The organism is Candidatus Polarisedimenticolaceae bacterium (genome assembly GCA_036376135.1).
In the GTDB taxonomy this organism is placed as follows: domain Bacteria; phylum Acidobacteriota; class Polarisedimenticolia; order Polarisedimenticolales; family DASRJG01; genus DASVAW01.
Genome location: DASVAW010000092.1, coordinates 1 through 56,772 on the forward strand (window position 1 = coordinate 1; position 56,772 = coordinate 56,772).

Annotated in this window: 56 protein-coding genes, 2 tRNA genes and 1 other RNA gene (1 of these 59 only partly in view); 17 read left to right on the plus strand and 42 right to left on the minus strand. The window is 72.0% G+C overall.

The genetic code is table 11. The annotated features are described in order from the left end of the window. Positions 1-54: 54 nt before the first annotated feature. Positions 55-141 (plus strand) — tRNA-Leu (locus VF139_08645). Positions 142-146: 5 nt separating this feature from the next. Here VF139_08645 and VF139_08650 read toward each other — a convergent pair. Beyond that, positions 147-1,955 (minus strand): DUF2723 domain-containing protein, encoded by a 1,809-nt coding sequence (locus VF139_08650; GenBank protein ID HEX6851467.1) that lies wholly within the window; start codon positions 1,953-1,955, stop codon positions 147-149. 5 nt (positions 1,956-1,960) lie between these two features. Next, positions 1,961-3,139 (minus strand): pyridoxal phosphate-dependent aminotransferase, encoded by a 1,179-nt coding sequence (locus VF139_08655; GenBank protein ID HEX6851468.1) that lies wholly within the window; start codon positions 3,137-3,139, stop codon positions 1,961-1,963. 102 nt (positions 3,140-3,241) lie between these two features. Between VF139_08655 and VF139_08660 the strand changes: the two genes are divergently transcribed. Further along, the gene (locus VF139_08660) at positions 3,242-5,047 is read left to right on the plus strand and encodes a M2 family metallopeptidase (GenBank protein ID HEX6851469.1); all 1,806 of its coding nucleotides are present in this window, start codon (positions 3,242-3,244) and stop codon (positions 5,045-5,047) included. Positions 5,048-5,053: 6 nt separating this feature from the next. On the opposite strand, the gene VF139_08665 is transcribed toward VF139_08660, so the two are convergent. The 3 genes from VF139_08665 to VF139_08675 form a co-directional block, all read right to left on the minus strand. Continuing rightward, on the minus strand, positions 5,054-5,599 hold the full coding sequence (locus VF139_08665; protein ID HEX6851470.1) for a class I SAM-dependent methyltransferase: 546 nt from the start codon (positions 5,597-5,599) through the stop codon (positions 5,054-5,056). 104 nt (positions 5,600-5,703) lie between these two features. Beyond that, positions 5,704-6,111 carry a polymer-forming cytoskeletal protein gene (locus VF139_08670; GenBank protein HEX6851471.1) on the minus strand — a complete coding sequence of 136 codons (408 nt, stop codon included), beginning with the start codon at positions 6,109-6,111 and terminating at the stop codon, positions 5,704-5,706. Between the two features lie 31 nt (positions 6,112-6,142). Continuing rightward, a complete protein-coding gene (locus tag VF139_08675) occupies positions 6,143-7,165 on the minus strand; it encodes a HEAT repeat domain-containing protein (protein HEX6851472.1) in 1,023 nt (340 codons plus the stop codon). Between the two features lie 113 nt (positions 7,166-7,278). Here VF139_08675 and VF139_08680 point away from each other — a divergent pair, with 113 nt between their 5' ends. Together VF139_08680 and VF139_08685 are read left to right on the plus strand one after the other, a co-directional pair. After that, positions 7,279-8,727: a GWxTD domain-containing protein gene (locus tag VF139_08680; GenBank protein ID HEX6851473.1), complete on the plus strand. Its 1,449-nt coding sequence runs from the start codon at positions 7,279-7,281 to the stop codon at positions 8,725-8,727. Then, the gene (locus VF139_08685) at positions 8,724-10,088 is read left to right on the plus strand and encodes a hypothetical protein (protein ID HEX6851474.1); all 1,365 of its coding nucleotides are present in this window, start codon (positions 8,724-8,726) and stop codon (positions 10,086-10,088) included. Before VF139_08680 ends, VF139_08685 begins: the two co-directional genes overlap by 4 nt. A 10-nt stretch (positions 10,089-10,098) precedes the next feature. Here the strand turns inward: VF139_08685 and VF139_08690 are convergent, their stop codons facing one another. The 5 genes from VF139_08690 to VF139_08710 all read right to left on the minus strand — a co-directional run bounded on the left by VF139_08690 (position 10,099) and on the right by VF139_08710 (position 14,856). Beyond that, positions 10,099-11,361 carry a DUF4340 domain-containing protein gene (locus VF139_08690; protein HEX6851475.1) on the minus strand — a complete coding sequence of 421 codons (1,263 nt, stop codon included), beginning with the start codon at positions 11,359-11,361 and terminating at the stop codon, positions 10,099-10,101. A 2-nt stretch (positions 11,362-11,363) separates the two neighbouring features. Further along, positions 11,364-12,752 carry a GldG family protein gene (locus VF139_08695; GenBank protein ID HEX6851476.1) on the minus strand — a complete coding sequence of 463 codons (1,389 nt, stop codon included), beginning with the start codon at positions 12,750-12,752 and terminating at the stop codon, positions 11,364-11,366. A 2-nt stretch (positions 12,753-12,754) separates the two neighbouring features. Beyond that, a complete protein-coding gene (locus VF139_08700) occupies positions 12,755-13,519 on the minus strand; it encodes an ABC transporter permease (protein ID HEX6851477.1) in 765 nt (254 codons plus the stop codon). After that, positions 13,516-14,451 carry an ATP-binding cassette domain-containing protein gene (locus tag VF139_08705; protein HEX6851478.1) on the minus strand — a complete coding sequence of 312 codons (936 nt, stop codon included), beginning with the start codon at positions 14,449-14,451 and terminating at the stop codon, positions 13,516-13,518. Before VF139_08705 ends, VF139_08700 begins: the two co-directional genes overlap by 4 nt. A gap of 66 nt (positions 14,452-14,517) precedes the next feature. Next, positions 14,518-14,856, minus strand: coding sequence for a DciA family protein (locus VF139_08710; GenBank protein ID HEX6851479.1), 339 nt, complete (start codon positions 14,854-14,856; stop codon positions 14,518-14,520). Between the two features lie 322 nt (positions 14,857-15,178). Here VF139_08710 and VF139_08715 point away from each other — a divergent pair, with 322 nt between their 5' ends. Further along, positions 15,179-15,403: a hypothetical protein gene (locus VF139_08715; GenBank protein HEX6851480.1), complete on the plus strand. Its 225-nt coding sequence runs from the start codon at positions 15,179-15,181 to the stop codon at positions 15,401-15,403. On the opposite strand, the gene ruvX is transcribed toward VF139_08715, so the two are convergent. From ruvX to VF139_08730, 3 genes are all read right to left on the minus strand, one after another. Then, on the minus strand, positions 15,382-15,819 hold the full coding sequence (ruvX, locus tag VF139_08720) for a Holliday junction resolvase RuvX (protein ID HEX6851481.1): 438 nt from the start codon (positions 15,817-15,819) through the stop codon (positions 15,382-15,384). The two genes, VF139_08715 and ruvX, sit on opposite strands and share 22 nt — an antisense overlap. Further along, positions 15,816-16,475, minus strand: a complete 660-nt coding sequence (locus VF139_08725; protein ID HEX6851482.1) for a hypothetical protein — start codon at positions 16,473-16,475, stop codon at positions 15,816-15,818. Before VF139_08725 ends, ruvX begins: the two co-directional genes overlap by 4 nt. A gap of 159 nt (positions 16,476-16,634) precedes the next feature. After that, complete coding sequence (locus VF139_08730; protein ID HEX6851483.1) at positions 16,635-16,820, minus strand: hypothetical protein; 186 nt, start codon at positions 16,818-16,820, stop codon at positions 16,635-16,637. A gap of 35 nt (positions 16,821-16,855) precedes the next feature. Between VF139_08730 and VF139_08735 the strand changes: the two genes are divergently transcribed. Further along, the gene (locus VF139_08735; GenBank protein HEX6851484.1) at positions 16,856-17,464 is read left to right on the plus strand and encodes a Maf family protein; all 609 of its coding nucleotides are present in this window, start codon (positions 16,856-16,858) and stop codon (positions 17,462-17,464) included. A gap of 23 nt (positions 17,465-17,487) precedes the next feature. Further along, positions 17,488-20,349: an aminomethyl-transferring glycine dehydrogenase gene (gene gcvP, locus VF139_08740; GenBank protein HEX6851485.1), complete on the plus strand. Its 2,862-nt coding sequence runs from the start codon at positions 17,488-17,490 to the stop codon at positions 20,347-20,349. Here the strand turns inward: gcvP and VF139_08745 are convergent. The 16 genes from VF139_08745 to galE all read right to left on the minus strand — a co-directional run bounded on the left by VF139_08745 (position 20,289) and on the right by galE (position 33,723). Continuing rightward, positions 20,289-20,861: an ester cyclase gene (locus tag VF139_08745; GenBank protein HEX6851486.1), complete on the minus strand. Its 573-nt coding sequence runs from the start codon at positions 20,859-20,861 to the stop codon at positions 20,289-20,291. The genes gcvP and VF139_08745 overlap by 61 nt on opposite strands. 100 nt (positions 20,862-20,961) lie before the next feature. After that, positions 20,962-21,336, minus strand: coding sequence for a glycine cleavage system protein GcvH (gene gcvH, locus VF139_08750; GenBank protein ID HEX6851487.1), 375 nt, complete (start codon positions 21,334-21,336; stop codon positions 20,962-20,964). 23 nt (positions 21,337-21,359) lie between these two features. After that, positions 21,360-22,472, minus strand: coding sequence for a glycine cleavage system aminomethyltransferase GcvT (gene gcvT / locus VF139_08755; protein ID HEX6851488.1), 1,113 nt, complete (start codon positions 22,470-22,472; stop codon positions 21,360-21,362). 29 nt (positions 22,473-22,501) lie between these two features. Then, entirely contained in the window at positions 22,502-23,236 is a 735-nt protein-coding gene (locus VF139_08760; GenBank protein HEX6851489.1) for a uroporphyrinogen-III synthase, read from the minus strand. After that, entirely contained in the window at positions 23,233-24,183 is a 951-nt protein-coding gene (gene hemC, locus VF139_08765; GenBank protein HEX6851490.1) for a hydroxymethylbilane synthase, read from the minus strand. Before hemC ends, VF139_08760 begins: the two co-directional genes overlap by 4 nt. Beyond that, complete coding sequence (gene hemA / locus VF139_08770) at positions 24,180-25,508, minus strand: glutamyl-tRNA reductase (GenBank protein HEX6851491.1); 1,329 nt, start codon at positions 25,506-25,508, stop codon at positions 24,180-24,182. The genes hemC and hemA overlap by 4 nt, the downstream gene beginning before the upstream one ends. Beyond that, positions 25,508-26,299, minus strand: a complete 792-nt coding sequence (ccsA, locus tag VF139_08775; protein HEX6851492.1) for a cytochrome c biogenesis protein CcsA — start codon at positions 26,297-26,299, stop codon at positions 25,508-25,510. The genes hemA and ccsA overlap by 1 nt, the downstream gene beginning before the upstream one ends. A 59-nt stretch (positions 26,300-26,358) precedes the next feature. After that, positions 26,359-26,757, minus strand: coding sequence for a four helix bundle protein (locus tag VF139_08780; GenBank protein ID HEX6851493.1), 399 nt, complete (start codon positions 26,755-26,757; stop codon positions 26,359-26,361). After that, positions 26,745-27,335 (minus strand): prepilin-type N-terminal cleavage/methylation domain-containing protein, encoded by a 591-nt coding sequence (locus VF139_08785; protein ID HEX6851494.1) that lies wholly within the window; start codon positions 27,333-27,335, stop codon positions 26,745-26,747. The genes VF139_08780 and VF139_08785 overlap by 13 nt, the downstream gene beginning before the upstream one ends. A gap of 4 nt (positions 27,336-27,339) precedes the next feature. Beyond that, entirely contained in the window at positions 27,340-27,651 is a 312-nt protein-coding gene (locus VF139_08790; protein HEX6851495.1) for a helix-hairpin-helix domain-containing protein, read from the minus strand. 115 nt (positions 27,652-27,766) lie between these two features. Further along, a complete protein-coding gene (locus VF139_08795; GenBank protein HEX6851496.1) occupies positions 27,767-28,549 on the minus strand; it encodes an XdhC family protein in 783 nt (260 codons plus the stop codon). 16 nt (positions 28,550-28,565) lie between these two features. Then, positions 28,566-29,900, minus strand: coding sequence for an RIP metalloprotease RseP (rseP, locus tag VF139_08800; protein ID HEX6851497.1), 1,335 nt, complete (start codon positions 29,898-29,900; stop codon positions 28,566-28,568). Continuing rightward, positions 29,897-31,048: a 1-deoxy-D-xylulose-5-phosphate reductoisomerase gene (locus tag VF139_08805; protein HEX6851498.1), complete on the minus strand. Its 1,152-nt coding sequence runs from the start codon at positions 31,046-31,048 to the stop codon at positions 29,897-29,899. The genes rseP and VF139_08805 overlap by 4 nt, the downstream gene beginning before the upstream one ends. Before the next feature lie 5 nt (positions 31,049-31,053). Beyond that, on the minus strand, positions 31,054-31,866 hold the full coding sequence (locus VF139_08810) for a phosphatidate cytidylyltransferase (GenBank protein ID HEX6851499.1): 813 nt from the start codon (positions 31,864-31,866) through the stop codon (positions 31,054-31,056). Then, a complete protein-coding gene (locus tag VF139_08815) occupies positions 31,867-32,664 on the minus strand; it encodes an isoprenyl transferase (protein HEX6851500.1) in 798 nt (265 codons plus the stop codon). Positions 32,665-32,721: 57 nt separating this feature from the next. Continuing rightward, positions 32,722-33,723: a UDP-glucose 4-epimerase GalE gene (gene galE, locus VF139_08820; GenBank protein ID HEX6851501.1), complete on the minus strand. Its 1,002-nt coding sequence runs from the start codon at positions 33,721-33,723 to the stop codon at positions 32,722-32,724. Between the two features lie 37 nt (positions 33,724-33,760). On the opposite strand from galE, the gene VF139_08825 reads away from it, so the two are divergent. Beyond that, positions 33,761-34,519, plus strand: coding sequence for a phosphodiester glycosidase family protein (locus VF139_08825; protein ID HEX6851502.1), 759 nt, complete (start codon positions 33,761-33,763; stop codon positions 34,517-34,519). Here the strand turns inward: VF139_08825 and truA are convergent. From truA to rnpB, 3 genes are all read right to left on the minus strand, one after another. After that, complete coding sequence (gene truA / locus VF139_08830; protein HEX6851503.1) at positions 34,506-35,261, minus strand: tRNA pseudouridine(38-40) synthase TruA; 756 nt, start codon at positions 35,259-35,261, stop codon at positions 34,506-34,508. The two genes, VF139_08825 and truA, sit on opposite strands and share 14 nt — an antisense overlap. Continuing rightward, entirely contained in the window at positions 35,258-36,181 is a 924-nt protein-coding gene (locus tag VF139_08835; protein HEX6851504.1) for an LD-carboxypeptidase, read from the minus strand. Before VF139_08835 ends, truA begins: the two co-directional genes overlap by 4 nt. A gap of 23 nt (positions 36,182-36,204) precedes the next feature. Continuing rightward, positions 36,205-36,603: RNase P RNA component class A (gene rnpB / locus VF139_08840), an RNA gene on the minus strand. Between the two features lie 23 nt (positions 36,604-36,626). Between rnpB and VF139_08845 the strand changes: the two genes are divergently transcribed. Then, complete coding sequence (locus tag VF139_08845) at positions 36,627-37,403, plus strand: RNA methyltransferase (protein ID HEX6851505.1); 777 nt, start codon at positions 36,627-36,629, stop codon at positions 37,401-37,403. On the opposite strand, the gene VF139_08850 is transcribed toward VF139_08845, so the two are convergent. From VF139_08850 to VF139_08880, 7 genes are all read right to left on the minus strand, one after another. After that, entirely contained in the window at positions 37,387-39,756 is a 2,370-nt protein-coding gene (locus VF139_08850) for a PAS domain S-box protein (protein HEX6851506.1), read from the minus strand. The two genes, VF139_08845 and VF139_08850, sit on opposite strands and share 17 nt — an antisense overlap. Positions 39,757-39,758: 2 nt before the next feature. Further along, positions 39,759-41,096 (minus strand): bifunctional diguanylate cyclase/phosphodiesterase, encoded by a 1,338-nt coding sequence (locus VF139_08855; GenBank protein HEX6851507.1) that lies wholly within the window; start codon positions 41,094-41,096, stop codon positions 39,759-39,761. 1 nt (position 41,097) lies between these two features. After that, positions 41,098-41,493, minus strand: coding sequence for a response regulator (locus VF139_08860; protein ID HEX6851508.1), 396 nt, complete (start codon positions 41,491-41,493; stop codon positions 41,098-41,100). Further along, the gene (locus VF139_08865) at positions 41,490-42,158 is read right to left on the minus strand and encodes a PilZ domain-containing protein (protein HEX6851509.1); all 669 of its coding nucleotides are present in this window, start codon (positions 42,156-42,158) and stop codon (positions 41,490-41,492) included. Before VF139_08865 ends, VF139_08860 begins: the two co-directional genes overlap by 4 nt. 151 nt (positions 42,159-42,309) lie before the next feature. Then, a tRNA-Gly gene (locus tag VF139_08870) sits at positions 42,310-42,385 on the minus strand. Positions 42,386-42,407: 22 nt separating this feature from the next. Further along, positions 42,408-43,517, minus strand: coding sequence for a tRNA 2-thiouridine(34) synthase MnmA (gene mnmA, locus VF139_08875; protein ID HEX6851510.1), 1,110 nt, complete (start codon positions 43,515-43,517; stop codon positions 42,408-42,410). Between the two features lie 10 nt (positions 43,518-43,527). Continuing rightward, complete coding sequence (locus tag VF139_08880) at positions 43,528-44,661, minus strand: cysteine desulfurase family protein (GenBank protein HEX6851511.1); 1,134 nt, start codon at positions 44,659-44,661, stop codon at positions 43,528-43,530. Positions 44,662-44,779: 118 nt separating this feature from the next. Between VF139_08880 and ileS the strand changes: the two genes are divergently transcribed. From ileS to VF139_08915, 7 genes are read left to right on the plus strand one after another with little or no spacing between them, the layout of a single operon-like run. Further along, entirely contained in the window at positions 44,780-47,638 is a 2,859-nt protein-coding gene (gene ileS / locus VF139_08885; protein HEX6851512.1) for an isoleucine--tRNA ligase, read from the plus strand. After that, positions 47,635-48,180 carry a signal peptidase II gene (gene lspA, locus VF139_08890; GenBank protein ID HEX6851513.1) on the plus strand — a complete coding sequence of 182 codons (546 nt, stop codon included), beginning with the start codon at positions 47,635-47,637 and terminating at the stop codon, positions 48,178-48,180. The genes ileS and lspA overlap by 4 nt, the downstream gene beginning before the upstream one ends. A 7-nt stretch (positions 48,181-48,187) precedes the next feature. Next, a complete protein-coding gene (locus tag VF139_08895; GenBank protein ID HEX6851514.1) occupies positions 48,188-49,009 on the plus strand; it encodes a prolipoprotein diacylglyceryl transferase in 822 nt (273 codons plus the stop codon). Next, positions 49,006-49,968 (plus strand): RluA family pseudouridine synthase, encoded by a 963-nt coding sequence (locus tag VF139_08900; protein ID HEX6851515.1) that lies wholly within the window; start codon positions 49,006-49,008, stop codon positions 49,966-49,968. Before VF139_08895 ends, VF139_08900 begins: the two co-directional genes overlap by 4 nt. Continuing rightward, entirely contained in the window at positions 49,965-50,810 is an 846-nt protein-coding gene (locus VF139_08905; protein HEX6851516.1) for a DUF2520 domain-containing protein, read from the plus strand. Before VF139_08900 ends, VF139_08905 begins: the two co-directional genes overlap by 4 nt. 28 nt (positions 50,811-50,838) lie before the next feature. Further along, a complete protein-coding gene (locus VF139_08910) occupies positions 50,839-51,426 on the plus strand; it encodes a hypothetical protein (GenBank protein HEX6851517.1) in 588 nt (195 codons plus the stop codon). 10 nt (positions 51,427-51,436) lie between these two features. Continuing rightward, positions 51,437-52,864, plus strand: a complete 1,428-nt coding sequence (locus VF139_08915; GenBank protein HEX6851518.1) for a beta-N-acetylglucosaminidase domain-containing protein — start codon at positions 51,437-51,439, stop codon at positions 52,862-52,864. Here VF139_08915 and VF139_08920 read toward each other — a convergent pair. Next, the gene (locus VF139_08920; GenBank protein HEX6851519.1) at positions 52,861-54,027 is read right to left on the minus strand and encodes a hybrid sensor histidine kinase/response regulator; all 1,167 of its coding nucleotides are present in this window, start codon (positions 54,025-54,027) and stop codon (positions 52,861-52,863) included. The two genes, VF139_08915 and VF139_08920, sit on opposite strands and share 4 nt — an antisense overlap. Continuing rightward, positions 54,024-55,988 carry an ATP-binding protein gene (locus VF139_08925; protein ID HEX6851520.1) on the minus strand — a complete coding sequence of 655 codons (1,965 nt, stop codon included), beginning with the start codon at positions 55,986-55,988 and terminating at the stop codon, positions 54,024-54,026. Before VF139_08925 ends, VF139_08920 begins: the two co-directional genes overlap by 4 nt. Positions 55,989-56,238: 250 nt before the next feature. Here VF139_08925 and VF139_08930 point away from each other — a divergent pair, with 250 nt between their 5' ends. Then, positions 56,239-56,649, plus strand: a complete 411-nt coding sequence (locus VF139_08930; protein ID HEX6851521.1) for an OsmC family protein — start codon at positions 56,239-56,241, stop codon at positions 56,647-56,649. Positions 56,650-56,652: 3 nt separating this feature from the next. Here VF139_08930 and VF139_08935 read toward each other — a convergent pair whose 3' ends face one another. After that, on the minus strand, positions 56,653-56,772 hold the 3' portion of the coding sequence (locus VF139_08935; GenBank protein HEX6851522.1) for an inositol monophosphatase family protein. The gene runs 657 nt beyond the window's last position; only the last 120 of its 777 coding nucleotides appear in the window; its start codon lies beyond the right edge, outside the window; it ends in the stop codon at positions 56,653-56,655.

Below are 56,772 nucleotides of genomic sequence, written 5' to 3' on the forward strand. Positions count from 1 at the left end.
CGCGCTCTCCTTGACACTTTCGAAACGCGGTTGCTAGTGTAGCGCCGCCTCTTGGCCGAAGTGGCGGAATTGGTAGACGCGCAAGATTCAGGATCTTGTGGGCGCAAGCCTGTCCGGGTTCGAGTCCCGGCTTCGGCACCAGACGATCATCGCCGCTCGAGCTTGCCCGCCTCGCGCCGCGCGGCCAGCGCACCCGCGTAATCGCCCAACATCTCCCTCGCCTGCGCCAGGTTCGCCCAGGCACGCCACGAGGACGGCTTGACCGTCGCCGCGGCCTCGAACTCGCGCTCGGCCAGCACGAGGTCCCCCGCCGTCGCGGCGAGCGTCCCGGCCAGGTTCCGAACCGCTTCGCTGTCGGGAGCGATCCGCACGGCCTCCTCGAGGCAGCGACGCCCCGTCTGCGCGTCCCCCGAGGACCAGGCGCGCCAGGCCCTGCCGAGCGGGTACCACGCCGCCGCCGTCCTCCCCCAGAAGTCGCCCCGACGCGTCGCCTGTTCGAGAACCGATGCGCCGCGGTAGGCGTCCCACAACGCACCGTCGTCGAAGGGAGCGTCGCCCGTCCGGGCGAGGCGCAGGAACAACCCCCAGGGCCGCGCCTCCCAGGGTTCGGGGAGCGGGAACTCGGGCGGATTGGTGATCACGATCGCGCGCGGCCGGGGCCGCGCGAGCTCGTCGCGGAGGAACGCCGGAAGATCCGGGATCCGCCGCCCGAGGTGGCCGTCCGCATCCACGAGCGTCACGTCGGGACGTTCGCCGCCGAGGTGCTGCAGGTACCACGGGAGGAACCCGTCGTCCCCCTCGAAGACGAGGATGCCGCCGGGGGGGACCGTCGCGAGGATGTCGCGACCGTAGTCGCGCGCCGCGGTGAAGGTGCGACGGTCGAGCGCTCCGAGGTTGGCGACGAAGGGGACGCCCGCCACCAGGAGCGCCGCGGCGAAGCCCGCACGGCGGTCGCGACGATCGACGGCGGCGACGGCGATTCCGGCGGAAACCGCGAGCCCGACGGAGGCGGGAAGCAGGTAGGCGTCCACGTCCTCCACCGCGTAGCGCGCGGCGAACGTGGCCGCCGCCGCGAAGAGGAGCAGCGCCGCTCCCACCAGCCGCCGCGGGTGCGATCCGAACGCGACGCCGGCCGTCGCGGCGAGCGCCACGCCCCCCGCCCCGTCGCTCCACGCCCACGACGCGATCCGCGCCCACGCCGCCGGCCGGAGCAACCCCGCCGCGCCGAGGTCGTTCCCGCGGTACTGGATCGCAGCGGCGTGGGCGAAAAGCGCGCCGAGGGTCTTCGGCTCACCCCAGTTGGCGAGCGGCTCGAGGCGCGATCGCAACAGCAGCGACAGGTAGAACGCGGCGGGAAGGGCCAGCGCGAGGGTCGCCGCGAGTGCGACCGCGCGGGCGCCGAGCGTCCTGCGAGCCGGCCAGCCCAGGACGACCGCCGCGGGGACGGCCAGGACGATCGTCGGATGGTGCGAGAGCCCCAGGCCGAGCGCCCCTCCCGCCGCGAACACCGCCCACGCGCGTTCGGTCGCGGTCGGGGCCGTCCCCAGGCGCCACGCCGCGCCGAGGAACCCGAGGAGAAGGAGGACGTGCAGGGCGTAGACCTCCGCCGTCGTCGCCGCTCCCCAGAACGTCGCCCCGAACGCGAGCGCCGCCGCGCCGCCGAGCGCCGCCGCGGGGGACCCGGTCGCCCGCCGCAACCCCGCGGCGAGCACGCTCACGGCGAGCGCGGCGCAGCAGGCCGACAGGATCGCCACGCGGAACGCCGGCTCGCCGATCGGGGCGGCGAGCGCGCCGCGCGCGAGCATCGTCCACAAGGGGTATCCCGGCGGGTGCGCGACCCCCAGGCACGACGCCGCGACGACGAGCTCCCCGGCGTCGCCGAAGGGGAGCGTCCGGCAGGCGGTCGCCGCGTAGATCGCGAACGCCCCGACCCCCGCGAGCGCCTCGAGCCGCACGCCCCTCAGGCGTACGCCTCCGCGATGCGGCGCAACCCTTCGGACAGGCGCTCCCGCGAGCACGCGAAGCTCAGGCGCACGTGCTCCCGCGAGAGGAAGGCCTCGCCCTGCACGACCGCGACCTTCGCGCGACCGAGCAGGTCGAGCGCCACGTCCTCGGGGGTCTTCAGGGTTTTTCCTCCCACGGTGCGGCCGAACAGCCCGGACACGTTGGGGTAGGCGTAGAACGCCCCGTCGGGCACGGCGCAGCTCACCCCGGGGATCGCGCGCAGCCCCTCGACGGCGATCGAGCGGCGCGCCTCGAACTCCTCGCGCATCGTCGCGACGTCGGCGGAGCACGACGCGAGCGCCGCGACGGCGGCCTCCTGGGCCATCGACGCGGGATGGCTCGTGCTGTGGCTCTGGATCTTCGAGATCTCGGCGGCGACCTCGCGGGGCGCGGCGGCGTAACCCACGCGCCACCCCGTCATCGCGAACGCCTTGCTCATGCCGTTGACGACCACGGTGCGCGCGCGCATCCCGTCGAGAGAGGCGATGCTCACGAACGCCCTCCCGTCGTACAGCAGCTTCTCGTAGATCTCATCGGCGACGACCACGAGTCCGCGCTCGGCCGCGACCCGCGCGATCGCGATCATCTCCGAGCGCTTCGGGCACGCCCCGGTCGGGTTCGACGGGTAGTTGAGGAGCAGCCCCTTGGTGCGCGGGGTCAACGCGCGCTGAAGGTCGTCGGCGCGCAGGTGGAACCCGTCGGACTCGCGGCACTCCACGAAGACGGGCTCCGCGCCCGCGAGGCGGATCTGCTCCGGGTGCGTCGGCCAGCAGGGCGTCGGCACGAGGACTTCGTCGCCGGGGCCGAACAGCGCCATCGAGGCGCAGAACAGGCTCGCCTTCGCCCCCGGGGAGACGACGATCTCGTCCGGGGCGTATTCGAGTCCGTTGTCGGCCAGGAGCTTGGCCGCGATCGCCCGCCGCAGCTCGATCGTTCCCTCGTTGGCCGTGTAGCGCGTGCGGTCCGCGTCGATCGCGCGCTTGCCCGCCTCCTTCGCGGGTCCCGGCGTGGGGAAGTCGGGTTCCCCCACGCTGAAGTCGACGACGTCCTCGCCGCGCGCGCGCAGCTCCCTCGCGAGACCGGCGACGCGGAACGTCGGAGAGGCCTGGACCTTGCGGGTACGTTCGGCGAACACGCTTCCCTCCGCGAGACGGGGCCGGCGGGCCCACCCTACCTCAGCCCCGCGAGTCCCGGCAATCGGTACAATCCCCCGCTCGATCCACCCGGAGGAGGCCCCATGTCCCTGCGCCGATCCACCCTCGCCTTCGTCCTCGTCCTCGGCGGATGCGCCGCCCCGAAGCCGGCCGCGCCGGATCCGAAACCCGAGGCGGAGGCCTTCCTCGACCTCTACACATCGCTTTACGCCGGCGCCTACGCGGTCGCGTCGGAGGCGCAGTGGAAGGCGGTCACCGACGTGACCCCCGAGCACGACGGCGCACGCGTCGCGGCGGGGAAGGCGCTCGCCGCGATCCAGGGCGACCGGGCGGCGATCGAGCGCGCGCGGGCGCTGCTCGAATCGCGCGACGCGCTCGAGCCGCTGCAGGCGCGCCAGCTCGACCGCCTCCTGCTCAACGCCGCCGAATCCCCCGGAACCGTGCCCGAGATCGTGGCGCGACGCGTCGAGGCGGAGGGACGGCAGGCCTCCGCGCTCGACGGGTTCCAGTTCTGCCTCGAGCGGCGCGACGGACGCTGCGTGAAGCCCCTCTCCGCCAACGACATCGACGACATCCTGGATCGCTCGCGAAAGCTCCCCGAGCGCCTTTCGGCGTGGAACGCGAGCAAGGAAACCGGTCCGGCCCTCAAGCCCGGTCTCGTCGAGCTGCAGAAGCTCCGCAACGAGGTCGCCCGCGCGATGGGATACCCGTCGTACTTCGACCTCCAGGTCGCCGATTACGGGATGACCGCCGACGAGATGACGACGATGCTCCAGGGGTTCGTCAACGACGTCCGCCCCCTGTACGGTCAACTCCACTGCTACGCGAAACACGAGCTCGCGGCACGCTACGGGCAACCCGTGCCGAGGAGGATCCCCGCGCACTGGATCAACAACCGCTGGGCGCAGAACTGGGACGGGATCGTCGAGGGAGTCGATCTCAACCCGAAGTTCGAGGGGAAAAGCGCCGAGTGGATCGTGAAGCAGGCGGAGCGCTTCTACGTATCCATGGGTTTCCCCGAGCTCCCCGCGAGCTTCTGGGAGAAGTCCGACCTCTACCCGGTGCCGAGGGACTCCCCACGCAGGAAGAACACCCATGCCTCCGCATGGCACCTCGATCTCGACGCCGACGTCCGCTCGCTGATGTCGGTCCAGCCCAACACGCGCTGGTTCTCGACGGCGCACCACGAGCTCGGCCACGTCTACTACTACATGAGCTACTCGCGTCCCGAGGTCCCGAAGCTCCTTCGGGGCGGCGCCAACCGGGGCTTCCACGAAGGCATCGGCGAGCTCATCTCGATCGCGGCGCTCCAGGTTCCCTACCTGCGCGAGGCGGGGATCCTCGGACCCGAGGAGTCGATCGACCAGGCGCGCTGGCTTCTCGACGAGGCGCTGTCGCAGACGATCCCGTTCCTCCCGTGGGCGGCGGGCACGATGTCGTCGTGGGAACGGGACCTCTACAAGGGCGAGCTCCCGCCCGACCAATGGAACTCCCGCTGGTGGGAGTACGTGGCGAAGTACCAGGGGGTCGAGCCGCCGTCGTCGCGCAGCGAGCAGTTCTGCGACGCCGCGACCAAGACGCACGTCAACGACGACCCCGCGCAGTACTACGACTACGCCGTGGCGACGGTCCTCAAGTACCAGCTCCACGACCACATCGCGAAGCAGATCCTCAAGGTCGACCCGCACCAGGCGAACTACTTCGGACGGAAGGACGTCGGCGATTTCCTGCGCTCGATCCTCGAGAAGGGTCAGACCGAGGACTGGCGGAAGCTCCTCAAGGAGGCGACGGGCGAAGACCTGTCGACGCGGGCCCTGCTCGAGTACTTCGCGCCGCTGAAGGAGTTCCTCGACGAGGCGAACGCAGGGCGGGACTGCTCGATGGAATGAGGGCGCTCAGCCGACGCCGGGCTTGAGGACCACGATCTCGCGCATCTGGTTCCGCTGGAGGTGGATCCCCTGCACGCTCATCCCGAGCAGCGCGCGCTCGATCTCCCGGTTCGGGTGGGTGTAGCGGCGGCGGGGCGGGGCACCGGGCGTCGCCTCCCGCACGATGAGGTCGTCGGCGAGCATCCGGTAGCGCGGCGGGATCTCGAGCTCCTCGGGCGGCTTCTGGTAGGAGAGCAGGAACAGGTGGCCGCCGTCGCGCGTGACCCTCTGGATCTCCTGACCGACCTCCGCGAGCCGGTCGGGGGGGACGAAGTCGAGCGCCTCCCAGGCGAGCACGAGGTGGAACCGGCCCGACGGATGGTGCTCCATCGCGAATCGGGCCGGCTCCTCATACGGTTCCCCGGGGCGGCGCGGGGGCTTGGGGTCCGGGGGTTCGAACGACTCGACGAACAACCTCGCGCCGCGCCCGGCGAAGTAGGTCGCGCTTTCCCCGAACAGCGGGCCGAGGTCGAGGATCTCGGGCTTGGGCTCCTTGAACACACGGGCGAGCAAGCGCGCAAGGCTCGCGCAGGGCTGCCCGGCGGGCGCCGCCGGGGGCGAGGCCTTCCCGCCCGAACCGCGCTCGGGCGCTCGCGTGCCGAATGCCACCCGAACGCCTAGACGGTCGGCTTGCCGATGCCGCCGCCGACCGGCTCGGGCTTCGACGCCGGCATGGCGGGCGCGGGCGAGGGCCGTGCGCCGCTCTTGCCGTCCATGTCGATCGAGCCCTTGAACCGGGCGCCGTCGGCCAGCACGACGCGGGGAGCGAGGATGTCGCCGCGCATCGAGCCGGTCGCCGCCACCTCGACCTTGTCGTCGGCCTGGACGTTGCCGACGATCTCGCCGATCACGAGCACCGTCTTGGCCTGAACCTCCGCCTGGATCCGGCCGTTGGCGCCGATCGTGAGGTTGTGGTCCTTGAGGACGATTTTCCCGTCGACCTTCCCCTCGATGGTGAGGTCCTCGTTGCCGATGACCTCGCCCTTGATCGTGATCGACTGACCGATGTTGACGATCTTCTCCATCGCGTTCCTCCGCCGCGGCCTCGCCTTGGTTTCAGCGGGCCTTGATCTTTTCGATCGACTTGAAGGCCTCGGACCGGACCAGACCCTTCTTGTCGGAGAGCGCCGTCTCCAGGCGCGGAAGGTCGGAGTCGTCCCCGACCTCGCCGAGCGCCATCGCCGCCTCGGCGCGAACGTCCTCGGGCTGCCCCTTGAAGAGCAGGTCCCGGATCCGGTCGAGCGAGGAGCGGTCCCCGCCCCGCGCGAGATTCCACGCGAGGTCGACCGCGACCATCGGATGGTCCTCGACCCCGAGCCGGCGCCGCATCGCCTCGAGCGCCTGCGCGTCCTTGACGTCGATCTTCGACAGGCCGTGCGCGCTGAGGCTGCGCACCTTGTAGTACGGATCGTCCAGCGCCCGGACGAGCGCGGGCATCGTCGTGCGGTCGCCGATGTCGCCGAGCGCGCGGGCCGCGTTCGAGCGGACGAGATCGGATTCCGCCTGGAGGAGCGCCTCGAGCTTCGGGATCGCTTCCTGATGGCGGCGATCCCGGATGACGACGACGACGTGTTGCCGGACGAGCTCGTTCTCGTCGCCCAGCGCGATCGACATCAGCGTGTCGAGGGCTTCCGGCCCGGGGACGTTTCCGAGCGCTCGCGCCGCCGCGATGCGCACGATCCCCTCCGAATCCTCGAGGAGCCTCGCGAGGACCGGGACCGATGCCGGGTCCTTCAGCATGCCCAGCGATTGGGCGGTGGCGATGCGCACGGTCGAGACCGGATCGGCGGCCAACGCGCCGACCGCTTCGGTCGCCTTCTTGTCGCCGATCTGCCCGAGCGACAGCAGGGCCTGCACGCGAACCGCCTCCACCGGGTCGTCGAGTACGGCGATCAACGAGTCGACCGCCGCCACCGCGCGCGCCTCTCCGAGGCGCAGCGCCGCGTCGGCGCGGATCGTCGGATCGTCGTCCGCGAGCTCCTTGTACGAGACTTTGGGACGTCCCGAGCAGCCAACCGACAGCAAGATCGCGGCCAAGGTCAACGCGGCGCCCGCGACGCCGACGCGCGAATGGGGCATGAACGACCTCTTCCGTGGCGACCGGCGCCGCGGAACCCCCTCCGGCTCCAAGGCGCTGGCGCGAACGCCGGATTATACTCCACGGCCGTCCCGCACCCTCCGAACGGAGACGCATGCGCCGGGTCCTGCTCATCGCCGGAATCGTCGGGATCCTCGCCTTTCCGGCCTTCGCCGACGGCGACGACTCCGTGGTCGACCTCAAGGAATGGGCGCGCGGACCGGTGCGCTACCTCATCACCAGGGAGGAGGAACGCGCCTTCAAGAAGCTCGATTCGGACGACGCGCGGGCCTCGTTCGTGGAGCGATTCTGGAGCCGGCGGGACCCCACCCCCGACACGTGGTTCAACGAGTACCGCCAGATGTTCTGGCAGCGGGTGACCGAGGCGAACGAGAAGTTCCTGGACAGTGCCGGTCCCGGATGGAAGACCGACCGGGGAAAGATTTACATCCTCTACGGTCCCCCGGAGCGCACCCAGGAGGACACGAACGCCAACGTCCAGGGCATCGAGCCGACCGCCACCCGGGGGCTGCTCCGGTGGATCTACGAGTCGCGCCCCGGCGGACGAAACGACCTCCCGAACATCGTCGTCGTGCCGTTCGTGAAGACCACGACCGGAGAGTTCAAGCTCTCGGCGGATCCCCGGCTCGCCAGCATCTTCTTCGACCCGCAACTGCTCGCCGACCGGACCTCGCCCAACTCCTGGGACCGTTACCGAGCCGAGAACGCCGGCACGGGAACCCGGCTCGACGTCCTGCTCGACCTCGGCAAGATGCAGGAGGTGCCTCCCCAGGAGCAGGTCCTCCTCGAGCGCGTCGAGACCCGCGAGACCTACGCCCAGCGGCCGCTCGCCGTGCGCCTCGACCGATATCAGCCCGAAGGAACCCCCGGGACGCTCGTGGTCGTGACCCTCGACCTCCCGCCCAGCGACGACGCGCCCGCGCTCGTCGTGCGCTTCACCGCGCGTGACGCCCCGCGGCCGCCGAAGATCCTCGCCGAGGGGGCGTTCCGCATCGAGCGCGGGCCTGAGGGTCGCGTCGCCCAGGGGCGGGTCCCGCTCGAGCCCGGAACGTGGGACGTCCTCGCCCTCGCCGTCGACCCTCGCGAGTCGGCGAACCGCATCTGGAGAGGCTCCATCGCGGTCGCGGCGCCCTCGACGGCCCTGCGCCTGAGTGATCCGGTCCTCGCGTGGCGGGTGGAGCCGCTCGAGTACCGGGGCCTGACCGGCTACGACGCGCCGTACACCTTCGGCGGATTCCGCATCGTGCCGCGCCTGTCCCCCGCCCTCGCGCGCGGCGAGCCGATCCAGGTGTTCCTCGAAGCCTACGGAGGACGCGCCCCTTACGAGGGGACCTTCGCCGTCGAGGGGCGGGAAGACGACGGCCGCTTCACCGCGCTGGGCTCGCCCCAGTCGTTCCGGCAGCCGTCGGGGTCCTTCGCGTGGTCCCTCCCGACGGGACCCCACTGGCCGCTCGGCGAGTACCGCGTTCGGATCGAGGTCGTCGACGCCGATGGAACCCTCGTGCCGGCCGTGGTGCCGTTCCGAATCGAAGCGCGCGAGTGACGCGGACGCCGATCGCGGCGGCGCTCCTCGCGATCGCCGCCGCCGCAGCAGCCGCCGAGCCCGCGCCCCCCTCGTCGTCGGGCGGGCTCGCCTGGTTCGTCTCCGACGACCTCGATCTCGTCGGAACGATGCGTGCGGACGTCCCCTTCGAACCGCTGGGGGGCTTCGAGCCGTTCGTGTCCCTGCAAGCGGTCACCGCGATCGAGAAGTCGGTCGAGACCTTCACCTTCGACGTCCGGGACCTCCCCTACGCCCTGCGCGCGGGAGCACGGCGCGGCGCGTGGACCCTGTTCGCGGGCGTTCGCGGCGTCGAAGGGGTGGACGCGGACGACACGCGCCGGATCACCCTCGTCGGGGCCGCGTGGGAAGCCCCGGGTCGCACCTGGCGGCAGGGGCGCGGATTCCTCGAGGCGCGCGCCGGTCTCGCCGCCGTCGTCGATTCGCGAGGGATCGCGGCGGACGCCGACGTCTCGCTCGAAGCCCGCGCGGGAATCCGCTCCGGCCGACTCGTCTGGGCGCTCGATCTGCGCGTGGACACCCTCCTCGACGGCACCCACGCGCAGACGGACCTCGAGGGCGGACCGCGGCTGGTGTTCCCGTCGGGAGACGCGAGGACGTTCTCGCTTTTCGTGCACGGACTTCGCTCCCGTCATCCGCTCGGCCTGCGCGCGAGCGGCGTGCTCTTCGGGTTCGAAGCCGCGGAGGCCCCGATCCCGGGGGACGCCCCGCGCCCCTCCCCCCCCGACCTCCGGGGCACGATCGCCGCGGGGATCGGGGACGACGCGCACCGCAGCGGGCGCCTCCGGCTGGCCGTGCTCTCCCCCCCCTGGGTCGAACGCTGGCGGGCGATCCTCGACGTCGACGCCAACGTGCTCACCGCGGCCGACACCGGCGAGTTGTACTACCTCTACGACCTCGGCGTGGAGCGTGCCGCCGGACGCTGGGCCGCCGGCGCCTACTTCCATCACCGATCGAACCACGTGCTCGCCGAGGAGAACCCCGTCGGAGTCACCAGCCACAACGTCGCGGAGATCGGCCTCGAGACCTCGGGGTGGACCGGCCCCGCGCGCGCCCGCACCTTCGACACCCGCGTTCGCCTCGGCGCGTTGATCGACTCGTCGTTCGGGGATTCGCGGGGGTGGAACGTCCGTGCCGGCGCGCGCGTCGCGGGGCCCGCGTGGGGCGGCGCGGTCCCCTGGTTTTCCTTCGATCTCGAGGAAGGGGACGCGAGCGCCCGGCGCGCCGCCGCCGGGCTCGGTCTCGCGGGCGGGTTCGAGATCCGGGCCGACTTCGTTCGCGAGGAGCAGTTCTTCGGGAGCGACGATTCGGCCTTCACGCTCGGCGTCGCGGCGTACTTCTAGCGCGGACCGTTCACGGTCGGTAGGCGGGCCGATCCCCGTCGAGCCGGAACACGACGCCGGGGAGGGAGGCGACCCGGGCGGTGCCCCGCCCGAAGTACTCGATCCGCTCGCGCCTCCCGTCTTCGACCTCGACCTCGAGCACCGCGAGCGGCGCTCCGGCCGGGGTCTCCTCGACCCAACCGCGCACCGGCTGGTCCAGGGCCGCCGCGAGGAACTCCGTGATCGAGGCCCCGCGCAGCAGCTCGCCCGAGGGGCTCTTCCACGTCGTCTCCCCCTCGCGCGCGGCGACGAGCTCCCCTTCGGGAGCCCTCCAGGTGAGCTTCGCGACCGTGTAGCGGTTGACCTTGGTCAGCCTCGTCTCGCGCAGCTGCTCGAAGGTGGTCGGGACGCGGTCGAACTTCGACTCCGCGAAACGCATCGCGACGGCGCGATCGTCGCGGGTCGCCCACGCCGTCCCGTCGGGTCCCGCGGGGCCGAGGACGATGCGGCGCACGACGTTTCCCGCGCTCAGCCGGAGATCGATCGCGTCCCGCCCCGAAAGCCCGAGCTTCGGATCCGCCGCATCGGCGGCGTCGTCGATCGGAGCGGACTCGGAGGCCGCCAGGATCTCCAGGATCCGCTCCACCGCCGCATCGGAGGCGGGGAACTCCCGGGGGGACGAGATCCACCATCCGCCGTCCCGCCGCACGAGTCGGAGCTCCGCTCCGTCCCGCAGGACGGTGATCGCGCCGACCTGGCTCCGGGGCAGGCCGAGCAGCCTCCGGTCCCGAAGATCGGCGGTCGTCAGCTGCGCGAGCGCCTGCGCATCCGGAAGCCGGATGAGCAGCACGCCGGGGCGTCCTCCCACGCGCGCGAACAGACCCGTCCCCGTCGGGTCGACGTCGCCGAGCGCGATCTCGGGGAAGTCGCCCCCTTCGAAGCGCAACACGTTCCGGGCGGGCTTCAGCCCGAACTGGTCGAGGTTCGCCTCGTCGGGGATCGATCGGATCACCGTCGCCCGTCGCAGCGCGCCGAACGCCGCGTCGATCCCCTCCGCCGACGCGGGATCCGGGCGCGGCTGCGTGATCCGCCAGCCGGTCTCCCCGCGTTCGAAACGCGTCACGGCGCCGCCTTCCTCGAGGGTGAAGGCGGTCACGCGACGGTCGTCGAAGGCGACGAGCTGGCTGTCGAGCCGAAGCTCGCGGATCTCCCCCTTCTCGCGGCGCCCGAGCCACAGCATCAGCGCCACCACGCCGACGAGGGCCAGTGCCGCGAGGAGGAGCCGTCGCGCCAACGTCAGCGCCCCCGGCGACCGAGGAAGACGATGAAGCCGAGGAGGAGCACGCCGGCGGCCGGTCCGAGGAACGCCGCCCACATCCCCGGCACCTGCCCGCGCGTGATCGCGAAGACCTGGCCCTCGAGGGGCTGCCGGCGGATGCTGATGAGGCCCTCCGCCTGCGCGAGCCAGCCGACCATGTTGAGGAAGAGGTTCCGGTTCGCCTGCTCCGCGAGGTACGCGTTCGAGGCGAACTGCGCGTCGCCCACCGCGACGACGCGGATCTCGCGGTCGACGCCTCCCGTCCCGGTCAGCCGTTTCCAGGAGGCGGCGGCGAAGTCGAACGGTCCCTGCTCCCGCCGGCCGTCGGGGGTCAGGGCCACGGCCTGCTGGGTCGAGGAGACGATCGCGTCGTGGAAGACCAACGGGTCGCCCGGCTCGAAGTGGACGACCGCCGCGACCGTGGGAAACGCGCTCGGGAGGTTCCCCTGGAAGCCGCGCACGATCGGATGCCGCGAATACCCCGTGGCCCGCACGAACTCCGGGTTCCCCTGGATCTGCGCGCCTCCGAGCTCGAGGACGCGGTCGGCCGTCACGCGAAGGCCGTAGCGGCCGATCGACTCGTTGAGACCGTGGTCCTCGCCGGGCTCCACCATGCACAGCAGCCGGCCCCCCCGCTCGAGCCAGGCGTCGAGGACCGCCCGGTCGGCGGCGGGGATCGGGAGGTTGGGCCCCGCGACGACGAGCACCGTCACGGTGTCCGGGATCCCCTCGGACAGCCGGAGCGCGCGGACGTCGTAGTACTCCTGCCGGAGCGCCTCGACCGCCCTGGCGAAGCCCAGGTCCCCGCTCGACTCCGGATCGAGCTCCCCGTAGCCGCGCAGGATCCCGACGAGGCGAGGCCGGTCCGAGCCGACCTCGAGCAGGGCGTTGGTGACCTCGGCCTCGCCGTTCCCGCGGAACACGAGACGCCGATCGCCGCGCACCGCGACCGACAGCCCCGCGCGCGTCGCCCCCGCCTGGTCGTGCTTCACGCCGAGCTCGCGCACCTTCCCCGGCTGTGCGACGGGGTCGATGAACTCGAACTTCACGCGCGTCGAGCGCTGCCGGTACAGCTCGAGCAGGTCGCGGTACGCCTCGTAGGCCGGGTGGCTGTCGGGGTAGAGCGCGTAGACGGTGACGGTCTCGCCCAGGCCGTCGAGCGCCGACACCGTCATCGGGCTGAGCACGTTCGTTCCCTGGGAGCTGAGGTCCCACCGCACGCCCAGGCGGAACGAGACGAGGATCGCCACGACGACGACGCCGACGACGAGCGCCGCGTAGGCGAGGCTGCCGGCGCCGCGTTTCGCCGCGCGCGCGTGGTCCACCCCGTCGCGGGCGGTGAGCTCGTCGCGGTTGCGGACCCCCACCGTCACCTCCAGCGGGTCGAGTCGAGCACGCGCCCGCTCAGGAACAGGAACACGAAGATGAACGCGATCCACAGGAAGACGAAGTGGGAGTCGATCGCGCCCCGGCCGGCGACGCGCAGCCCCTTGGTCGCCGCGAAGGCCCCGACGACGAGGTCGACCGGCGGCCCGGCGAGGTTCGAGACGCGCTCGAGCAGGTACATCGGGACCACGATCGCGTAGGTCAGGACCAGCGCCACGAACTGGCTCTCGGTGAGCGCCGATGCGAACAGCCCGATCGCCAGGAGCAGGCAGCCGTGGAGGAACAGCCCGAGGTAGGTCGCCGCGAGGGCTCCCCACTCCGGGTCGGCCTGGAAGCTCAGCCACGCGAACATGGGGAGGGTCGCGAGGAGGATGAGCACGTAGATGCCGACCGTGCCGAGGAACTTGCCGAGCACGATCTGGGCGCTGGTCAGGGGCGAGGTGAACAACAGCTCTGCCGTCCCCTGCTTTCGCTCCTCGCTCAGCAGTCGCATCGACAGACCCGGGAGCGACAGCATCATCGCGAGGTGCGAGGCCGTCGCGAACCCGAGCTTGCCGCCCACGAGGTTGGTGCGGATCGTCGAGCCCATCTCGTCGAGGAGCATCGCCGGCGTCGCCATGTAGCGGCGGATCGCGATGTAGAACACGACGCCGACGATGAGCAGGAACATCGCCATGAACGCGTACGCGATCGGCGACACGAAGTACGCCTGGATCTCGCGACGGGTGATCGCCCAGATCGATCTCACGCGGCCGGCTCCTTTTCCTCGGTCACGAGCTTGAGGAAGATCTCCTCGAGGCTCGCCGTCATCCTCGCGAGCTCGACCACCCCCGCCCCCGCGGAGGCCGCCGCCGCGGCGAGCGCCTCGCGGGCGTCGTCCCCCGATTCGACGCGCGCGAGGAAGGTCCGGTCCGCCTCCCGCGTGACCTCCGCGACCCCGGCCGCCCCGCGCAGCCGCCCCTCGAGACCTTCGACCTCGCGCGCGGTGCGCAGGCGCACGGTCTGGAAACGGCCGAGGCCCGCCGTGAGGTTCTCGATCGTGTCCTCCGCGGCGACCTGCCCGGCGTTGATGATCACCACGCGCGAGCAGGTCATCGTGACCTCGGGGAGGATGTGCGTGGACAGGACGACGGTCTGCTCGCCGCCGAGCCCCTTGATCACCTCGCGGATCTCGATGATCTGGCGAGGGTCGAGCCCGACGGTGGGTTCGTCGAGGATCAGGACGGGAGGCTCGTGCAGGATCGCCTGCGCAAGACCGACGCGCTGGCGGTAACCCTTGGATAGGTTTCCGATCACCCGCTTGTGGACTTCCTTGAGACCGCACAGGCCGATCGCCCGGTCGACCAGCGGCCCGCGGCGCGCGCGCGGCACGCGTTTGATCTCGGCGACGAAGCCGAGGTAGTCGCGCACGAGCATCTCGCGGTAGACCGGGGGGGCCTCGCACAGATAACCGATGCGCGCCTTGGCCTCGAGGGGCTTCTCGACCACGTCGTATCCGGCGATCTCGGCCGTTCCCGACGACGGAGGGATGAACCCCGTGATCATCCGCATGGTGGTGGTCTTGCCGGCGCCGTTGGGGCCGAGGAACCCCAGGATCTCGCCCCGCTTCACCTCGAACGAGACGCGCCAGACCGCCACACGGCTTCCGTACACCTTGGTCAGCTTGTCGACGCGGATCATCGTCGCGTGGGTTCTCCGGAGTTTCGCCGAGGCGGCCGTGAAGGATACGGCGACCCCGAGCGAGCGTCAACGCGAAGGGGGGTCCGGATCGTCGAGCGGGGCCTCTTCGCGCCGCTCCCCCGCGAGCAGCCGCAGACGCTTCACGCCGAGGCCGGGCGCTTCGCGCGACATCCGGAAGGCGAGCTTGGGCGCGAGCGCGCGGGCCGTGGGAAGCCAGCGCGGATCCTCCACGCGCAGCTCGAGGACGCCGCGACGGATCCCCTCGGGAACGAGCCGACGGGCGACGGCCTCCCCCGCCACGCGCCGCCAGGCGCGCGCGAGCTCGAGCTCCCGGGCGAGCCGCTCGGGCAGGCCGATGGCCGACGCGCCCACCTCGCCGAGCCGGACGAACTCGCCGCGCCGCATGGGTGCAGGATAGCGGGGAAAGGAAGGGGCCGGGTCGGAGACCGGGCCGGCGCCGACGCGCGAAGGGGGGCGTCCATCACGCGGGAGGGGTCGCCCGGCACCGTCTCCGACCCGGCCGGGAGCCCCGGACCATCCGGCGCTCCTCACCCGGGGTCGCGCCCGGGCCTCGGGGGGTGCCCGGAGGAACAGCAAGCGTCGCGCCACGGGGGGCGGCTCGCGGCGGCGCCGCGCGAGGGGTGCGGCGGAGCCGAGACGGTAATCGCGGTGACGGGGGCGTGGGCTAGAATCCACCGCGTCCGATCGTTCGGACGGGAGAGACGACGTGGAGCACTGCAAGTTCCGCACGAGCCACGGCGGTGCCGCCTTCTGCCAGGACCCGGCCTACCTCGAGGGGTTCTGCCGGTTCCACTTCCAGGCCTTCCGCAAGGGGGAGATCAACGAGCTCGGAGTGATCAACGAGCGTCTCTCGGATCAGATCCGGCGGCGCGAGATCAACTTCCACGGGATCCGACTCACCGAGGAGACCTACGTCGAGGACGATCGCTGAGCCTCGAGGTACCCCTGCAGGATGAGCGACGCGGCCATCGCGTCGACGACCTGCCGGCGCCGTTCCCGCCGCACCCCCCCCGCGATCAACGTCCGCTGCGCTTCGACGGTCGTCAGGCGCTCGTCCCACAACACGACCGGGACCCCGAGCCGCGTCCGCAGGCGCTGCGCGAACTCCTCGGCGAGCTGCGCCCGCTCTCCGACGTCGCCCGACAACGTGCGCGGCCAGCCGACCACGACCTCGACGACCTCGTGCTCCCGCACGATCGCCGCGACGGCCTCGACGTCGCGACGCCAGCTGCGTCGCTCGATCAGTCCGTGCGGCGACGCGAGCACCCCGGTCGGATCCGAGAGGGCGAGACCGATGCGCCGGTCCCCAAGGTCGAGCGCCAGACGGCGGCCCGCCGGAACCGTCAATGCGTGCCGGCTTCCTTGGGAAGGGCGTGCTGCGCCCTGCGGGCGTCCACCCACGCGAGCATCTCGGGGTTCTCCGGATATCGCGCGATCAGGTGGTGCAGATAGAGCTGCGCGTCGTTCACCTTGCGCGCGGGGTCGAGGAAGACCCGGACCTCGCCCGCGTAACGCCCCTGGTTTCCGGTGTACAGCACGGGCGCCGCCCCGTCCTTCTTGAAGGCCGTGTCGTAGATGCCGCCGTACGCCCCGAAAACGAAGTCGATCCCCGGGATCTCCCGCGACAGGCGCGCCGCGTCGTCGCGGTTGAGCGCCGCGAGAAGCACGACCACGTCGACCTTCGGACGGAGCTCGGGAAGGACCGCCTTGAGCATCTCCCCCGGCGGGGCCAACGCGAGGTTCGAACCGGCGGGGCCCGCCTTCTGCCAGACCGGGCTGAACCGGGTGACGCCGACGATGCCGACGCGCAGGGGCTTCCCCTTCGCATCGGCGACCTCGACGACCTCGTACGGCGGGAACACCCGCTCGGTCGTCCCCTGCTTCACGATGTTCGCGGAGATGAAGCGGAGCCCGCTTCCGTCGACGTTCTTCCTGAACTCCTCGTAGCCGAGCGGGAGATCCCGCTCGGACACGTTCACGACGCGGTACCCGAGCTTCTCCATTCCGTCGAGGAGGACCCGCGTGCGGCGCAGCCCCTGCTCGGAGGGATTGTCCGAGAAGCCCCCCGAGTCGAGAGGGACGATCGGGGCGTTCGGGTAGTTCTTCTTGAACTGTTCGAAAAGCCACGCCCTCCGGGCGAGGCCCCCTGCGGGGTTCAGCTTTCACCCGCAGGGGTCGAGGAAGCCGACCACGTCGCCGGTCGTGAAGAACGCGAGCGCCGGCGAGGCGCCAGGGGCGAGGAGTGCGCCGGGCGGCGGTTGGAGCGAGAGGGACTCCGCGGGTGCGTTCTGCGCGAGCGTCGCGGCGCACACGAGGGCGGCCGCGAGGGCCAGGATCGTTCGACGCATGGTCGGCAGTATACGGTCGGCTACACTCCCCGGCCATGCGCGCGACGTACGTGCTCGCCTCCGCCTCGCCCCGCCGCGTCGCGCTGCTGCGCGCGCTCGGCCTCGACCCGGAGGTCGTGCCGTCGGGCGTGGACGAAACCCTCCTTCCCGGGGAAGGGCCCGCGGCCCACGTCGGCCGCCTGGCGGCGGCGAAGGGGCGCGCGATCGCCTCGCGGGTCCGGGGTCGGATCCCCCCCGCGATCGTCGTATCCGCCGACACGGCGGTGGTCCTGGAGGGGCGGATCCTCGGCAAGCCCGCGGACGACGCGCAGGCGCTCGAGATGCTCCGCGCGCTGTCGGGGCGCGTGCACGAGGTCCTGACGGCCCTGCGCGTCGAGCGGACCGACGACGGGCGCTCGGCGCTGCGCGTGGCGGTCTCGCGCGTGCGCTTCCGCGCCGTCCCCGAGTCCCTCCTCCGCTGGTACGTGTCGACCGGGGAGCCGCGCGACAAGGCGGGAGCCTACGGACTGCAGGGGTTCGGCGTGTTGCTCACCGACGGGATCGAGGGATCCTGGTCCAACGTGGTCGGCCTTCCGCTGGAGGCGCTCCCCGAGCTCCTCGCGGAGATCGGCGTCGACCTGTTTGCTACCATCCCCGTCCCTTGAGTCCCCTCGAAAGGACGCACCCCATGTCCGAAAACGCGTTCGCGCACCCCGATCGGTTCGTCAGCCGGCACCTCGGCCCGCGCGAGGGCGACGTCACCTCGATGCTCCGGGAGATCGGAGCGTCCTCCGTCGAGGATCTGGTCGGACGCACGGTTCCCGCCTCGATCCGCCTCGGCCGGGCCCTCGACCTTCCGCCGGCGCGCTCGGAGCGCGAGGCGATGGACGACCTCGCGGAGCTGGCGTCGCGCAACGACGTCTTCCGCTCGTACATCGGCCTCGGGTACCACGGCACGGTCACGCCGCCGGTGATCCGTCGCAACGTCCTCGAGAACCCCGGCTGGTACACGCAGTACACCCCGTACCAGGCGGAGATCTCGCAGGGACGCCTCGAGGCGATGCTGAACTTCCAGACGCTCGTCCTCGACCTCACCGGGCTCGCCGTCGCCAACGCGTCGATGCTCGACGAGGGGACCGCGGCCGCCGAGGCGATGACGCTCTGCCACCGCGTCCTCGACAAGCAGGCCGACGGGAGGGTCTTCTTCGTCGCCGACTCCTGCCACCCGCAGACGATCGAAGTGGTGCGCGAGCGCGCGGTCCCCCTCGCGATCGACGTCGTCGTCGGGGACCCCGCGGCGTGGGATTTCTCGAGGCCGACCTTCGCGGTCCTCGTCCCCTACCCGACGACCGACGGCGCGATCGTCGACTGGGAGCCGTTCGCCTCGAGCGCGCACGCCGCGGGAGCCATGGTCGTCGTCGTCGCCGACCTGCTCGCCCTCACCGTCCTCCGGGAGCCGGCCGCGTTCGGCGCCGACGTCTGCTGCGGAAGCGCGCAGCGCTTCGGCGTGCCGATGGGGTTCGGCGGCCCGCACGCGGCCTTCCTCGCCGCGAAGGACGCGTTCAAGCGCCAGATGCCCGGCCGCATCGTCGGCGTGTCCAAGGACTCGTCCGGCCGGCCGGCCTACCGCCTCGCCCTGCAGACCCGCGAGCAGCACATCCGTCGCGACAAGGCGACGAGCAACATCTGCACGGCGCAGGTCCTCCTCGCGGTGATGGCCTCGATGTACGCCGTGTGGCACGGCCCGGAGGGGCTGCGCGCCATCGCGCAGAACGTGCACGGCGCCGCTTCGGCCCTGGCGGCCGCCCTCGAGAAGCTCGGCCACCGGATCCGGCACCGCGCCTTCTTCGACACGCTGCGCGTCGCTCCGCAGGGGCGGACGCAGATCCAGATCCTCAAGGCCGCGGCGGCGAAGCGGATCAACCTCCGCGCCTACGACGACGGCGACCTCGGGATCGCCCTCGACGAGACGGTCGGGGCCTCCGACCTCGCGGACCTGGTCGAGATCTTCGGCGGCCGGGACGCCGGCATCGCCCCCGCCCGCGCCGAGATCGCCGACGCCTTCCGCCGAAGGTCCGGCTACCTCGAGCACCCCGTCTTCCACCGCCATCGCTCCGAGACGGAGATGCTGCGCTACCTCAAGCGCCTCGAGAACCGCGATCTGTCCCTGACCGCGTCGATGATCCCCCTCGGCTCGTGCACGATGAAGCTCAACGCCGCCGCCGAGATGTTCCCGATCTCCTATCCGGGGTTCGCGCAGCTCCACCCGTTCGCGCCGAAGGACCAGACCGAAGGGTACCGCGAGCTCTTTCGACGCCTCGAGGGGCAGCTCGCGGAGATCACCGGGTTCCACGCGGTGTCGCTCCAGCCCAACGCCGGCGCGCAGGGGGAATACGCGGGGCTGCTCGTGATCCGCGCCTATCACCACGCGCGCGGGGAGCGCGACCGCGACGTCTGCCTGATCCCCGTCTCCGCCCACGGGACGAACCCCGCGAGCGCGGCGATGGCCGGATTCCGGGTGGTCGCCGTGGCGTGCGACGCGCAGGGGAACGTCGACGTGGCCGACCTGAAGGCCAAGCTCGCCCAGCACGGGGCGAGGATCGCGGCGCTGATGGTCACCTACCCCTCGACGCACGGCGTCTTCGAGGAGTCGATCCGCGAGATCTGTTCGGCGGTACACGGCGCGGGCGGCCAGGTCTACCTCGACGGCGCGAACCTCAACGCCCTCGTCGGACTCGCGCGCCCGGCCGACTTCGGCGCCGATGTGTGCCACATCAACCTGCACAAGACCTTCTGCATCCCGCACGGGGGCGGCGGACCCGGCATGGGCCCGATCTGCGTGGCGGAGCACCTCGCGCCGTTCCTGCCGGGTCACCCGCTCGCGACGACGGGGGGTGCGACGGCGATCGGTCCGGTCTCGGCGGCGCCGTGGGGGAGCGCGTCGATCCTCCCGATCAGCTACGCCTACATCGCGATGATGGGCGCCGAGGGGCTGCGCAAGGCGAGCGAGATCGCGATCCTCAACGCCAACTACGTCGCCAAGCGGCTCGCGGGACACTACGGGACGCTCTACGCGGGACGCGAGGGGTTCGTCGCCCACGAGTGCATCCTGGATCTGCGTCCGCTCAAGGCCACGGCCGGGATCGAGCCCGACGACGTGGCCAAACGCCTGATGGACTACGGCTTCCACGCCCCGACGATGTCGTGGCCGGTCGCCGGCACCCTCATGGTGGAACCGACGGAGAGCGAGTCAAAGGAAGAGCTCGACCGGTTCGTCGAGGCGATGATCGCGATTCGCGAGGAGATCCGGGAGATCGAGGAGGGTCGTGCCGACCGCGCGGTCAACCTGCTCAAGATGGCGCCGCACACCGCCGAGGTCGCCACGGCGGACGCCTGGGACCGGCCGTATTCCCGTGCCCGGGCCGCCTTCCCGGTGGCGACGGTGCGCCAGCACAAGTTCTGGCCCGCCGTCGGCCGCGTGGACAACAGCTACGGCGACCGGAACCTGGTCTGCGCGTGCCCGCCCGTCGAGGCGTTCGCGGAGGTCTGAACCGGCGCGTCGAGGAGCTTGGGCGCCGCACCGATCTGGACGAGCGTCGCGACGCGGTCGACGTACCGCCAGTGCTCGGCGATCTTCCCCGCACGGAAGGTGAACAGCTCGACCGCGCTCGCCCGGACCGGGCGCTTGGTCGCGGGCAGCCCCATCCATGCGCCCACGTGCGTGCCGACCTCGGTGATGCGCACGACGACGGTGTCGCCCGAGACCTTGACGTCGTCCACGGTCGCCTTCACGTCGAACGACGCGCGCTCCCCTTCGATCGAGCGCTTGAAGGCCGCCCGGTCCCGGCGCTGGCCGTTGGCGAGCACCTCGTCGGAGAACAGCGCGTCGACGGTGAGCATCCGGCCGTCGTTTCTCACCTCGGCGACGTAGCGCCGGACCGCCTGTTCCATCGCCGCCGTCTCGGCCCGCCCCCGGCCGGCGCCGGCGCCCTCGTCTCCGGCGAAGGGGGCCGCGAGCACGAGGAGCGTCCCTGCGAATGCGGACAACGTTGCGGAACGCATGGGCACCTCCTGGCCGTCTGGACGGGAGTGTGCCTTTCCGAGGTGTAAATCGGATGCAAAAGTTGTAAAGAAGTGCGGCGAAACGCGGGGTTCTTGCAGCTTACTTCGCGAGCTCCCCGTAGGCCGCGGCGTCCAGCAGCCCCGAGAGCTCCCCCGCATTCGCGAGCCGCACCTTGAACAGCCACGCGGCGCCGTGCGGATCCTTGTTGACGACGTCCGGGGCGTCGTTGAGGCCGGCGTTGACCTCGACCACCTCCCCCGAGACCGGCGAGTAGATCTCCGAGACCGCCTTCACGGACTCGATCGTCCCGACGACCTCGTGCTGGACGATCGTGCGGCCGACCGCGGGGAGCTCGACGTAGACGATGTCGCCCAGCTGGGACTGCGCGAAATCGGTGATCCCGACGGTGCCGGTCCCGCCTTCGACGAGGATCCACTCGTGGTCCTTGGTGTAACGCAGGTTCGTCGGGTACATCCGAGACTCCTCCTCCCGTCGGGTCAGCGCGCCCGCCTGTAGAACGGCGTCGGGACGACGACGGCGCTCTCGAGGCGGTTGCGGATCTCGACCTCGAATCGCGTGCCGGCTTCCCACATCCCTGCGGGGAGGTACGCGAGGCCGATGTTCTTCTTCAGGTACGGCGCGAAGGTCCCGCTGGTGACGACGCCGACCGGCTCGCCGTCCCGAAGGGCCCGGAAGCCCCGGCGCGCGATGGCGCCCCGTCCTTCGGTCTCGAACCCGACGAGCTTGCGTTTCAGCCCTTCGGCCTTCTGCCGGACGAGCACGTCGCGTCCGAGGAAATCGCCCTTGTCGAGCCTGCAGATCCAGCCGAGGTCGGCCTCGAGGACCGTGGTCGTGTCGTCGATGTCGTTCCCGTAGAGGGCCATCTTCGCCTCGAGGCGGAGGGTGTCGCGGGCGCCGAGGCCGCAGGGGAGCAGCCCGTGCTCCTTCCCGCGCGACATGATGGCGTCCCAGAGGCGGGGGCCCGCGTCCGCGGGGGCGTACACCTCGAAGCCGTCCTCGCCCGTGTACCCCGTGCGCGAGACGATCGAGGGCACGCCGTCCACATCGGCCTGCAGGAAGCCGTAGTACTTGAGCGGGGCGAGATCGACGCGGACGAGCGGCTGGAGGATCTCGACCGCCTTCGGCCCCTGGATCGCGAGCTGCGCCCATTGCGAAGACTCGTCGCGCACGTCGACCTGGAAACCCTTGGCGTGGTAGTGGAGCCAGTCCACGTCCTTCGGGGTGTTCCCCGCGTTCACCACCAGGAAATACTCCTGCTCGCCCAGCTTGTAGACGAGGAGGTCGTCGACGAACGTCCCTTCCGGGGTCGTCAGCCCGGTGTACTGGATGCGCCCCGGAACGAGCTTCGAGACGTCGTTGCACGTGACGAACTGCAGGTAGGCCAGAGCCTCGGGTCCCTTGACCCGCACCTCGCCCATGTGGCTGACGTCGAACAGCCCCGCGCGCGTGCGTACCGCGAGGTGTTCGTCGAGGGTGCCGCTGTACTGGACCGGCAACTCCCAGCCGGCGAAGGGGACCATGCGTCCGCCCGCGGCGACGTGCGCGGCGTGGAGCGGGGTCTTCCTGACGGGCGCGTCGCCGGTTTGCACCGGATTTCCTCCGTGAAAGGTCGAGGAATCTACCACAGCGATTCGAGGGCCTGCTCGACCGCCTCCGGCGTGGGCTCGACGGCGACGGCGTGCGCGGGAAGCCCGGCGCGCTCGAGGGCGCCGGCGGTCGTCGAGCCGATCGCCACGCGTTTCACCGCGGCGAGCGCGTCCCCCGTCCCCGCCGTCTCGAGGAGGGCCTGGAGCGCCGACGGCGCCGTGAAGACGACCGCCTCGTACACGCCGTGCGCGAGCTCGAGCGCGATCGCGGGCGCGAGCTCGGAGGGCGCCGTGCGGTACGCGGCCGCGGCAACGACGGCGAGGCCCGCGTCCTCGAGGACGGAGACGGGGAACGCCGATCCGCTCTCCGGACGGACGACGAGCACCCGCTCCCCGGCACCCGCGCGCGCGACGATCTCGCCCGCGAGGGAGGCTCCCGTTCCCTCGGCCGCGAGGACCGCGACGCGCCAGCCCTCCCCCTCCGCCGCCCGCGCCGTCGCCGGGCCGACGCAGGCGACCTTGGCCGCGAGCGCCGCCGGCTCGCGCCCGGCCGCGCGAAGCGCCTCGGCCAGGCGCCGCGCGCCCGTCGCGCTCGTGAGCACGACCCAGGCGAACGAGCGCAGGTCGGCGATCGCGCGGGCGAGCGTCGAGGGGTCGAGCGGCGGCAGGGTCGACGCGGGGGCGCGGAACGTCCAGCCCTTCGCTTCGAGGGACGGCCACGCGCCGGGGGCGCGCGTCACGAGGACGCGACGGGGAATGCCGCTCACCCCTGCAGCGTGGCGCGCGCGTCCCGGAGGATCGCGTCGCCGCCGCGCTCGAGGATCCGCTTCGCCAGGGCGATGCCGAGCGCCTCGGGAGTGTCGGGGTCCCCTTCGACGTGATCGCGCAGGCGCCGGCGTCCGTCCGGGTCCCCCACCATGCCGTCGAGGATCATCCGCCCGTTCTCGATCCGTCCGAGGGCGGCGGCGGGGGCGAGACAGCCGCCGCCCAGGCCTGCGAGGAAGCCCCGCTCCGCGCGCACCGCCGCGAAGGTCGCCGGGTGGTCGAGCGGCGCGATCGCCGCGCGCGTCGCGGCGTCGTCCTCGCGCGTCTCGATGGCGATCGCTCCCTGGCCCGGGGCCGGAAGGGAGACCTCGAAGGGGATCGCGCGGATCGGCATCGCGTCGATCCCCAGGCGGGTGACCCCGGCCATCGCGAGGACCATCGCGCCGAATTGCCCTTCCTTGAGCTTGCGCACGCGGGTGTCGACGTTGCCCCGCACGAGCGTCATGCGAAGGTCGGGGCGGACGTGGAGGATCTGCGCGCGACGGCGGGGGCTCCCCGTCGCCACGACCGTCCCCACCGCGAGCTGCTCGAGGTCGAGCCCCCCCGGGGCGAGCAGTCCGTCCCGGGGGTCGGCGCGCTCGAGGGTCGCGGTGACGACGAGCCCTCGCGGCTGTTCGGTGGGCAGGTCCTTGAGGGAGTGCACCGCGAGGTCGATGCGACTCTCCAGCATCGCGTCCTCGATCTCGCGGACGAAGATCCCCTTGCCGTCCCCCTGCGTGAGCGGGACGTCCGACTTCTGGGAGGCGTCCCCTTCGGTCCTGATGACGATCAGCTCGACGCGCAGTCCCGGGTGCGCCGCCTCGAGCAGCGCGGCGACGTGACGGGACTGCCAGAGCGCCAGCGGGCTTCCCCGCGTGCCGAGCCTGAGGTGCGACGGGACGACGCTCACTCCTTGCCTCCCTGGAGGACGCGCTGCGGGCCGGCCGGGGCCGGGGCGCTCTCCGCCGAGACGTGACGCTCGAGGTCGAAGATCTGGCGGTAGAGGTTCGCGCGTTCGGCGGCCCTGCCCTGCTGCAACGAGCCCTTGAGGGTGCGGATCGCGGGGTGGAGGATCTTCTGGACGACGGAGCGGACGAGCTCCTCGACGACCTTCTCCTGATCGGGGGTGAGCCCCTGGAGCTTGCGGTGGAAGCGCTCGATCTCCGCGCGGCCCACCTGATGGAGGTGATCGCTCATCGCGGCGATCGTCGGCGCGATCGTGAGCGTCTGGCGCCAGAAGTCGAAGTTGCGGACCTCGCCCTCCAGGAGCTGGCGGGCCGCCTCCGCGGCGGCCTTGCGTTCCTCGAGGCTGGAGTCCACCACCCCCTGCAGGTCGTCGATGTCGTACAGGTACACGTTGTCGAAGTCGCCGACCGCGGGATCGACGTCGCGCGGCACCGCGATGTCCACCAGGAACAGCGGGCGGTTGCGCCGCAGGCGCATCGCCTTCTGCACGTGGTGGCGCAGGAGCACGGGCTCCGGCGCGGCGGTACCGGTGATGACGATGTCGATCTTCTCGAGGTGGTCGAACGCCTCTTCCCAGTAGAGGGCGGAGCCGCCGAACTGCTCCGCGAGCTCCACGGCGCGGGTGTAGGTGCGGTTCGTGACCGTGACCGACCCGATGCCGTTTCCCACGAGGTGGCGCGCCGCGAGCTCGGTCATCTTCCCCGCGCCGAGCAGGAGCGCCGAGCGCCCCTGCAGGTCGCCGAAGATCTTCCGCGCCAGGTGCACCGCGGCGTAGGCCACCGACACCGCGTGCCGGGAGATCCCCGTCTCCGTCCGCACGCGCTTCGCGCCGGAGAGGGTCTGCTGCATCAGGTGGTCGAGCACGGGGCCGGTCGTACCGGCCTCCTTGGCGATCGCGTACGCGCGCTTGACCTGCCCCATGATCTGCGGCTCGCCGAGCACCATCGAGTCGAGCCCGCCCGCCACGTGGAACATGTGGCGGACGGCGTCGAGTCCCTCGTAACGGAAGGTGTACCGCTCGAGCTCCTCGCCGGTGACCTGCCGCTCGCGGGCCAGGAATCCCGCGAGGGCCTCCCCGGCCTTCTTCTCGGAAGGGCCCCGCACCAGCATCTCGACGCGGTTGCAGGTGGAGAGGATGAGCGCCTCGTCCACGCCTTCCTCGGCGCGAAGGCGGGACAGGAACGCGGGAAGGTCGGCTTCCTTGAAGGCGACGCGCTCTCGGAAGGAGACCGGCGCGCTGCGGTGGTTGAGGCCGAAGAGCACCAGCATCAGGGCACCAGCGTCGCGATCGTCAGGATCGCCAGCGCGTATCCCGTGATCGTCAGATAGGCCGACTTCCTCCCCCGCAGGCCGCGGGAGAGGCGGGCGTAGAACAGCAGCGCGAAGACGAACCACGCCAGGTAGGAGAGGATCTCCTTCGGGTTGCCGGCCCAGTACCGGTGGTGGATCACCATCCCCAGGACCAGACCCGTCGCGATCCCCAGCGTGAGAAGCCCGAACCCCGCGAGGAAGGCGTGGAACCCGACGCGGTCGCAGGTGTCCAGCGAAGGGAGCTTTTCCAGGAGGGCCAGGGGCCGCTTGGCCTTCAGCGCGCGGTCCTGAACCAGGTAGATGAGGCTCATCGCGAAGGCGACGCTGAGGGCGGCGATCCCGACGAGGGTGAGGCCGAGATGGAAGTAGAGCCAGCCCGTCTCCTGCGACCGCGGAAGCTGCAGGTGCGGAGCGGGGATCACGATCCCCAGCACCGCGGCGACGAAGGCGATCGGAGGGAGCACGAAGACCGCCCCGAGCAGGTGGCGGCGGAACCAGAGGTAGAGGTGGAAGCCGAGGACCACCCAGCTCAACATCAGCAGGAAATCCTCGAGGCTGTCGAGCGGAACCGTCCCGCGGGCGATCGTGTGCCCGACGACCGCGCCGGTCTGGAGGATCCAGGCGCCGAGCAGGGAGGTGGTGGAGGCCTGCTTGAGCTTGTCCGAGGGGGTCCGCGCGTTCAGGACGGCGAAGAAGACGCCGAGGAAGTACCCGATGAGCGCGGCGGCCTGGGCAACGTGGTGAATCATCGCGCCGGAAGGCTAACACCACGCTCCGGCGGAGGTCGACCGGCCTCCGGAATCCCCCATCAAGCCCGTTCTTGACCGATGTCAATCCCGGGGCGCGCCGCGCCGTCGAGCAGACCGTCGAGCTCGCGCAGCGCCGCGTCCTGGCGGGCCGCGAGGTCCCGATAACGTCGCAGGTCGAGGAAACCCAGACGGCGGGCGAGGTAGAGGTAGTACCGGATCTCGAAGAGGCCCGCCCTCGCCCCTTCCAGCGTCTCCCGCGACGTCGACGGCCCCGCCGTCGCCGCGACGAGGGCGCCCCCGCATCGTGCGGCCACCGTCCGGATGTCCCGCGCCAGTCCAGCCCCTTCGCCGCGGTCGAGCGCGCGCGAGGCCACGATCACCTCGAGCGCGAAGGCATCCGTCGCGCGAAACGCCCGCAGCCTGCGATCCGCCCCGCTCTCCCCCCTCAACGCGTCCATCGTCCGCTCCTTCGGTCGTAGCGCCATACGCGCACCCGTGCGGTGGGGCCGAACAGGACCACCGCGAACAAGCCGTCCATGCCGTCCGTCACGTAGAGGGTTCCCGACGACGCACTGCCGTCCGGCGAGAACGAGACGAGGTCCGAGCGGCCGAACCGCACCGGGTCCTCCCCCGACCCGATGGTGCCGGTTCCCGGGGGAGCCTCGGGGAACGGTCCGCCGGGGGGGATCCCGAACTCCACGCCGTCGACGTCGCGCCCCAACCGCCGCCGGAGGTCCCTGGCGCGATCGGTCCCGGTGCGGACCTCCGCCGTGCGAAGTCCGTTGCCGTTGCCGTCCTCGACCGGAAGCCACGACCACACCCCGGCGTCGGGAGCGAAGTGGTACCCGCCTGCACGCGCGAGCGTCACCGCCCGCCATCGCTCGGCGGCGAAGGAGGTGGCCACCCACCGCGCTCCCGCGGCCGCCCGCCCCCCGTTGCGGAGGTGGGCGGCCGCGGGGGCGGCGGCGAGGACCAGCGCGGCGAGGATCGCGATCGCGACGAGGATCTCGGCGGCGGTCATCCCCCGCTCGCGCACGGGGTCACTTCGACCGGACGACGAGGTGCGGGCGCAGCTTCTCGAGGGACTTCTCGCCGATCCCCTGGACCTTCAGGAGGTCGTCGACGCTTTTGAACGGTCCGTTCTTCTGGCGGAAATCGACGATGCGTTGCGCCAGCGACTTCCCGATCCCGGGAATCCCGACGAGCTGCTCCACGCTCGCGGCGTTGACGTCCAGCGGGGACGCCGCCGGGGAGGAGGCGGCGGGAGCGGAGCTCGCGGGGGCCGCGAGCGCGGGGGCCGCGACGGAGACGAAGAGCACGGCGGCGGCGAGAAGGCAGGTACCGATCCTCATGAGACCTCCTTGCGGGCGACAGGCCCGTCGCGACCGGACGAAGGCAACGAGGATGCCGGGGAAAAAGTCGCGCGCCCTCGCGCGCGGCGCGCGCGGGTCGTCCGTCGGCGGACGGTCAGCGCGACCGGTGGCGTTCCTGCTGCAGCTCCGCGACGATCGACACGGCGATCTCGTCGGGAGTCTCGCCCCCGATCGGAAGTCCGATCGGGCAACGCACCGTCTCGAGCCAGGCCGCGTCGATGCCGTCGTCCTCGGCCAGCTCGCGGAAGATCACGGCCTTCTTGCGACGGCTCCCGATGAGGCCGACGTAGCGCGCGCCGCTCGCGGCGACCGAGCGCAGCGCCAGGCGGTCGGTCCGGTGGCAGCGGGTCACGACGGCGACGAAGCTCGCCGGACCGATCGGGGGAAGCTCGCTCCACGCGGCGTCGCAACGGTGCACCGCCCCGACGAGGGCCCGGCGCGCCGCGGCGCACGCCTCCTCGCGGTCGTCCACGAGCACCGGGTCGAAGCCGACCGTGCGCGCCAGACGCGCGAGCGCGATCCCCACGTGGCCGCAGCCGAAGATCACCAGACGCGGCCCGCCGGCCACGCGCTCCAGCAGGACCTCGGCCGTCCCGCCGCAGGCCATCCCGAGGGCCCCGTCGCCGTGCTCGGTGAAGACGTATCGCTTGACGGCCGGAGCGCCGTCGGCGTCCTTCAGGAGGTCGGCGGCGTCCGCGGCGACCGTCGCCTCGAAGGCCCCGCCCCCGATCGTCCCCAGCGTCGAGCCGTCGCCGCGGACGAGCATCCGCGCCCCCGCGGTGCGCGGCGTCGACCCCGACGCGCGCACGACGGTGGCGAGCACGCACGCGCGTCCCGCCCGCATCTCGTCGAGCAGCGCTTCGAGGACGTCGCGCACGCGGTGCCTCCCCCCGTCAGAGGCTCTTCCGGATGTCGAAGAAGATCACGAGCGCGAAGAAGGCGAGAAGGAAGACGAAGCCCGCCTGCATCACCCGTTCCTTGACCTTCATGGAGAGGTCGCGACGGATCAGCCCTTCGACGGTGAGGATCAGGATGTGGCCGCCGTCGAGGACGGGGATCGGCATCAGGTTGATGATTCCGAGGTTGAGGCTGAGCAGCGTCATGAACCCCAGGAACGCCTCGGCGTCCCGCAGCGCCATCTTCGAGAAGGACGCGATCTCGATCGGCCCCGAGAACATCCGCATGGCGTTGACGTCGCGCTTGGCGAACAGGCGCTCGCCCCAGCTCGCCAGCGCGCGGAAGAGCCCTCGCGCCAGCTCGAGGTTGTGGTCGACGGAGGCGCGGAAGGCTCCCGCCACCGAGACCGGACGGCGCACGATCGACCCGTCGACGAAGGTGACGCCGATCTTCCCCTTGCCGTCCGTGTCCTGCGGGACCACGGGCATGTCCCGCTCGATCCCGTCCCGGCGGATCTTGAGCACGACCTCGCGCCCCGCGCTCGCCTCCAGCCGCGCCCGCACCTGGAGGTCGGTCAGCTGGTCGCTCCCGTCCAGGGCCAGGATCTCGTCGCCCGTGCGCAGCCCCGCCTTCTCCGCGGGCGCCCCGGACTGGACGAAACCGATCTTCGGCGGGCCCGGGGTCTGAAGGCGCAGCTCCCAACCGGGCGAACCGAGGTGGAACCGCTCGTCCTGCCCCGTGTTCATCGAGATCGTCAGGCGTTCGCCGTCGCGCTCGACGACGACCTCCTTGACGGTGCCGGGGGAGAGGTCGATCTCCTCGCCCAGGGCTCGCGGCTGGCGCGCGTCTCGCCCCTGAACGCTCACGATGCGGTCGCCGACCCGAACGCCCGCGGCCTGCGCGGTCGAGCCGGCGGCGAGCTGGGCCACGACCGGGTACGCCTCGGGCTGCACGGGTTCCGGTTTCCCGTACACCTTGAACATCAGCGCCGCGGCGAGTACCGCGAAGGCGATGTTGAAGGCCGCCCCGGCGACGAACACGAGGAAGCGCTGCCAGCGCGCGCGGGTCAGGAACTCGTCGGGGCCGCCGGTGCGGTTCTCGTCGGCCTCGTCGCCGGCCAGGCGCACGTAGCCGCCGAGCGGCACCGCGGAGACCCGGTAGTCGGTCCCCCCGCGGATCACGCCGAAAAGCCGCGGTCCGAACCCGATCGAGAAGACGGGCACCCCGATCTTCAGCGCCTTGGCCACGATGAAGTGGCCGAACTCGTGCACGGTCACGAGCGGGGCGAGCACGATCACGAACGCCGCCGCCGCCATCAGGAAGTCGATCACCGCTTCACTCCAGAAGAAAGCCATGCGGAAGCCGTCGCACGCGCGCGCCGGTCGGCCTCGAGCACGTCTCCAAGGGTAGCCGCCGGGTCGTCGCCGTGCCGCTCGAGGGCCGCGCGGACCACCCGGGGGATGTCCGAGAATCCCGCTCGGAGGGAAAGGAACGCCTCGACCGCGACCTCGTTGGCCGCATTGAGCACGGCCGGGGCCGCCCCGCCCCGTTCCAGCGCCTCGCGGGCGAGCGCAAGGCACGGGAACTTCGCGAGGTCGGGGGCCCGGAACTCGAGCGGTCCGGCCGCGATCGGGTCGAACGGCGGAAGCGCGGAGGGCCACCGCTCCGGCCAGCTCATCGCGTACTGGATCGGGTGGCGCATGTCGGTCATTCCGAGCTGCGCCTTGAACGACCCGTCGGCGAACTCGACCATCGAATGGACGACGCTTTTCGGATGGATCACGACCGCGATGCGCTCGGAGGGGACGCCGAACAGCCAGCGCGCCTCGATGATCTCGAGCCCCTTGTTCATGAGGGTGGCGGAGTCGATCGTGATCTTCGGGCCCATGACCCACGTCGGATGCCGGAGCGCCTCCTCCGGGGTGATCGACGCCATCGTCGACGCCTCGCGGTCGCGGAACGGTCCTCCGGAGGCGGTCAGCCACAGCCGACGCACCTCGGAAGCCGATTCTCCCTTCAGGCACTGGTGCAGCGCGTTGTGCTCGCTGTCCACCGGAAGGACGAGCGCCCCGGACTCGGCGGCGCGCGCGGTGACGAACGCGCCGCCGGCGACGAGCGCCTCCTTGTTGGCGAGCGCGACGTCGATCCCCGCGTCGACCGCCGCCCAGGTCGGCTCGAGGCCCGCGGCTCCGACGAGCCCGTTCACGACGAGGTCGGCGGTGGAGGAACGGGAGACCGCGAGCACGGCGTCCCGCCCGGCCTCGACGCGGCACACCCCGGCCAGCCGCCGCGCCGCGTCGGGGGCGAACGACGGATCGGCGACGACCGCGACGTCGGGGCGGAAGCGTCTCGCCTGCTCCTCGAGCCGGTCCACGTTGCGGGAGGCGACGAGCGCCTCCACGCGGAAACGGGCCGGATGGGCCGCGACCACGTCGAGCGTCGAGACGCCGATCGACCCGGTGGAGCCGAGCAGGACCACCGACTTCAAAGTCGTCCCTCGAGGAAGATCCGCCAGTACCCGTACAGCGCGGGCCCCGCGAACAGCAGGGAGTCGATCCGGTCGAACAGGCCGCCGTGCCCGGGGAGCAGGGACGACGCGTCCTTCACGCCGCTCGCCCGCTTGAGCATGCTCTCCGCGAGGTCGCCGAGCACTCCGACGACGCACAGGATCACGGCGAGCGCCACCGCGTGCACGATCGTCAGTCGCTGGAAGAACCAGGTGTGCGCGAGGGCGGCGGCGACGAGGCTGCCGAAAAGCGCCCCCGCGGCCCCCTCCCAGGTCTTCTTCGGGGAGATCGACGGGGCCATCCGGTGCTTTCCGAAGGCCCGCCCGGTGTAGTAGGCGGCGGTGTCGCCGAGCATCACGCACAGCAGGAGAAGCAGCACGAGGTCGGGGCCCATCTCGCGGTCGATGAGGCGGAGGGCCGCGAGGAATCCCATCGGGAAGGCGATCAGGACGATCGGGAGGATCGTCGCGAGGGCGGCATCGAGCATCGCTTGCGGTTCGGGCCGGATCGCCATCGCGGCGACGAACGTCGCCGCCACCGCGAGCCCGAGCGCGGTCGCCGGCTCGAGCTCGGTCGCCGGCCCCGCGAACGAGGCCGCGACGGCCGCTCCGAGCGCGAGCCCGAGCCCCCGCAGCGGCCTCATCCCCCGCGCCTCCAGCATGGCGTACGCCTCGCGGGAGGCGAGGACCACGCACGCCACGATCGCCGCCGCGAAGGCGAGGTCGGGCCCCCGCTTGGTGAGCCACCACGCGAGCGGAGCGAGGACCGCGGCGGTGAGGAGGCGCTGCATTCAGCGGCGCGCGAGCGCGGGGGAGGGCTGCCCCGTCGCCGGGTCGACCCCGCCGAACCGTCGCTCGCGCCGCTGGTAGTCCTCGAGGGCCTCGAACAGATGGCGGCGCCGGAAGTCGGGCCAGAGGACGGGAGTGACCCACAACTCGGCGTAGGCGATCTGCCAGAGCAGGAAGTTCGACACGCGCATCTCGCCGCTGGTGCGGATCAGCAGATCGGGGTCCGGGAGGTCCGCGGTGTAGAGGCGCCGCGCGAGGGCCGCCTCGTCGATCGAGGCCTCGGGGACCCCGTCGCGCACGAGCGCGCGCACCGCGTCGACGATCTCGCTGCGCCCTCCGTACGAGAGGGCGATGTTGAAGACGAGGCCGGTGTTCGCTCCGGTGGAGGCGATCGTCTCGCGCAGGTCGGCCTGGACCGACGGAGCGAGCTCGTGCATCCGGCCGAGGACGCGGAACCGGACGTTGTTCGTCAGGAGCGTCCGGAGCTCCCGCTTCGTGTACTCGCGGAGGAGCTCCATGAGGAACTCGACCTCCGCGCGGGGCCGCTTCCAGTTCTCCTGCGAGAAGGCGTAGAGGGTGAGGACCTCGAGTCCCAGGCGGGCCGACGTCTCGACGGTGTCCCGGACCGCCTCGATCCCGGCCCGATGCCCCGCCACGCGCGGCAGGTGCCGCCGCCTGGCCCATCGGCCGTTTCCGTCCATGATGATCGCGACGTGCCGCGGCAGGCGCGCCGGGTCGAGGCGGCGCAGCAGGCCGTCCTCGACGCTCTCGGGCTCGGCCAGGCCGGACCAGTCCGCCATTCGGGTCCCAATCCCCCTTTGCGACCGCGGAAGTGTAATGCCCCGCACGGGCCGCGTTCAACTGCGGCGGTCGCCGTACCCCCCGGGTCGCGCGAGATGCCAGTCCCACGCCGTCCGGACGATCGATTCGAGGGAGGCGAACCGCGGCTCCCATCCCAGCCGGCGCCTGGCCTTCTCGGACGACGCGACGAGGATCGCGGGATCGCCGGCCCGGCGGGGCGCCCGCTCCACCGGCGGACGTCGCCCGGAGATGCGGGCCACGGTGTCGACGACCTCACGCACCGAGAACCCCTCGCCGTTCCCGAGGTTGAACGCCTCCGCTTCGACCGCGCCCCGCTCGAGCGCGTCGAGGGCCCGGACGTGTGCTTCGGCGAGGTCGACCACGTGCACGTAGTCGCGGACGCAGGTTCCGTCGCTCGTCGGGTAATCCTCCCCGAAGATCGGAACCGTCGGCCCGCCCTGGAGCGTCGCTCCGATCAGGCGTGGGATCAGGTGGGTCTCCGGGTCGTGGTCCTCCCCGATCTCCCCCGAGGGGTGCGCCCCCGCGGCGTTGAAGTACCGCAGGGCCACGTACTTGAGCCCGTAGGCCCGGTGGTACCAGCCCAGCGCCCGCTCGATGGCGAGTTTGGTCTCGCCGTACGGGTTCGTGGGGGCGCACGGGTGCTGCTCGACGATCGGCACCTCGACGGGATCGCCGTAGACCGCGGCCGTCGACGAGAAGACGATCCCCTCGACGTCGTGGCGGCGGGCCGCGTCGAGCAGGGTCAGGGTATTCACGAGATTGTTGGCGTAGTACTTCGCCGGGTCGGCGACCGACTCGCCGACGAGCGCCGACGCGGCGAGGTGGACGATCCAGCGCGCCCCGCCGCCGCCGAGCACCCCGGCCAGACGTGCGGCGTCGCCGAAGTTCCCCTCCACGAACGGAACCCCACCGACCGCCAACCGGTGCCCCATGCTCAGATCGTCGAGCGCGACGACCTCGCGTCCCGCCTCGACGAGCCGGCGCACCACGTGACTGCCGACGTAACCCGCCCCACCGACGACCAGCACATCCGACATGCAGCCTCCTCCGACGACCCATCGTATCCTGAACGGGATGCTCGCCTCGATTCTCGCCGCCGCGTCCCTCGCCGCAACGCCGGCCTGGACGCCGGTCCAGCCGGGGGTGGAGTACGCGGTCCTCCCGCTCGAGACCGGCTCGCCCGAGGTCGTGCACGTGGTCCGCGTCGCGCCGGACCGCGCCCGCCTCGCCGCGCGCTTCGCCTCGGCCGGACCGAGCCGCGCCCGCACCGCAGCGGCCTGGTGCGACGAGGAGGGGCTCGCCGTCGCGATCAACCTCGGCATGTACCAGGAGGACCTGCGCTCCAACGTCGGCTACGCCCGCGCGGACGGCCACGTCAACCACGGACGTTGGGTGTCGTCGTACAAGTCGGCGCTCGCCTTCGCGCCGAGGCGGAAGGGCCTTCCCCCCGCGGCGATCGTCGACCTGGACACCCCCGACGCGCGCCGCAACCTCGAGGACTACGACGCGGTCGTCCAGAACCTCCGGTTGCTCAAGTGGCCCGGCGTCAACGTCTGGGCTCAGGCACGCGAGCGTTGGGCCGAGGCGGCGATCGCCGGCGACCGCGAAGGGCGCATCCTCTTCCTGTTCGTGCCCACCGCGCACGCGATGCGCGACCTCAACGCGAAGCTCCTCGCCCTGCCGCTGGGCATCGTGCGCGCGATGCACGCGGAGGGCGGGAGCGAGGCGAGCCTGTCGATCCGGGCCCCAGGGTTGAAGGTCGACCTCTCGGGCTCGGGAGGCGGCTCGCAGTGGCCGATCCCCAACGTGCTCGGCGTTCTCAAGGCCCGGTAGGGCCGTATTCCACCGACTCGAGGCACAACCCTCTCGCCGGAGCGGTGGGGCCGGCGCGCGCGCGGTCCCGCGACGCGAGGACCTCCGACACGAGGGCCGGCGACGCCGCGCCCCGCGCGATCTCGAGGATCGTCCCGACGAGGTTGCGGACCATGTGCGTCAGGAACCCGTCGGCGCGGAAGACGAACGCCACGCACGCCGGCCCGACCTCCAGGCGCGCCTCGGACAGCGTGCGCACGCGATCCTCCACCTCGCACGCCGCCGCGGTGAACCCGGTCCAGTCCCGGGTCCCCGGAAGACGCGCGAGCGCCTCGCGCGCGGCGTCCAGGTCCATCGCGTACGGGTGGTGCAGCGTGAAGCGGCCCGTGAACGGATCGCCCCACCTCGATCGATCGAGCGTGTAGCGATACGTCTTCGCCACGGCGGAGAGCCTGGCGTGGAACGTCTCGGGCACGGTCGCGACCGAGATCGGCCGCAGGTCGCCGGGAAGCAGCGCCGCGAGCCCCTTCGCAAGCACGGCGTCGTCGAGCCGCGCGCCGACGAGCGCGTCGGCGACCTGCCCGCGCGCGTGCACGCCGGCGTCGGTGCGCCCCGCCCCGCGTGTCCTCACGGCGGCCCCGCCGTGCAGGCGCGACAACGCCTCCTCGAGCGTCCCCTGGACGGTGCGCGCGGCGGGCTGGACCTGCCAGCCCCGGTAGTCGGTCCCGTCGTAGGCGAGGTCGATCCGGACGCGGCGGCTCAACGCGAAGGCTCGAAACGCACCGACCGGCGCTTCGTGTCGATCGCGACGCGCCCTCCCATCGGAAGGGTCCATTTGCCGCGGCGGTGGCCGCTGGGGACCCCCGCCACGACCGGGACGCGAAGCCGCGAGAGGCGCTCGCCGAGCACCGATTCGACCGGCACGTCCGGCGGATACGCCCGCCGCGCCGGCGGGGCGTCGAAGTGCCCGAGCAACACCCCCGCCACCCGTTCGAGGACCCCGGCGTGCGCGAGGTGGGTCAGCAGCCGGTCGACCCGATAGGCCTCCTCGCCGATCTCCTCGAGGAAGAGCACGGCGCCCTCGAAGCGCGGCGCATCGCGCGTCCCGAGGAGGTGGGCGAGCACGGTCAGGTTCCCCCCGACCAGCGGGCCGGACGCGTTTCCCTCGACGAGCACCTGCGACCGCGAGGGGCGCCACGTCTGGTCCCGACCGGCGAGCGCGGCCCGCAGGGACGGCTCGTGCCACGCGCCGTCGGTCGCGAGGTCCGCCACCGTCGGGCCGTGCAGGCAACGCGCCCCGGCGCGGCGCGACGCCGCGGCGAAGAAGGCGGTCAGGTCGCTGAATCCCACGAAGACCTTCGGATGCCGCGCGAGCGATCGCCAGTCGATGGCCCCGAGGATCCGGGCGGTCCCGTAACCGCCGCGCGCGAACCAGACCCCCGCGAGGTCGGCATCGCGCAGGGCCGCGTTGAGGTCGGCGACGCGGTCGCCGTCGGAGCCGGCGAGGTAACCCTGGACGTCGCGGGCGTGCGGCGCCGGGACGGGAACGAACCCCATCCGTCGCAGACGGACCAACCCGGCGTCGAGAAGGTCGGGAAGCACCCCGAAGCCGGTGGCGACGACCGCGATCCGGTCGCCGCGCCGAAGCAGGGCAGAAGGTCCGCCACCCGCCGTCCCGGCCACGCGGGACGGACGGGCGCGGTGGCCACCGTTGTCGTTCATAAGCCGAATTCTGTACCCCTGGATGGAGGGGCGACGGTCATTCCTCTAGGAGCGGCGTCTCCGCCGCCCTCCAGCAACCAACCCGGGAGCTTCGGCCGGGCCAGCCTCGAACGCTCCCCTATTCGGTCTTGCTCCGCGCGGGGTTTACCGAGCCGCCGCCGTTGCCGCCGGCGCTGGTGCGCTCTTACCGCACCGTTTCACCCTTGCCGCGTGCGCCGTGAGGCTCGTCGCGCCGTAGCTCGCGACGAAGCGCACGTGGCGGTTTCCTTTCTGTTGCACTTTCCGTCCCGTTACCGAGCCTGGGGGTTACCCAGCGCGCTGCCCTTCGGAGTTCGGACTTTCCTCCCCGGCCCGAAAGCCGCGGTGACCGCCCGAACGACGACGATGACGCGTCTAGTATACGACCGTGATCTCCCGCGGACATCCGCTCGTGAAACGACTCCGCGCCCTCCGGGACGATTCCGCCCGCCGCATCGAGGAAGGGGTCTTCGTGGCCGAGGGGATCCACCTCGCCGGGGAGGCGCTCCGGTCGGGCGCGTCGATCGAGACCGCCCTCGTCGCCCCGGGCCTCCGGGACGACCGGCTCCGCTCCGCGCTCGTCCGTCGCGCCGAGCGGTACGAAGAGGCGCCGGACGACCTGCTCGGCGCCCTCCAGGACGCCCGCGCGGCCCAACCGGTCCTCCTGATCGTCCGCCGGGAGGCGATCGCCCCTCGCGACGGGGTCCCGCTCGTGGTGGTCGCCGTCGGAATCCAGGATCCGGGCAACCTCGGCACCCTGTTCCGCTCCGCCGATGCGGCCGGGGCGACCGAGCTCGTCGCCTGCGGCGGCGCCGACCCGTATCATCCGCGCGCGGTGCGCGCGACGATGGGCGCGATCTTCCGGCTCCCGTGCTCCCGCGCCCCGTTCGACAGGACGGCCGCCGCGCTCGGCTCCCGCGGGGTGCCGCTCGTCGGCGCGGAGGCCGCCGGAGAGGTCGACTACTGGGCGTTCGACTGGACGCCGCCGGTGGCGATCGTGCTCGGCGGCGAAGGGTCGGGTCTGGCCCCGATCCCGCGCGACGCCCTGACGTCCACCGTGCGCATCCCGATGCGCGAGGGGATCGAAAGCCTCTCGGTCGCAGCGGCGGGGGCCGTGCTCCTGTTCGAGGCGGCGCGGGTGCGCCGGCTCACGACCGGCGGATGATGCGGAACCGCGCCCGGCCCTGGGTGGAGGCCGGGGGCGTGGGCTCGGAGGGGCGCACCTCCGAAGGGGCCGGGGGCGAGTCGACCGGCGATTCGCGGGGCGAGGGGCTCTCCTCGGCGGGCCCCACCGCCAGCGGCAGGGTGAACCGGAACGACGTCCCTTCGCCCAGCCGGCTCTTCGCCTCGATCGAGCAGCCGTGCAGCCGCAGGATCCCCTGCACCACCGCGAGCCCGATCCCCGATCCGCGTCGCGGCCCGCTCGGCGATCCGGCCGCCTGGTAATAACGGTCGAAGATCGAGGCGAGCTCCTCCTCGGCGATCCCCATGCCGGTGTCGTGGATCTCGATCGTCGCGAACCCCGGATCGCCGCGCTGCACCAGGATGTCGATCCGCCCTCCCTGGCGGTTGAACTTGACGGCGTTGCCGAGGAGGTTCAGGAAGACCTGGACGATCTTGTCGCGGTCGGCGCGCACCTGGAACCGGCCGTCGGCGAACTCGCGCGAGACCTGGACCCCCTTCTGGGTCGTCGCCTCGCGCAGCAGCTCGACCGCCTCGTCGACGAGCGGCTCGAGGGGGAACACCGAGAGATGGAGCGACTCGACCTCCCGCTCCATGCGCGCGAGTGCGAGCAGGTTGTCGATCAGCCCGATGAGGCGGTCGATGTTGCGCAGCGACAGCTCGAGCCCGCGCGTCTGCTCGGCGTTCACCGGTCCGAGGCGCCCCTTGAGGATCATCTCGGTGAAGCCCCGGATCGACACGAGCGGCGTCTGCAGCTCGTGGGACATGCTCGCCAGCAGGTCCGACTTCATCGCGTCGAGCCGGCGCAGCTCCTCGTTGACGCGATGGAGGTCCGCTTCGCGGCGGACCACGTCCTCGTGCTCGGCCTTCATCTCGCGGTAGGCCGCCTCGAGCTCCTCCTTCCCCCGGCGCAGCGCGTCCGCCGACGCCGAGAGCGATCGCTCCGACGCGGCGGTGGCGGAGAGGTCGCGCAACACGAGCACGCGGCCGTCGAGCGCGCCGCGGCGCCCGCGCAGGGGCGCGAGCATCGCCTCGAAGGCGCGACCGTCCTCCGCCTCGATCCGCACGCGCGCCGGATCGGTCGGATGCGAGAGGATCAGCCCCGCGAGGCTTCGCCCGGGCTCTCCACGCGCGGTGAGCCGCCGCACGAGCTCGTCCTCGGAAAGGCCGAGGACGTCGGACTTCTCCAGCCCCGCGAACTCGAGGAAGGCGCGGTTGGTCATGCGCACCACGCCCCCGGACGGCGCGTCGGCGACGACCACGAGCCCCTCGGCGGCCGCCTCGACGACCTCGTCGAGGCGGGCCTCGTTGTGGCGCAGTTCCGCCTCGAGCCGCCGCTCGGCCGTCTCGTCGAAGAGGACCGCGAGCACGACGGCCTCGTCGTCGTGGCGCGCCGAGGTGAGCGCGGCGCGCACGCGCGCGGCGGGGAGGCCGCCCCCGTTGAGCAGCGTGAGGCGGATGGACTCGCTCTCCCCTTCCTGCGCGCGCTCGAGCCGGGCGACCGCGTCCTGGAAGACCAGCACGTCGGAGGTCGCCACGCGATCGCGCAGGCGCAGCCCCGCGACCTCGGCGGCCGACAGCCCGAACAGGCCGCCGAGCGCGGCGTTCCCGTACACGACGAGCCCGCCCCGAAGGACCGCGACCGCGGCCGGGAGTCCCTCGACGAGGCGGCGGTACCGCTCCTCCGACGCCCGAAGCTCCGCCTCGAGGCGCGTCTCGGCGGTGACGTCCTGCACGACGATCACGAACCCGGTGGCGTCCCCGGCGGCCGGGCGCGTCGGGCGCACCGTGACCCTCGCGGGGAAGGTCGATCCGTCCTTCCTCCGGAGCCCGTAGCGCCCCTCGATCCCCTTCTCGCGGAGGTTGCGGCGCGCGAGCTTCGGGAGGATGTCCTTCCAGCCGGTGTCGTCGAAGAGCACCGACAGGGACCGGCCGACCAGCGCGTCGGACTCCCAGCCGAACATCGTCGGAGCGCCGCCCCCGAGCGCGCGGATGTCCCAGTCGGGATCGGTCGCCAGCACCGCGTATTCGCGGGCGGTCTCGAGAATCGCCCGCAACCCGTCGTCGGCATGTTCCGCCTGCTGCAGCCGGATGCCGACGTCCTGTCCGAGCCGGTTCACCGCGTCCGCGACGAGCGCGAGCTCCGAGCCGGGCTCGAGCTCGACGCGCGAACGGGTCTTGCCGGAGCGGATCTCCTCGATCGCGGCGACGATGTCCCGGAGGTCGCGCCGCTGGCGGACCCGGGCGGTGATCGCGAGCAACGCCGCCGCGCAGGCCATCCCGCACGCCGCCGCGAGGACCGCGATACCCGCGAGCCATCCGGCCGGGAGTTCCATCGTCAGTGCCCCGCCGCCGGTCCGCCGGCGAAACGTCCCACCGGTCCCGGAAGCGCGAAGAGATAACCCTGCCCGTACGAGGCCCCCGACCGGCGCAGCGCGTCGGCCTCCGCCTCCGCCTCGACCCCAACCGCGACGACGGGGGCGCCGATCCGCGCCGCGGCCTGGACGATCGAGGTGAACAGCTCGCGCTTGATGAGCTGCTCGTGGATCCCCCGGACCAGGCTCGCGTCCACCTTGAGGTAGTCCGGCCGCAGGGTCTCGAGGGCGAGCAGGCTCGCGTACCCCGTCCCCACGTCGTCGAGCGCCAGGCCGAAGCCGATGCCGCGCAGCTCCTCGCAGGATCGCGCGAACTCCTGCGGCTGCTGCCCGAGGCTCCGCTCGGAGACCTCCAGAACGACGTCTTGCGGTCGCCGCGAGGCGGAATCGAGGAGCGCCGCGACCGCGCCGCGTTTCCAATCGGGGTCGGCGAGCGAGGTCGCGAGCACGTTGAGGAACAACTTCTCGCCGCCGCCCATCGCCACCGACGCCCGCAGCGCGGCGGAGCGGCACAGCCGGTCGAGATCGGCGCCGGCGCCCATCCGTCCGGACAACGCGAACATCGCCCGCGGCATCTCGAGCGGGCTGCCCTCCGGCCCGCGCGTGAGCGCTTCGAATCCGAAAACGCTCCGGTCGTCGAGGTCCACCACCGGCTGGAAGAGGACGGAGATCGACTCGTCGCGGAGGATCCGGCGCAGCTCGGCTCGGGTCGCGTGGTCCCGGCGCTGCTCGCGGCGCCGGTGCTGCGCGCGCGCCTCCTCGACGGCCTGCTGCACGCGACGCTCGAACCGATAGAACGGGTTCTCGCTGAGCAGCGACCAGCCCGCGCGGAACTCCAGGCGCGGCGAGATCCCGGCGAGGTCGTCGTCGTCGTCGAACGCCTGCTCGAGCCGCGCGCGCATCAGCCCCGCGACGCGGTCGAGCCACGGGCCGTCGGCCTCGGCTCCCTGCGGCCCTTCGGGGAGGAACACGACGAAGCGGTCCCCCGGGACGCCCGCGACGGCGATCATCGCCCCCGGCGGAAGCTCCACCCCCACGCTCTCACGCAGCGTGTCGCTCGCCCGAGCGAGGACCCGGTCGAAGACCTGCCATCCGTACAGCGATTCGACGAGGTCGAGGTTCGTCGCCTCGACGTGCACGACCCCGAGGTGGCGCCGCTGGTCGAGCATCCCCCGGAGGGCGTCGACGAGAAGCGGGTAGGCCGGTAGCCCCGTGTTGCGGTCGTGCAGCGCACCGCGCAGCTTCAGATAGGCGTTGCGGTAACGCTCGAGGGCCGCGTCGGCGACGCGCGGATCGTCCACGTCAGCTCCGCGCCGCGCGACGCGGGTACGATGCGAGCAGCCGCGCGACGCGGGACACGAGGTCGTCGACCGCGAACGGCTTCGTGATGAAGTCCGTGGCGCCGTATTGCAGCCCCACGGTCTTGTCGCGTACCTCCCCCTTGACCGAGAACATCGCGACCGGGAGCCCTTCGAGCTCCTCGTCCTCGCGCAGGAGCCGGAGCGTCTCCCAGCCCCCCATTCCCGGCATGTTGATGTCGAGCAGCACGAGGTCGAACGGCTCCAGGCGCGCCCGTCGCAGGGCTTCCTCGCCGCCGGCGGCGGACTGGACGTCGTACCCCGCCCCGGAGAGGATCAGCGAGGTCATCTCGCGGATCTCCTCCTGGTCGTCGACCACGAGGACGCGCGGCACGCTCATGCCGCCCCCCTCCCGCGGCTCCACCGCACGATCTCCGCGCGGTCGGAGGCCGCGAGCGTCGTGAACCGGATTCCCGCTCCGACCGGCGCCTTCTCCACCTCGACGCGCACGATCTCGCCCCTCGCGGACACGCGCGGCGCGCCGGGGATCGGGAGGGTGAACGCGAGGTCGATCCGGGCCCCCGCCTCGAGCGGGTCCCGCGTGGCGAGGAACATCCCCTCCGGGGAAAGATCGCGGGTGAAACCGCTCCCCTCCACCGCTCCCGAGCGGAACTCGACGGCGAGGGAGACGTCCACCCGCCCCTCGTCGCGCTCGCTCCACGACAGGTGTTTTCTCGCGGCATCCAGCAGGCGCGCCACGGTGATCGGCCGCGAGACGAACCCGTCGGCGAGCGACGCGTCGAGTCGCTCCTGCTCCCCGGGAGTCGCCAGGATCAGCACGGGAATACCCGGGCTCGCCTCGCGGAGGTGCGCGATCGCCGCGCCAAGCTCCGTCGCGACGTGGTGCGGGTCGAGGACGACGAGCCCCGCTCCGTCGGAGCGGAGCAGCGCGTGCGCGCGGTCGATCAACGCCTCGTACCGGACGTCGACGCCCCGCCGGGCCAGCGGCGAGCCCTCGAGCGCCGGAGCGTGGCGCGCGTCCCCGATCACGAGGATCGCCGGCATCCGTTCCCCTCGACGCGCGCGCCACACGGGTCCCCTCGACCCGCGAGCGCGCGACACCGCTAAAGTACGATGGCCTACAAGGGCGGCCAACAGGGAATTCTCGCGTCGTGACGCCGAATTTCCCGACGTCGCCGACGTCGGGTTCAAGGAGTGGAGCGGGAAACGGGATTCGAACCCGCGACCCTCAGCTTGGGAAGCTGATGCTCTACCAACTGAGCTATTCCCGCTCTCCCGGAAAGCGCGCGGAGGTTAGCGCCAAGCGCCGGTTCCCCGCAAGCCCGAAGCGATCCACCCCCCGCCGAGGACGAAGTCGCCGTCGTAGAAGACGGCGGCCTGGCCCGGGGTGATCGCCCGCTGCGGCTCTTCGAAGCGGACGTCCGCCGTCCCGTCCCCCCGATCGACCACGGTGGCGGCGACGCCGGCGTGGGTCGAGCGCACCCGCACCGTCGCGCGAAGGGTCCCGGCCGGGCGCTCGAAGGGGATCCACCGGACGCGCGCGACGACGCACCCTTCCGCGAGGAGCGACGCCTCGTCCCCGACGATCACGCGCCGCGCGGGGGCGTCGATGCCGATCACGTAGAGCCGATCCCCCGAAGCGAGACCGAGGCCCCGCCGCTGCCCGACGGTGAAACGATCGATCCCGTCGTGCCGGCCGAGGACGCGACCGCCGCCGTCCACGATCTCCCCCCCCTCGCGACCCGCCCCCGGGGCGTGGCGGCCGAGGACCTCGCGATACGACTCCCCTTCCGCGACGAAGCACAGGTCCATCGACTCCGGCTTCGCGGCGGTGGCGAGCCCGAGCGCGCGCGCCACCTCCCGGACCTCGTCCTTGGTCATCCCGCCGAGCGGGAACGACGCCGACGCCAGCTGGTCCTGCGAGAGATCGAAAAGGAAATACGACTGGTCCTTCGACGCGTCCCGCGCGCGGCGGAGGAGCGTCCGGCCGGTCGCCGCGTCCCGCTCGAGGATCGCGTAGTGCCCCGTCGCGACGCCGCCGGCGCCGACCGCCCGCGCGCGCTCGAGCAGCGCCCCGAACTTCATGAAGGTGTTGCAGCGTACGCACGGGGAGGGCGTGCGCCCCGCGGCGTAGTCGTCGGCGAAGGGAGAGAGCACGTGGCGGCGGAAGTCGTCCTCCATGTCGAGGACGTAGTGCGGGATCCCCAATCGGTCGGCGACCTGCCGCGCGTCGCGGAAGTCGTCGGGGGAGCAGCATTTCCCGTAGCGCTCCTCGACCCCCGCGAGGCGGTCGACCAGCTGCATCGAGAACCCGGCGAGCACGCTCCCCTCCCGGGCGAGCAGCGCCGCCGCCACCGAGCTGTCCACCCCCCCGCTCATCGCGGCCGCCCATCGCGTCGCCATCGGCGTCACCCTAGCAGCGCGCCGCACGCGAGGCGCGCAGCCTCGCCGCGATGCGGGGGAGAACCTCCAGCAGGCGCTCGACGTCCGCGTCGGAGGTCGACGGTCCCATCGAGACGCGCACGGCCCCCCGCGCCTCCGCCTCGTCGTACCCCATCGCGCGGATCACGTGGGACGGCTCGACGGCCCCCGAGGCGCAGGCGGAGCCGGTCGAGACGGAAATCCCCTCGAGGTCGAGGGCGATCACCAGCAGCTCCCCGTCGGCCCCGGGGATGGCGAAGTTGCTGGTGTTGGGAAGGCGGGGCGCCCCCGCGCCGTGGATTCTCACGTCGGGGACGACCGCGCGCAGCGCCGACTCGAATCCGTCCCGCAGAGGGGCGAGGTGCGCGGGGGCCGGCTCGAGGGCGGCCGCCGCGAAGGCGCCCGCGAGGGCGACGGGCTCGGTCCCGGCGCGCCGGCGCCGCTCCTGCGGCCCCCCGGTGATCGAAGGGACGAGCGTCGTTCCGTCGCGCACGACGAGCACGCCGACCCCCGCCGGTCCTCCCAGCTTGTGGGACGAAATCGCCAGCATCGCGGCGTCGCGGTACGCGTCGAGGGGAACACGCCCCGCGGCCTGGGCCGCGTCGCAAAGGAACGGGATCCCGCGCGCCCGGCACCCGCGCGCGACCTCGGCAGCCGGCTGGAGGGTCCCGGTCTCGGGATTGGCCGCCTGCAGGGCCGCCACCGCTGCACCGTCCCCCAAGGCCTCGAGAAACCTGCCGGCATCCACCGTTCCATCGCGGTCGCATGGAACCTCGACGAGAGAGAAACCCGAGGCGGCGAGCGCGCGCGCGGTCTCGAGAACGGCCGAGTGCTCCACCGCGCCGACCACGACACGGCGGGGGGACCGCGTCGCGCGGGCCGCGGCGCCGCGCAGCGCCGCGTTGATCGCCTCGGTGGCCCCGCTGGTGAAAACGACCTCGGAAGGACTGCACGCGGCGAACGAGGCCAGGGACGCTCGCGCCTGCTCGAGGGCGGCGCGCGCGCGCCGACCCTCGGCGTGAAGGGACGAAGGGTTCCCCAGCCCCGACGCGGCGGCGTCCTCCAGTGCCCGGCGGGCCGACGGCACGAGTGGTGCGGCGGCGTTGTAGTCGAGGTAGACGCGCATCGGACTCCCGGGAGGTCCCGAACCCGTGTGTTAAAGTAGCGGCCCCGCTGAGGAATTCCAAGTGTCGAAGAACGTTGAACTTAAGGGAACGGTCCACCTTCCCAGGACCGAGTTCCCGATGAAGGCCGACCTCCCGCAGCGCGAACCGAAGGTCCTCGACTGGTGGGACCGGATCGACGCCTACGGGAAGATCCGCGAGGCCAGGCGGGGGGCGGTCCCCTACGTCCTCCACGACGGCCCCCCCTACGCCAACGGGAACATCCACCTCGGTCAGGCGCTCAACAAGATCCTGAAGGACTTCGTCGTGAAGTCCCGCTCGATGATGGGGCACGACGCCCCGTACGTCCCCGGGTGGGACTGCCACGGCCTGCCGATCGAACATCGCGTGGACAAGGAGATCGGGGCGAAGAAGGCGGGGTTGGGCCCCCTCGAGGTGCGCCGCCGCTGCCGCGAATACGCGGAGAAGTTCATCGCCGTCCAGAAGGCCGAGTTCCGCCGCCTCGGCGTGTTGTGGGACCGCCGCCTCGACGCCGAGGAGGAGGCCGCGAACGCCCCGAGCCGCCGCGCGATCTACCGCACCCTCGACGCGACCTACGAGGCCGAGATCGTGCGCCAGATCGGGCGCTTCTTCACGAAGGGGGGCGTGTACTACGGCGAGAAGCCGGTGCACTGGTGTTTCTCCTGCCGCACCGCCCTCGCGGAGGCCGAGGTCGAATACGAGGACCGCACCGATCCGTCGATCTACGTGAAATTCCCGGTCCGCGGGCTCGACAGGCGCGTCCCGGCCCTCACGGGTCGTTCCGTGTCGGTCGTCATCTGGACGACGACCCCGTGGACCCTTCCCGCCAATCTCGCCGTTTGCCTGCACCCCGACCTCGTGTACGTCGCCGTCGAAACGGGCTCCGACACCTTCGTCGTCGCGGAGGGGCTCCTCGAGGACGTGCGCGCGAAGCTCGCCTGGGACGACGCCCCGGTCGTCGCCCGATTCACCGGCGGCGAGCTCGTCGGCGAGGGAGAGGACTGGGTGGGCGCTTCGGCTCCGGTGACCCGCCCGTACGGCGACGCCCCCGGAGTCCTCGTCCTCGGGTCCCACGTCACGCTCGACGCGGGCACGGGATGCGTGCACACCGCCCCCGGGCACGGCGCCGACGACTTCAACGTCGGGACGCGCTACGGCCTGCCGCCGTTCAACCCGGTCGCGGACGACGGGACCTTCCTCGCCGATCGCGTCGGTCCCGCGTGGCTGAAGGGCGTGCACGTGCTGAAGGCGAATCCCCTCATCGTCGAGGACCTCGGCGCGCGCGGCCTTTTGCTGCGACACGACCCGTACCCGCACAGCTACCCGCACTGCTGGCGCTGCCACAACCCGGTCCTCTTCCGCGCGACGCCGCAGTGGTTCATCGCGATGGAGGCCGACGCCCTGCGGGCGAAGGCGCTCGACCAGATCCACGCCGCGGCGTGGCTTCCCGCCTTCGGCGAGACCCGGATCGCCCAGATGATCCAGACGCGGCCCGACTGGTGCATCTCGCGCCAGCGCACCTGGGGCGTGCCCATCCCGGCGGTGGTCTGCGAGCGATGCCTGCCTTCCCACCCGGACGCGTTCGTTCGGGACGAGTCCTTCTTCGAGCACGTGCGTCAGCTGTTCCTCCGCGAGGGCTCGAACGCCTGGTTCGGGGCGCCGGGCCCGGACGGGAACCCGGTGGCCTACGCCTCCGCCGAGGAGCGGCTCGCGCGGATCCTCCCCTCCTCGATTGCGTGCCCGGTGTGCGCGAAGCGCGATCGCCTCGCGGTCCACGAACACATCGTGGACGTCTGGTTCGAGTCCGGGGTCTCGCATTCGGCGGTACTCGGCGCCGATCCGACCCTGCCGTGGCCGTCCGACCTCTATCTCGAAGGGCACGACCAGTACCGCGGGTGGTTCCACTCGTCGCTGCTCGTCGGGACGAACGATCGCGGGCGGGCGCCGTACCGGGGAGTGGTCACGCACGGATTCACGCTCGACGGCGACGGCCGGAAGATGTCGAAGTCGCTCGGGAACGTGATCTCCCCGCTCGACGTCGCCGGGAAACGCGGCGCCGAGATCCTGCGGCTGTGGGTCTCGATGATCGATTTCCTCGAGGACATGCGCCTGTCGGAGGAGATCCTCGATCGCAACGCCGAGGCCTACCGGAAGATCCGCAATACCTTCCGCTACCTTCTCGGGAACCTCGATGGCTTCGACGCGCGCGCCGACGCGGTCGCCTACGCCGAGCTCGAGCCGATCGACCGATGGGCCCTCCACCAGTTCGAGGGATTCCGGCGACGCGTGGTCGAGGCGTATGCCGCGCACCAGTACCACGTCGTCTACCACGAGATGAACCGTTTCTGCACGGTGACGCTCTCGTCGATCTACCTCGACATCCTCAAGGACCGCCTGTACACGGCGCCCAAGCGCTCGCGCGCGCGTCGTTCGGCCCAGACGGTGCTGTGGCGGCTCGCCTCCGGGATGGCGCGGCTGACCGCGCCGATCCTCTGCTTCACGGGCGAGGAGGTCTGGCAGGAGCTCGAGGGGCTCTCCGGCCGCGAGCGCTGGGGCACCTCCACCGTCCACGCGCAGGTCTTCCCGGAGGCGGACTCCCTCCCGGACGAACGCGATCTGGTGGAGCGGTTCGACCGCCTGTTCGTCGTGCGCGAGGAGATCTACAAGGCGCTCGAGCAGGCGCGCGCCGGAAAACGCATCGGAAGCGCGCTCGACGCGAAGGTCCGGATCGCGGGACCGCGCGACGTCGTCGATCTGCTCGCCTCGTTCGGCGCCGACCTCCGCTTCCTGCTCATCGTGAGCGGCTTCGAGCTCCTCGAGGCGCCGCAGCTCTCGGTCGAGGTCCTGCCCGCGGACGGCGCGAAGTGCGAACGCTGCCGCAACTGGACCGAGGACGTGGGCGCCGACGCCGAATACCCCACGATCTGCGGCCGGTGCGCGGCGGCGGTGCGCGCATGAGCCTCAGGGACGATTTCCGGAAGCGGCGTCTCTACTTCCTCGCCACCGCGGTCGCGGTGATCCTCGACCAGGCGACGAAGCTCGCGGCGGTCTCGTGGCTGCAGGGGAAGGGGCAGGTCCCCGTGATCCCCGGATTCCTGAACCTGTGGTTCTCGACCAACCGGGGCGGGCTGTTCGGCTACTTCGGGAACCTCGACGAGCCCTGGCGCACGATCCTGCTCGTCGGCATGCCCCTCGTGTTCGTGGTCGGGATGGTGCTGTTCATCGCCCGGACGGACGAGCCCGATCGCGCGACCCTGTTCGGCCTCGCGATGATGCTCGGAGGGGCGGTGGGGAACCTGATCGACCGCATCTTCCGCGGGGAGGTGGTCGACTTCCTCGACGTCTACGCGTCGAGCCCGAAGGTGGCCACCTTCGTCCTCGAGCGTTTCGGCACGGTTCACTGGCCGACCTTCAACGTCGCCGATTCGGCGATCGTCGTCGGCGCGGTCCTGCTCCTGGTGGACGTCTTCCGGCCCTCGAGCAAGGAAGGGAAGGGTTAGCGGCGCCGTGTTCCCCTCGATCGTCGATTTCGGCCGCGTGCATCTTCCCGTCCTGGGAGAGGTGCACCTGTTCCTGCCGACCTACGGCCTGCTCTTCGCCGTCGGCGCGCTTTTCGCCTGGTGGTGGTTCTCGCGCCGTGCGGCCGGCATGGGTCTTCCGAAAGAGCCGGTCTTCAACCTCGGGTTCTACAGCCTGCTCGGCGGCATCGTCGGCGCGAAGCTCACCCTGTTCGTCGTCGAGTGGCGCCACTACCTCGCCCACCCCGGCGACGTCCTCACGAGCTTCCGCTCCGCGGGGGTGCTGATGGGCGGCGTGGCCGTCGGTGCGGGGGCCTTCGTGTTCTACGCCCGCCGCCACCGCCTCCCGGTGCTCCCGCTCGCCGACGCGATCGTCGCTCCGCTCGCCCTGGCGCAGGCCCTCGGCCGCCTCGGGTGCTTCAGCGCCGGGTGCTGTTACGGCACGCCGACCGACGCCTGGTTCGGCGTGACCTTCACGAACCCCGACGCCTACGCGCAGACGGGCGTCCCCCTGGGGGTGCCGCTCGTTCCCACGCAACTCCTCGAGGCCGGCGGCGATCTCCTGATCGCGGCGCTTGCGACCTTCCTCTGGCGACGGCGCGACGGGCGAGGCGACGGCGCGATCCTCGCCGTCTATCTCGTGACCTACGCGATCCTGCGCGCCACGATCGAGATCTGGCGCGGCGACGAGGTCCGCGGCGTCTGGTTCGGCGGTCACGTCTCGACCTCGCAGCTGCTCTCCGCCCTTGCGGTCGCGGTCGGCGTCGGGCTGTTCGCGCACGCCCGCCGCCCGCGGGCCTCCGGGGCGTGAGCGCGATCCGGACCTTCGAGGCCGCGGGCGCGGCGCCGGGAGTGCGCCTGGATCGATTCCTCGCCGACGCCCTTCCCGAGTTCAGCCGCGCGTTCCTCCAGCGATGCATCGCGGACGGTCGCGTGTGCGTCGACGGAAAGGCCGTCACGAAGTCCGGTACGCCGCTCAAGGGGGCGACGTCGGTCGTCGTCGACCTGCCGTCCGCCCCCCCCGACCCCCTCGCGCCCGAGGCGATCCCCCTCGACCTCGCGTACGAGGACGCGCACCTCGCCGTCGTCCTCAAGCCCGCCGGCCTCGTCGTCCATCCCGGGCACGGCCGCCGCACGGGGACCGTCGTCCACGCCCTGCTCGGGCGCGGAATGCCCCTGGCCCCGGCGGGCGGGCGCGATCGCCCCGGCATCGTCCACCGGCTCGATCGCGAGACGTCGGGACTGCTCGTCGTCGCCAAGACCGACGAGGCCCACCGCGCCCTCACCTCGGCCTTCGCGAACCGGAAGGTGAAGAAGACCTACGTCGCGCTCGTGTGGGGCCGCCCCGACCCGGAGGACGGCACGCTCGACCGCGCCATCGGCCGCTCGCGCTCGGACCCCACGAAGATGAGCGTGCGCGTGCCGCGCTCGCGGGCCCGAGAGGCCACCACGATCTACCGAACCGTGGAGCGACTTCCCGGATTCACGTTGCTGAGCATCGATCTCGTGACCGGGCGGACCCACCAGATCCGCGTCCACTTCGCGTCGATCCATCACCCGGTCGTGGGCGACACCCGTTACGGCGGCAACCCCTGGAAATCGCTCCGCTCCCCCGCCGCGCGCGCCGCCGTCGGCTCGTTCCACCGCCTCGCGCTCCACGCCACCCGCCTGGAGCTCGACCATCCCGTCACCGGCGCGCCGCTCGCGTTTGTCGCCCCGATGCCCGAGGAGCTCACGCGGCTCCTCGAGGTGCTGCGGGATCCGTCGTGAAGCGCGCGAAGAAACCGGCGATCGCCGTGATCGGGTCCGGGCGCGCGGCGACGGCCGTGCTCGCGCATGCGGCGCGGCGCCGCATCCGATCCGTCCCGCTCGCCGAGGCCGAATTCGTCGTACTCGCCGTCTCCGATCGCGCGATCGGAGTCGTGGCCCGACGCCTGGCGCGCGAGGTGCCCACGGGGTGGGCCGGGAAAACGGCGATCCATCTCTCCGGGGCGCTCGGCCCGGAACCTCTCGAGCCGTTGCGGCGTCGCGGCGCCAGGGTGGGCGCTCTGCACCCGCTCACGGTCTTCGCGCACGAGCCGTCCCCCCGGGGCCCGCGTTGGCATCGACTGGACGGAGACGCGCCGTTCCGCCGGGCCGCGCGCGCCCTGGCGAAGGCCCTCTTCCCGGACTCGGAGGAGCTTCGCCCGCGCCGCCCGCTCGGCCCGGAGGGCCGGGCGCGGTACCACGCCGCGGCGGCGCTCGTGGCCAACGACCTTGCCGCGCTGATCCGCGACGGCGTGACGCTGTTCCGGTCCGTCGGCCTGCCTCGCGCCCGGGCCGAGCAGGCCCTGGGCGACCTCGCCTCCGACGCCACCCACGCGATCGTCGAAGGCGGCTTGCGCCGCGGCCTCACCGGCCCCGTCGTCCGCGGCGACGTGGGCACGGTGGAGCGCCATCTCGAAGCCCTGCGTGAGGTCGATCCGGAGATCGCCGAGGTCCATCGGGTGCTCTCCCTCCGCCTGGTACCGATCGCCGTCGAGGCCCGGCGGATCACGGCGTCCCAGGCGGCCGCCCTGCGCTCGGTGCTGCGCCCCCCCGGTGGTGGCCCGCGCCGAGGTCGCGGCGTATAGTCCACCGGCCTTCTCGGAGGACCCCCCGATGTCCCGTGGCTCCGCCTTCGTCGCCCTCGTTGCGGGAGCGCTGCTCCTCGCCCCTTCCGGGTTCGCCCCGGCCGCCGCGCAGTCCGAGTTCCACGGCAAGACGGACGTCTACCGCGGCGAACCGACCTCCGAGGGAACCTGGAGCGGCTCCTGGATGTACGTGAGCCGTGACCAGCGCTGGGCGCTTTGGCTTCGAGAAGGCCCGAAGGGAAAGGTCGAGGCCAAGCTCCAGTACCAGGCGCAGGGGGCTCCCGAGACGTTCGAGACCGACTGGACCGGGACGTCCGAGTATTACCTCGGCGGAACCCCGGTGAAGTTCGAGCTCAAGCTGACCCGGACGACTCCGGAGAAGCTCGAGGGGTCGTGGAACTGGGTGGCGTCCTTCCCCGACTCGGAACGGATCGAAACCGCCCAGGTGTCGCTGTACCGCGTCGCCTACGGCCGCTCGCTCGTCCTCGACTTCGGCAAGGAGTTCACGCGCATCGTCCGTCGCGGCGCGCGGGAGACGAAGACGACCCCCCTGGCCGCCTGGGGTTTCACGAAGGTGTCGAAACGCCACGTCTCCTGGGACGAGATGCCCTGGTAGCGCCGCGCCGGTGAGCCGCGTTCGTCCCGCCCTCGCTCCCCTTGTCTTCGCGCTCCTGCTCTTCGCCGTCTCCTCGGCCGTCCACGGCGGCTTCGAGCGCCGCTGGGCGAAGCTGGGAGGTGCGCCCGGAACCCCCGCGGTCGACGCCCACGTCGCCTTCGCGCTGAACGAGGGGTTCAACGGCTTCTTCGTGTATTCGCACCAGGCCGGCGCGTGGACCGCACGACAGGCCCCCGACGGCCCCTTCCTGACGCCTGCGTTTCGCGCCTTCGCCGCCCGCTGCCGGGAGCGCGGGATCCCGCTCCTGGTCTCCATCAACCCGGTCGCCGACGACGGGGGGGGGTTCGTCTTCTCCGAAACGGACGGAGAGCGCCGGATCCTGCGCTTCGTCGCGCTGCTCCGCGCGGAGGGGGTGCGCGAGATCGTGTTGTCGTTCGACGACCAGCCCACGCGCCTCACCGAGCTGCGCGACGTGTTGCGGTACGGGTTTCCCGCGGCTCCCGCCCACCTCGACCTCACGCGGCGGGTCGCGCGGAGGCTTCGCCGGGACACGACGCTGTGGCTGTGCGCCTCGGCGTATTGCGACCGCCATCTCGGGGTCGGCTCGACGCCCTACGCGAAGGCGTTCCTCTCCGGCCTGAAGCGCCTTCCCGCGGGAGTCGGCGTGGTCTGGACGGGTCCGACCGTCGTCTCCCCGACGATCACGCGCGAGGACCTGGCGCGCACGCGGGAGAGACTGGGCGGACGCCGCCTGCTCCTGTACGACAACTACCCCGTCGACGACGATCCGGGCGACGCGCTCGCCGTTCCCCTCGGCCCGATCCGCGGCCGCGGTCCGGACCTCCACCTCGAGGCGGCCGCCTACCTGCACTGCCCGATCTCGAGGCTCGGCGCGAATCGCCTCGCGATGCTCACGGTCGCGGCGTGGCTTCGCGACCCCGCGCGGTACGTCCCCGAGGCGGCGTGGAAACGCGCGCGCGAGCTCCTCGCGGGGAGCGATCCCGCCGCGCGGACCGCCCTCGAGACGCAGTCGCTCGAGTGGGGCGCCTGGGTCGACAGCCGATTCTGGAGCGTGCGCGAGAGGGAGAATCCCGAGACGGCGGCGGCCGCCCTGGGAGATCCCGTCGCCCTCGACCGCTGGACGTGGGTAGCCGCGCGTTACCCGGACCGGATGGCCGCGCTCGGCGCGATCGTCGATCGCCCGTTTCGGGACGACCTGCTCGACGTCATGTCACGCCGGCTCGCCGTCGCCCGGGCGCTTCCGCTCGCGGAGGAGTACCGCGCGCGCAGGGCCGCCGGTCGGCCCGACGCCTCGGCGCTCCTCGACGCGCTCGACACCGAGCGTGCGGCGCTCGCGGCCGACCCCGGCGCCAGGGCAGCCCTGGAGCGCACCCTCGCGCACGCGGCGATCCCGCTGCGGCCTCTAAAGGGCCCCTAGGCCCCGGCCGCCGCCGCCGCGGGGGCTTCCATCGCCGGCAGGATCGTCCGGAACAGCGCACCGCCGCCGGGCGCGGCGTCCACCCAGATCGTGCCCCCGTGGGCCTCGACGGCCAGGCGGCAGAACGTCAATCCCAGCCCGCGGTTCCCCCCGAGCCCCGCCTTGCGCAGCTCCAGGCGCGCGAACTTCTCGAAGACCCGCTCGCGGTGCTCCTCCGGGATTCCGGGCCCCTCGTCGGCGACGTCGATCGAAACCCCTTCCTCGCAGGGCGCCAGACGCACGGTCACCCGCCCCCCCCGGTTCGAGTGGTCGATGGCGTTCGCGAGGAGGTTGTCGAAGACCCGGCCGAGCACGGAGGCGTCCGCGCGGATCGGGCACGGCAGCGCAGCATCGAGGACGAGCACGATCTCGCGTTGCCGCGCCGCCCCCTCGGCGTCCTCGATCGCGCGCCGGGCGACGACGACGGCGTCCGCGTCCTCCAGGCGCAGCAGGAGTTTTCCTTCCTCCAGGCCCGCGACGTCGAGGAGATCGAGGATCATCCGGTGCATGCGCGACGCTCCCGCACGGCAGCGCATCACGAGATGGCGCGCGTCGGCGTCGTCGATCCTCCGCTCGAGCAGGTCGAGGTTCGCGGCGATCGCGGTGAGCGGGTTCTTCAGGTCGTGCACGAGCGTCTGCGCGAGCGTCTCCTTGAGCGCTTCCATCTCCTCGAGGGCGCGGTTGCGCAGCGCGAGGTCCGCCCGCGCGCGGTCGAGCTCCCGCATCAGCCGGCGCGCACGCAGGAGCGAGCGCACCTTCGCCAGGAACTCCTCGCGGCGCACGGGCTTGCTGATGAAATCGTCGGCGCCCGTGTCGAGCCCCTCCACGCGGTGCGGCGTCCCGTCCAGCGCCGTCACGAGGACGATCTGGACCATCCGGGTCGCGGGGTCGGCCTTGAGCATGCGGCAGACCTCGAGCCCCGAGATGTCCGGCATCATCACGTCGAGGAAGACGATGTCGGGCACCCGTTCGCGCACCGCCGCGATCGCGGATCGTCCGTCGGGGGCCAGTCGCACGGCGTGGCCGGCCGCCACGAGGTACTCCTCGAGCAGCTTGCGGTTGCGCGGGTCGTCGTCGACGACCAGAAGGTCGGCGGCTTCGCTACGCGACGGCTGGGAGCTCATGCGACACCCTCCAGATAGGCGGCGACCTGGGACGGGAAGGTCGACAGGCGGATCGGCTTCGTGAGGTACCCCTCGCACCCCGCGGCGCGGGCCCGACCCTCGTCGATCCCGGCGGCGTGCGCGGTCAGCGCGACGATACGGACGCCCGCGGTGCGCGCGTCGCCCTTGAGGCGACGCGTGACCTCCAGACCGTCGAGGCCGGGAAGCTGCAGGTCCATCAGGATCAGGTCGGGAAGCTCCAGCGCGACGACTTCCAGGGCCTCTTCGCCGGTCTCGGCCTCGAGCACCTCGAACCCCCGCGAGCGCAGGACGTTGCGCGCGAGCTTGCGACTCACCTCGTTGTCCTCGACGACGAGTACGCGCGGCACGCGGGCCCGCGCGGCGCGGGGGGCCTCGTCCGGAGCGACCGGCGCGGGAGCGGAGGCGCGGTCGCGCTCGGGGAGATCCGGGACGTTTCCCGCTCCCGCGCACGACGGGAACCGGCAGACGAACGTGGAGCCCTCGCCGGGAGCCGAGCGCACGCCCACGCTGCCGCCGTGCATCCCCACCATCGTGCGCACGAGCGCCAGACCCAGGCCGGTCCCCTGGTACTTCCGCGCGTACGAGCCGTCCACCTGGTGGAACTCCTCGAAGATGCGCGCGAGGTGCTCGGCGGGAATCCCGATCCCGGTGTCCTCCACCTCCACCACGAGATCGTCCCCCTCACGGAACGCGCGGGCCTCGATCCGCCCCCCTTCCGGGGTGAACTTCACCGCGTTGCTGAGCAGGTTGACGAGGATCTGGCGCGCGAGCTTGGGGTCCACGTGGACGACGCCGACGTCGGACGCCGCGTGGACCTCGAAGCGGAGCGACTTGCGCTCCGCCTGCACGCGGAGGATCGCCGCGGCCTCGCGCAACACCTCCGCGAACGACACGAAGTCGCGCTGCACCTCGAGCTTGCCCGCCTCGATCTTGGAGAGATCGAGAATGTCGTTGATGAGCTGCAGCAGGTGCTCCCCGCTGTCGCGGATGTCGGCGAGGAATCCCTTCTGGCGCGCGGTCAGGTTGTCGAAGTCCGGCCCCGCCAGGTACTCGGAGAAGCCGATCACCGCGTTGAGGGGCGTGCGGAGCTCGTGCGAGACGTTCGCCAGGAACTCGCTCTTGGCCTTGGACGCCTCCACGAGCTTGCGGTTGGTCTCCACGAGCTCGGAGGTGCGCTCCGCGACTTTCTTCTCGAGGTCGGCGTTCAGGCGCTCCACCTCGTCGATCCGGCGCTCGCGCTCCGCGATGCGCTCCCGGTGCGTCTCGTAGAACGCGACGAGGAGCCAGCACGGCGGGATGCCCAGAGCCAGGCTCCACGCTCCGAACGCCTCGAACAGCGCGAGGAGGACCGTCGCCAGCGACAGCCCCGCGAAGTACGACGCCGCGCTCCACAGGAAGCCCTCGCGCCACACGTCGAAGAACGACGACCCGCGCTCGAGGGAGATCGCGATGGAGAGCAGCCCCGTGTTGGCGAGGAAGTAGACCACCGCGGCGGCGGTGAGCGGCCAGAACTCCGCGAGCAGGGCGCCCCCCGGCTCGCCTCCGGCGACTCCGTACGCCCACGAGGCCATCGTCGCCGTCAGCATCACGGAGGCGACGTTGAACAGGAAGCGATGGCCGATCGTCGGTCGTTTGCGCCCGAGCAGCAGGCCGGCGACTCCGGCCACCGCGGTGAGCACCGCCTCGAGCGGTCCGAGACCGGCCAGGGCCAGGAAGACGAACGGGTGCGTCGCCGTGAACGAGCTCCGGAACGCGGGGATGGAGACGGGGCGCGACCCCGCGAGCGCGGCGAGGGCGGCGACGAGCGCCGTCGCGAGCGGATCGTCGACGCCCCCCGACGACCACGTCGCCCACGTGCTCGCGGCTGCGAGCACGGCGAGCGCCGCGATGTAAGCGTGCAGCAGCCCCCCGCCCCCGGGCGGGTGCCCCTCGTCGTTCACTCGGACTCCTCCCGTGCCTGCTCTCGAGGCCGGAGGCTGCATTTCTGCAAGATCGATTCCGGATCCGAAGCGAAGGGGAAAAGGAGGTCGCTCCCTCCGCTTCGTGGTTTTGTTCGCGGTATTCGGCACTTCGGAGGCCGTTCGCGGTGTCGCGCCGCGACCGTCGAGCCGACAACGGATGTCGGGCGCGGAACGGCCGATTTCGTTATCGTGACCGCTCCGTCCAAACCGCAATGCCTGGAGGAGGGCGATGTCCGTCGTCATCGACTGTCGCTACGAAGGCGACTTGCACTGCACCGCGGTCCACGGCCCGTCGGGCGACCGCATCGTGACCGACGCACCCGTCGACAACCACGGCAAGGGCGAGCACTTCTCGCCGACCGACCTCGTCGCCGCCTCGATCGGCGTCTGCGCGCTCACGATCATGGGAATCGCCGCGCGCCCGCGCGGCATCGACATCACCGGCGCGACCGTCCGCGTCACCAAGGAGATGGGGGCGACCCCGCGGCGCCACATCGCGAAGCTCACCGCCGTCTTCCGCCTCCCCGCGCGACTCGACGCCCGGGAGCGCGCGCTGATGGAACAAGCCGCCAGGAGCTGCCCGGTGCAGGCCTCCCTCGGCGAGCTCACGCGACTCGAACTGGTGTTCGAATACGCCTGACGGCTAGAACGCCCTGAGCGTCGCCAGCACGTGGTCGTGGAGCACGCCGTTCGTCGCGATCGCGTGATCGCCGAGCGGGACGACGTTGCCGTCGAGGTCGGTGAAGCGCCCTCCCGCCTCCTC

Bases quoted from the DNA above. Each gene is read 5' to 3' on its own strand.
- lspA (HEX6851513.1), top strand. From the start codon at position 47,635: ATGAGCCTCAGGGACGATTTCCGGAAGCGGCGTCTCTACTTCCTCGCC.
- VF139_08705 (HEX6851478.1), bottom strand. From the start codon at position 14,451: ATGATCCGCGTCGACAAGCTGACCAAGGTGTACGGAAGCCGTGTGGCG.
- VF139_08865 (HEX6851509.1), bottom strand. From the start codon at position 42,158: ATGCCGGCGATCCTCGTGATCGGGGACGCGCGCCACGCTCCGGCGCTC.
- hemA (HEX6851491.1), bottom strand. From the start codon at position 25,508: ATGCTGGTGCTCTTCGGCCTCAACCACCGCAGCGCGCCGGTCTCCTTC.
- VF139_08670 (HEX6851471.1), bottom strand. From the start codon at position 6,111: ATGGAGAAGATCGTCAACATCGGTCAGTCGATCACGATCAAGGGCGAG.
- VF139_08660 (HEX6851469.1), top strand. From the start codon at position 3,242: ATGTCCCTGCGCCGATCCACCCTCGCCTTCGTCCTCGTCCTCGGCGGA.
- VF139_08920 (HEX6851519.1), bottom strand. From the start codon at position 54,027: ATGAGCTCCCAGCCGTCGCGTAGCGAAGCCGCCGACCTTCTGGTCGTC.
- VF139_08850 (HEX6851506.1), bottom strand. From the start codon at position 39,756: ATGGAACTCCCGGCCGGATGGCTCGCGGGTATCGCGGTCCTCGCGGCG.
- VF139_08730 (HEX6851483.1), bottom strand. From the start codon at position 16,820: ATGCGTCGAACGATCCTGGCCCTCGCGGCCGCCCTCGTGTGCGCCGCG.
- VF139_08745 (HEX6851486.1), bottom strand. From the start codon at position 20,861: ATGCGTTCCGCAACGTTGTCCGCATTCGCAGGGACGCTCCTCGTGCTC.
- VF139_08815 (HEX6851500.1), bottom strand. From the start codon at position 32,664: ATGGCGGACTGGTCCGGCCTGGCCGAGCCCGAGAGCGTCGAGGACGGC.
- VF139_08810 (HEX6851499.1), bottom strand. From the start codon at position 31,866: ATGCAGCGCCTCCTCACCGCCGCGGTCCTCGCTCCGCTCGCGTGGTGG.
- gcvP (HEX6851485.1), top strand. From the start codon at position 17,488: ATGTCCGAAAACGCGTTCGCGCACCCCGATCGGTTCGTCAGCCGGCAC.
- VF139_08735 (HEX6851484.1), top strand. From the start codon at position 16,856: ATGCGCGCGACGTACGTGCTCGCCTCCGCCTCGCCCCGCCGCGTCGCG.
- VF139_08930 (HEX6851521.1), top strand. From the start codon at position 56,239: ATGTCCGTCGTCATCGACTGTCGCTACGAAGGCGACTTGCACTGCACC.
- VF139_08780 (HEX6851493.1), bottom strand. From the start codon at position 26,757: ATGGACGCGTTGAGGGGGGAGAGCGGGGCGGATCGCAGGCTGCGGGCG.
- ccsA (HEX6851492.1), bottom strand. From the start codon at position 26,299: ATGATTCACCACGTTGCCCAGGCCGCCGCGCTCATCGGGTACTTCCTC.
- VF139_08675 (HEX6851472.1), bottom strand. From the start codon at position 7,165: ATGCCCCATTCGCGCGTCGGCGTCGCGGGCGCCGCGTTGACCTTGGCC.
- VF139_08880 (HEX6851511.1), bottom strand. From the start codon at position 44,661: ATGCGCGTCTACCTCGACTACAACGCCGCCGCACCACTCGTGCCGTCG.
- gcvH (HEX6851487.1), bottom strand. From the start codon at position 21,336: ATGTACCCGACGAACCTGCGTTACACCAAGGACCACGAGTGGATCCTC.
- VF139_08680 (HEX6851473.1), top strand. From the start codon at position 7,279: ATGCGCCGGGTCCTGCTCATCGCCGGAATCGTCGGGATCCTCGCCTTT.
- VF139_08790 (HEX6851495.1), bottom strand. From the start codon at position 27,651: ATGAGGATCGGTACCTGCCTTCTCGCCGCCGCCGTGCTCTTCGTCTCC.
- VF139_08725 (HEX6851482.1), bottom strand. From the start codon at position 16,475: ATGGAGAAGCTCGGGTACCGCGTCGTGAACGTGTCCGAGCGGGATCTC.
- galE (HEX6851501.1), bottom strand. From the start codon at position 33,723: ATGTCGGATGTGCTGGTCGTCGGTGGGGCGGGTTACGTCGGCAGTCAC.
- VF139_08910 (HEX6851517.1), top strand. From the start codon at position 50,839: ATGTCCCGTGGCTCCGCCTTCGTCGCCCTCGTTGCGGGAGCGCTGCTC.
- ileS (HEX6851512.1), top strand. From the start codon at position 44,780: ATGAAGGCCGACCTCCCGCAGCGCGAACCGAAGGTCCTCGACTGGTGG.
- VF139_08860 (HEX6851508.1), bottom strand. From the start codon at position 41,493: ATGAGCGTGCCGCGCGTCCTCGTGGTCGACGACCAGGAGGAGATCCGC.
- mnmA (HEX6851510.1), bottom strand. From the start codon at position 43,517: ATGGCGACGCGATGGGCGGCCGCGATGAGCGGGGGGGTGGACAGCTCG.
- VF139_08825 (HEX6851502.1), top strand. From the start codon at position 33,761: ATGCTCGCCTCGATTCTCGCCGCCGCGTCCCTCGCCGCAACGCCGGCC.
- VF139_08710 (HEX6851479.1), bottom strand. From the start codon at position 14,856: ATGCGGCGCGGCGAGTTCGTCCGGCTCGGCGAGGTGGGCGCGTCGGCC.